At 68.3% G+C, this 56,322-nt stretch carries 51 protein-coding genes and 1 pseudogene (1 of these 52 only partly in view); 24 read left to right on the forward strand and 28 right to left on the reverse strand.

Annotation, left to right across the window (positions count from 1 at the left end; genetic code table 11):
• From tnpB to ACFVJ3_RS24570, 5 genes are all read left to right on the forward strand, one after another.
• The coding region (gene tnpB, locus ACFVJ3_RS24550) for an IS607 family element RNA-guided endonuclease TnpB (RefSeq protein WP_378454523.1) at nt 1-1,082 on the forward strand (1,082 nt) is incomplete at its 5' end.
• Nucleotides 1,083-1,130: 48 nt separating this feature from the next.
• The gene (locus ACFVJ3_RS24555; RefSeq protein WP_378454524.1) at nt 1,131-1,829 is read left to right on the forward strand and encodes a hypothetical protein; all 699 of its coding nucleotides are present in this window, start codon (nt 1,131-1,133) and stop codon (nt 1,827-1,829) included.
• A gap of 113 nt (nt 1,830-1,942) precedes the next feature.
• Entirely contained in the window at nt 1,943-2,272 is a 330-nt protein-coding gene (locus tag ACFVJ3_RS24560; protein WP_378454525.1) for a DUF6802 family protein, read from the forward strand.
• A 276-nt stretch (nt 2,273-2,548) separates the two neighbouring features.
• Nucleotides 2,549-4,378, forward strand: a complete 1,830-nt coding sequence (locus ACFVJ3_RS24565; protein ID WP_378454526.1) for a phosphoenolpyruvate carboxykinase (GTP) — start codon at nt 2,549-2,551, stop codon at nt 4,376-4,378.
• Between the two features lie 151 nt (nt 4,379-4,529).
• Nucleotides 4,530-5,030, forward strand: a complete 501-nt coding sequence (locus ACFVJ3_RS24570; protein WP_378454527.1) for a hypothetical protein — start codon at nt 4,530-4,532, stop codon at nt 5,028-5,030.
• A 65-nt stretch (nt 5,031-5,095) separates the two neighbouring features.
• Here ACFVJ3_RS24570 and ACFVJ3_RS24575 read toward each other — a convergent pair whose 3' ends face one another.
• The 5 genes from ACFVJ3_RS24575 to ACFVJ3_RS24595 all read right to left on the reverse strand — a co-directional run bounded on the left by ACFVJ3_RS24575 (nt 5,096) and on the right by ACFVJ3_RS24595 (nt 10,609).
• Nucleotides 5,096-6,544, reverse strand: coding sequence for an aldehyde dehydrogenase (locus tag ACFVJ3_RS24575; RefSeq protein WP_378454528.1), 1,449 nt, complete (start codon nt 6,542-6,544; stop codon nt 5,096-5,098).
• A gap of 28 nt (nt 6,545-6,572) precedes the next feature.
• The gene (locus tag ACFVJ3_RS24580; RefSeq protein WP_378454529.1) at nt 6,573-7,718 is read right to left on the reverse strand and encodes a hypothetical protein; all 1,146 of its coding nucleotides are present in this window, start codon (nt 7,716-7,718) and stop codon (nt 6,573-6,575) included.
• Nucleotides 7,715-8,884, reverse strand: coding sequence for a phosphotransferase family protein (locus ACFVJ3_RS24585; RefSeq protein ID WP_378454530.1), 1,170 nt, complete (start codon nt 8,882-8,884; stop codon nt 7,715-7,717). The genes ACFVJ3_RS24580 and ACFVJ3_RS24585 overlap by 4 nt, the downstream gene beginning before the upstream one ends.
• Nucleotides 8,885-8,963: 79 nt before the next feature.
• Nucleotides 8,964-9,851 (reverse strand): ROK family protein, encoded by an 888-nt coding sequence (locus tag ACFVJ3_RS24590; RefSeq protein ID WP_378454531.1) that lies wholly within the window; start codon nt 9,849-9,851, stop codon nt 8,964-8,966.
• A gap of 2 nt (nt 9,852-9,853) precedes the next feature.
• Nucleotides 9,854-10,609: a class I SAM-dependent methyltransferase gene (locus tag ACFVJ3_RS24595; protein WP_378454640.1), complete on the reverse strand. Its 756-nt coding sequence runs from the start codon at nt 10,607-10,609 to the stop codon at nt 9,854-9,856.
• Between the two features lie 174 nt (nt 10,610-10,783).
• On the opposite strand from ACFVJ3_RS24595, the gene ACFVJ3_RS24600 reads away from it, so the two are divergent.
• Entirely contained in the window at nt 10,784-12,004 is a 1,221-nt protein-coding gene (locus tag ACFVJ3_RS24600) for a glycosyltransferase family 4 protein (protein ID WP_378454641.1), read from the forward strand.
• On the opposite strand, the gene ACFVJ3_RS24605 is transcribed toward ACFVJ3_RS24600, so the two are convergent.
• Entirely contained in the window at nt 11,945-13,669 is a 1,725-nt protein-coding gene (locus tag ACFVJ3_RS24605; protein WP_378454532.1) for a hypothetical protein, read from the reverse strand. The genes ACFVJ3_RS24600 and ACFVJ3_RS24605 overlap by 60 nt on opposite strands.
• Before the next feature lie 54 nt (nt 13,670-13,723).
• Here ACFVJ3_RS24605 and ACFVJ3_RS24610 point away from each other — a divergent pair, with 54 nt between their 5' ends.
• Nucleotides 13,724-14,932 carry a polysaccharide biosynthesis protein gene (locus ACFVJ3_RS24610; protein WP_378454533.1) on the forward strand — a complete coding sequence of 403 codons (1,209 nt, stop codon included), beginning with the start codon at nt 13,724-13,726 and terminating at the stop codon, nt 14,930-14,932.
• 150 nt (nt 14,933-15,082) lie between these two features.
• Here the strand turns inward: ACFVJ3_RS24610 and ACFVJ3_RS24615 are convergent, their stop codons facing one another.
• On the reverse strand, nt 15,083-16,237 hold the full coding sequence (locus ACFVJ3_RS24615) for a DUF3068 domain-containing protein (RefSeq protein WP_378454534.1): 1,155 nt from the start codon (nt 16,235-16,237) through the stop codon (nt 15,083-15,085).
• 247 nt (nt 16,238-16,484) lie between these two features.
• Here ACFVJ3_RS24615 and ACFVJ3_RS24620 point away from each other — a divergent pair.
• Nucleotides 16,485-17,507: pseudogene (locus ACFVJ3_RS24620) on the forward strand (acyltransferase family protein); the annotation flags it as partial.
• Between the two features lie 20 nt (nt 17,508-17,527).
• On the opposite strand, the gene ACFVJ3_RS24625 reads toward ACFVJ3_RS24620, so the two are convergent.
• The 4 genes from ACFVJ3_RS24625 to ACFVJ3_RS24640 form a co-directional block, all read right to left on the reverse strand.
• On the reverse strand, nt 17,528-21,832 hold the full coding sequence (locus ACFVJ3_RS24625) for an alpha-(1->3)-arabinofuranosyltransferase family protein (RefSeq protein WP_378454535.1): 4,305 nt from the start codon (nt 21,830-21,832) through the stop codon (nt 17,528-17,530).
• A gap of 46 nt (nt 21,833-21,878) precedes the next feature.
• Nucleotides 21,879-22,052: a DUF2613 domain-containing protein gene (locus ACFVJ3_RS24630; RefSeq protein WP_005258546.1), complete on the reverse strand. Its 174-nt coding sequence runs from the start codon at nt 22,050-22,052 to the stop codon at nt 21,879-21,881.
• 127 nt (nt 22,053-22,179) lie between these two features.
• Nucleotides 22,180-23,271 carry an isochorismate synthase MenF gene (locus ACFVJ3_RS24635; RefSeq protein ID WP_378454536.1) on the reverse strand — a complete coding sequence of 364 codons (1,092 nt, stop codon included), beginning with the start codon at nt 23,269-23,271 and terminating at the stop codon, nt 22,180-22,182.
• Between the two features lie 29 nt (nt 23,272-23,300).
• Nucleotides 23,301-23,768 (reverse strand): universal stress protein, encoded by a 468-nt coding sequence (locus tag ACFVJ3_RS24640; protein ID WP_378454642.1) that lies wholly within the window; start codon nt 23,766-23,768, stop codon nt 23,301-23,303.
• Nucleotides 23,769-23,886: 118 nt separating this feature from the next.
• Between ACFVJ3_RS24640 and ACFVJ3_RS24645 the strand changes: the two genes are divergently transcribed.
• Nucleotides 23,887-25,074: a glycoside hydrolase family 3 N-terminal domain-containing protein gene (locus tag ACFVJ3_RS24645; protein ID WP_378454537.1), complete on the forward strand. Its 1,188-nt coding sequence runs from the start codon at nt 23,887-23,889 to the stop codon at nt 25,072-25,074.
• A 102-nt stretch (nt 25,075-25,176) separates the two neighbouring features.
• Nucleotides 25,177-25,776 carry a TetR/AcrR family transcriptional regulator gene (locus tag ACFVJ3_RS24650; protein ID WP_005243713.1) on the forward strand — a complete coding sequence of 200 codons (600 nt, stop codon included), beginning with the start codon at nt 25,177-25,179 and terminating at the stop codon, nt 25,774-25,776.
• Between the two features lie 48 nt (nt 25,777-25,824).
• On the opposite strand, the gene ACFVJ3_RS24655 is transcribed toward ACFVJ3_RS24650, so the two are convergent.
• Both ACFVJ3_RS24655 and ACFVJ3_RS24660 read right to left on the reverse strand, forming a co-directional pair.
• Nucleotides 25,825-26,688 carry a MaoC/PaaZ C-terminal domain-containing protein gene (locus ACFVJ3_RS24655; protein WP_378454538.1) on the reverse strand — a complete coding sequence of 288 codons (864 nt, stop codon included), beginning with the start codon at nt 26,686-26,688 and terminating at the stop codon, nt 25,825-25,827.
• Entirely contained in the window at nt 26,688-28,034 is a 1,347-nt protein-coding gene (locus tag ACFVJ3_RS24660; protein ID WP_378454539.1) for a 3-oxoacyl-ACP reductase, read from the reverse strand. The genes ACFVJ3_RS24655 and ACFVJ3_RS24660 overlap by 1 nt, the downstream gene beginning before the upstream one ends.
• A gap of 130 nt (nt 28,035-28,164) precedes the next feature.
• Here ACFVJ3_RS24660 and ACFVJ3_RS24665 point away from each other — a divergent pair, with 130 nt between their 5' ends.
• The gene (locus tag ACFVJ3_RS24665; protein ID WP_378454540.1) at nt 28,165-29,499 is read left to right on the forward strand and encodes an acetyl-CoA C-acetyltransferase; all 1,335 of its coding nucleotides are present in this window, start codon (nt 28,165-28,167) and stop codon (nt 29,497-29,499) included.
• A 330-nt stretch (nt 29,500-29,829) separates the two neighbouring features.
• A complete protein-coding gene (locus ACFVJ3_RS24670; RefSeq protein ID WP_378454541.1) occupies nt 29,830-32,064 on the forward strand; it encodes a VanW family protein in 2,235 nt (744 codons plus the stop codon).
• Nucleotides 32,065-32,136: 72 nt separating this feature from the next.
• Here the strand turns inward: ACFVJ3_RS24670 and ACFVJ3_RS24675 are convergent, their stop codons facing one another.
• The 5 genes from ACFVJ3_RS24675 to ACFVJ3_RS24695 all read right to left on the reverse strand — a co-directional run bounded on the left by ACFVJ3_RS24675 (nt 32,137) and on the right by ACFVJ3_RS24695 (nt 37,027).
• Nucleotides 32,137-32,511, reverse strand: coding sequence for a hypothetical protein (locus ACFVJ3_RS24675; RefSeq protein ID WP_378454542.1), 375 nt, complete (start codon nt 32,509-32,511; stop codon nt 32,137-32,139).
• Nucleotides 32,511-33,119 (reverse strand): hypothetical protein, encoded by a 609-nt coding sequence (locus ACFVJ3_RS24680; RefSeq protein WP_378454543.1) that lies wholly within the window; start codon nt 33,117-33,119, stop codon nt 32,511-32,513. Before ACFVJ3_RS24680 ends, ACFVJ3_RS24675 begins: the two co-directional genes overlap by 1 nt.
• A 229-nt stretch (nt 33,120-33,348) precedes the next feature.
• Nucleotides 33,349-35,184 carry an acyl-CoA dehydrogenase gene (locus ACFVJ3_RS24685; RefSeq protein WP_378454544.1) on the reverse strand — a complete coding sequence of 612 codons (1,836 nt, stop codon included), beginning with the start codon at nt 35,182-35,184 and terminating at the stop codon, nt 33,349-33,351.
• 82 nt (nt 35,185-35,266) lie between these two features.
• Nucleotides 35,267-35,890 (reverse strand): class I SAM-dependent methyltransferase, encoded by a 624-nt coding sequence (locus ACFVJ3_RS24690; protein ID WP_378454545.1) that lies wholly within the window; start codon nt 35,888-35,890, stop codon nt 35,267-35,269.
• A 21-nt stretch (nt 35,891-35,911) separates the two neighbouring features.
• Nucleotides 35,912-37,027 carry a DUF4185 domain-containing protein gene (locus tag ACFVJ3_RS24695; protein WP_378454546.1) on the reverse strand — a complete coding sequence of 372 codons (1,116 nt, stop codon included), beginning with the start codon at nt 37,025-37,027 and terminating at the stop codon, nt 35,912-35,914.
• 284 nt (nt 37,028-37,311) lie between these two features.
• Here ACFVJ3_RS24695 and ACFVJ3_RS24700 point away from each other — a divergent pair, with 284 nt between their 5' ends.
• Both ACFVJ3_RS24700 and ACFVJ3_RS24705 read left to right on the forward strand, forming a co-directional pair.
• Nucleotides 37,312-38,331, forward strand: a complete 1,020-nt coding sequence (locus ACFVJ3_RS24700; protein WP_378454547.1) for a beta-ketoacyl-ACP synthase III — start codon at nt 37,312-37,314, stop codon at nt 38,329-38,331.
• A gap of 34 nt (nt 38,332-38,365) precedes the next feature.
• Nucleotides 38,366-38,989 (forward strand): DUF3060 domain-containing protein, encoded by a 624-nt coding sequence (locus ACFVJ3_RS24705; protein ID WP_378454548.1) that lies wholly within the window; start codon nt 38,366-38,368, stop codon nt 38,987-38,989.
• Here the strand turns inward: ACFVJ3_RS24705 and ACFVJ3_RS24710 are convergent, their stop codons facing one another.
• The 3 genes from ACFVJ3_RS24710 to ACFVJ3_RS24720 form a co-directional block, all read right to left on the reverse strand.
• Nucleotides 38,990-39,751, reverse strand: coding sequence for an HNH endonuclease family protein (locus ACFVJ3_RS24710; RefSeq protein ID WP_378454549.1), 762 nt, complete (start codon nt 39,749-39,751; stop codon nt 38,990-38,992).
• A gap of 74 nt (nt 39,752-39,825) precedes the next feature.
• Complete coding sequence (locus tag ACFVJ3_RS24715) at nt 39,826-40,986, reverse strand: alkaline phosphatase family protein (protein WP_378454550.1); 1,161 nt, start codon at nt 40,984-40,986, stop codon at nt 39,826-39,828.
• A 73-nt stretch (nt 40,987-41,059) separates the two neighbouring features.
• A complete protein-coding gene (locus ACFVJ3_RS24720) occupies nt 41,060-42,418 on the reverse strand; it encodes a cytochrome P450 (RefSeq protein ID WP_378454551.1) in 1,359 nt (452 codons plus the stop codon).
• 87 nt (nt 42,419-42,505) lie between these two features.
• Between ACFVJ3_RS24720 and ACFVJ3_RS24725 the strand changes: the two genes are divergently transcribed.
• The gene (locus ACFVJ3_RS24725) at nt 42,506-43,123 is read left to right on the forward strand and encodes a TetR/AcrR family transcriptional regulator (RefSeq protein WP_378454552.1); all 618 of its coding nucleotides are present in this window, start codon (nt 42,506-42,508) and stop codon (nt 43,121-43,123) included.
• A 49-nt stretch (nt 43,124-43,172) separates the two neighbouring features.
• Nucleotides 43,173-44,102 carry an alpha/beta fold hydrolase gene (locus tag ACFVJ3_RS24730; RefSeq protein ID WP_378454553.1) on the forward strand — a complete coding sequence of 310 codons (930 nt, stop codon included), beginning with the start codon at nt 43,173-43,175 and terminating at the stop codon, nt 44,100-44,102.
• A 33-nt stretch (nt 44,103-44,135) separates the two neighbouring features.
• Here the strand turns inward: ACFVJ3_RS24730 and ACFVJ3_RS24735 are convergent, their stop codons facing one another.
• A complete protein-coding gene (locus tag ACFVJ3_RS24735; protein WP_378454554.1) occupies nt 44,136-44,909 on the reverse strand; it encodes a VOC family protein in 774 nt (257 codons plus the stop codon).
• Nucleotides 44,910-45,008: 99 nt separating this feature from the next.
• On the opposite strand from ACFVJ3_RS24735, the gene ACFVJ3_RS24740 reads away from it, so the two are divergent.
• Nucleotides 45,009-46,295, forward strand: a complete 1,287-nt coding sequence (locus ACFVJ3_RS24740; RefSeq protein ID WP_378454555.1) for a lactate 2-monooxygenase — start codon at nt 45,009-45,011, stop codon at nt 46,293-46,295.
• Between the two features lie 5 nt (nt 46,296-46,300).
• On the opposite strand, the gene ACFVJ3_RS24745 is transcribed toward ACFVJ3_RS24740, so the two are convergent.
• Together ACFVJ3_RS24745 and ACFVJ3_RS24750 are read right to left on the reverse strand one after the other, a co-directional pair.
• Nucleotides 46,301-46,597 (reverse strand): response regulator transcription factor, encoded by a 297-nt coding sequence (locus tag ACFVJ3_RS24745; protein ID WP_378454556.1) that lies wholly within the window; start codon nt 46,595-46,597, stop codon nt 46,301-46,303.
• A gap of 107 nt (nt 46,598-46,704) precedes the next feature.
• Nucleotides 46,705-47,781, reverse strand: coding sequence for a DUF1524 domain-containing protein (locus ACFVJ3_RS24750; RefSeq protein WP_378454557.1), 1,077 nt, complete (start codon nt 47,779-47,781; stop codon nt 46,705-46,707).
• Between the two features lie 173 nt (nt 47,782-47,954).
• Between ACFVJ3_RS24750 and ACFVJ3_RS24755 the strand changes: the two genes are divergently transcribed.
• The 3 genes from ACFVJ3_RS24755 (at nt 47,955) to ACFVJ3_RS24765 (ending at nt 49,998) form a co-directional block, all read left to right on the forward strand.
• Nucleotides 47,955-48,944, forward strand: coding sequence for an alpha/beta hydrolase (locus ACFVJ3_RS24755; RefSeq protein WP_378454558.1), 990 nt, complete (start codon nt 47,955-47,957; stop codon nt 48,942-48,944).
• Entirely contained in the window at nt 48,941-49,402 is a 462-nt protein-coding gene (gene arfB, locus ACFVJ3_RS24760; RefSeq protein WP_378454559.1) for an alternative ribosome rescue aminoacyl-tRNA hydrolase ArfB, read from the forward strand. The genes ACFVJ3_RS24755 and arfB overlap by 4 nt, the downstream gene beginning before the upstream one ends.
• A 125-nt stretch (nt 49,403-49,527) precedes the next feature.
• Complete coding sequence (locus ACFVJ3_RS24765) at nt 49,528-49,998, forward strand: sigma factor-like helix-turn-helix DNA-binding protein (RefSeq protein WP_378454560.1); 471 nt, start codon at nt 49,528-49,530, stop codon at nt 49,996-49,998.
• Nucleotides 49,999-50,004: 6 nt separating this feature from the next.
• Here ACFVJ3_RS24765 and ACFVJ3_RS24770 read toward each other — a convergent pair whose 3' ends face one another.
• The 4 genes from ACFVJ3_RS24770 to ACFVJ3_RS24785 are packed head-to-tail and all read right to left on the reverse strand — an operon-like array spanning nt 50,005 to nt 51,923.
• Complete coding sequence (locus ACFVJ3_RS24770; protein ID WP_378454561.1) at nt 50,005-50,355, reverse strand: VOC family protein; 351 nt, start codon at nt 50,353-50,355, stop codon at nt 50,005-50,007.
• 40 nt (nt 50,356-50,395) lie between these two features.
• Nucleotides 50,396-50,959, reverse strand: coding sequence for an SRPBCC family protein (locus tag ACFVJ3_RS24775; protein ID WP_378454562.1), 564 nt, complete (start codon nt 50,957-50,959; stop codon nt 50,396-50,398).
• Complete coding sequence (locus ACFVJ3_RS24780; RefSeq protein WP_378454563.1) at nt 50,956-51,273, reverse strand: ArsR/SmtB family transcription factor; 318 nt, start codon at nt 51,271-51,273, stop codon at nt 50,956-50,958. Before ACFVJ3_RS24780 ends, ACFVJ3_RS24775 begins: the two co-directional genes overlap by 4 nt.
• A gap of 32 nt (nt 51,274-51,305) precedes the next feature.
• The gene (locus tag ACFVJ3_RS24785) at nt 51,306-51,923 is read right to left on the reverse strand and encodes a TetR/AcrR family transcriptional regulator (RefSeq protein ID WP_378454564.1); all 618 of its coding nucleotides are present in this window, start codon (nt 51,921-51,923) and stop codon (nt 51,306-51,308) included.
• Between the two features lie 125 nt (nt 51,924-52,048).
• Here ACFVJ3_RS24785 and ACFVJ3_RS24790 point away from each other — a divergent pair, with 125 nt between their 5' ends.
• The 4 genes from ACFVJ3_RS24790 to ACFVJ3_RS24805 form a co-directional block, all read left to right on the forward strand.
• Nucleotides 52,049-52,975, forward strand: a complete 927-nt coding sequence (locus ACFVJ3_RS24790; protein WP_378454565.1) for a diiron oxygenase — start codon at nt 52,049-52,051, stop codon at nt 52,973-52,975.
• The gene (locus ACFVJ3_RS24795; RefSeq protein ID WP_378454566.1) at nt 52,972-54,783 is read left to right on the forward strand and encodes a DUF4873 domain-containing protein; all 1,812 of its coding nucleotides are present in this window, start codon (nt 52,972-52,974) and stop codon (nt 54,781-54,783) included. Before ACFVJ3_RS24790 ends, ACFVJ3_RS24795 begins: the two co-directional genes overlap by 4 nt.
• Before the next feature lie 51 nt (nt 54,784-54,834).
• The gene (locus ACFVJ3_RS24800) at nt 54,835-55,977 is read left to right on the forward strand and encodes an XdhC family protein (protein ID WP_378454567.1); all 1,143 of its coding nucleotides are present in this window, start codon (nt 54,835-54,837) and stop codon (nt 55,975-55,977) included.
• A gap of 74 nt (nt 55,978-56,051) precedes the next feature.
• Nucleotides 56,052-56,322: the 5' portion of an FAD binding domain-containing protein gene (locus tag ACFVJ3_RS24805; protein WP_378454568.1), read on the forward strand. 635 nt of this gene lie beyond the right edge of the window; 271 of the gene's 906 nt are visible here — the first part of the coding sequence; it begins with the start codon at nt 56,052-56,054; its stop codon lies beyond the right edge, outside the window.

Below are 56,322 nucleotides of genomic sequence, written 5' to 3' on the forward strand. Positions count from 1 at the left end.
CGAACCTGGCGACGGCCCTGACGAACTGGTCCAGCTCACGGGCAGGGATGCGGAAGGGTTCCAGGGTGCGGTTCCCGAGGTTCAAGGGCAAGCGCACACCGTTGTCGTGCCGGTTCACCACCGGGGCATTCGGGCTGGTCGACACCGATCGTCGGCACGTGAAACTCCCCCGGATCGGGATGGTGCGGACCCACGAGTCCACCCGCAAGCTCGCCCGCCGCGTCGCGGCAGGGACGGCGCGGATCCGGTCGGCCACCATCACGTTCCGGTCCGGTCGTTGGTTCGTGTCCTTCTCCGTGGAGGTCGAACGATCCGATCCGGCGCCGACGCTGCCGGAGTCGGTGGTGGGGGTGGACCTCGGGGTCAAGTCCCTCGCGGTGCTGTCCACCGGTGAGGTGGTGCCGAACCCGAAGCACCTCGAACACGCCCAACGCGAGTTACGGCGGTTGGGGCGTCAGGCCGCCCGACGGCAAGGCCCTGATCGTCGTACCGGGCAGCAGCCGTCGAAGCGGTGGCGACAGACTCAGGCGCGGATCGCGCGTCTGCACGCGTATGTGGCGAACGCCCGCCGCGACGGGTTGCACAAGCTCTCGACCCGGTTGGTCCGCTCGCATACCGTGGTGGTGGTCGAGGATCTGAATGTGGCCGGGATGGTCCGCAACCGAACATTGGCCCGGCACATCGCCGGGGTCGGGATGGGTGAGTTGCGTCGTCAGCTCGAGTACAAAGCCGGCGGGTCCGGACGTCGGGTGCACGTGGCGGATCGGTGGTATCCCAGCTCCAAGACGTGTTCGGCTTGTGGTGTGGTGAAAGCCAAGCTGCGCCTATCCGAACGCACCTTTGTCTGCGAATCCTGCGGGATGAGCATCGATCGTGACCTCAACGCGGCCCGCAACCTCGCGGCCCTGGTTGAGGCGTCCTCCCCGAGTTGCGGGGCGACGGTAAACGAGCCCGCTGGAAACCCATGTCAGACCCGCACCGTGCGGGCAACGGGTACCGCCACGGGAAGACCCGCGCCAGGTGCGGGTCAACGTCGACACCGTGAGGCGTCGACTCAGGACACGTTTGTAGACGTTTCCTGAACGGTGACTGCGTCATGGGCACCCCCACCCCAAGGCGGTCGCAGGTTCGTGCGGCCGGAGCGACCGCGCGCGCCGAGATTGACCGCGCCGGGCAGCGGGACGCTTGCGGGTTACCCCGACCGGCTGGCCGAGATGGTGCGCGAGAGAAGTGGTGCGGTCGATGCCGCGGTGACCGTGCGCCTCGACGACCTGCGGTCCCGCAGGGACGGCGGTCCGCTGCCGGAGCCGGTTACGCCGGAAGGACCCGAACCGCGGCACCGCGGACTCGAAGACCGGATGACGATCCTGATCGGTGCGTCCGCCGGGCTCGGTCTGGGCAGGCTGATGGTCTCGCCGCTGTCGATGGTGCCGGCGCTCGACATCGCGACCATCCCGCCCACCCTCGCGCTGGGAGCGGTCGCGGCGTGGTGGCTGACGCGGGCGCGCGGGCACGTCGCCGAGCGTGCCCACGTGCGGCAGTGGGCCACCGAGGCGTTGGTGCACGTGCGGTCCCAGTGGGAGCAGTTCGTCCTCGGCCGGTTGCTGGCGGCGGAGGCTCAGGTGAGTGAGGCGATCATCGCCGAGAGCCGGATCTGCGCCCGGGACGTGGACGAGCGGGTCGCGCAGATCGACGGCGAACTCCGTCGCCTGGCCGCGAGACGCAACGGGCAGCTGTCGTCCTGCGAACGCGACCTCGGGGCCGTCGACCGGGGGCTGCAGGAGGTCCGCAGGCAGTCGGGGAACCGAATCGCCGTATCGAACGTCTGAATACATAGGTGCCTGACCAGAGTTCGCCCGCTTTCGTGTGGAATTGTGTTGAATTATCTTGATATGTCTTGATTTGTGCGGGAAACTGGTCCGAAATGCGAAGGGAGACCGTGGTGGCGACGACTGAGAGTTTTCTGGTCCCGGACATGCCGGACATGCCGGACATGCCGGACCTCGATCCGAACACTTTCGGCCACGATTCCGGGGCGGTCGCGCTCACCGATCCGACCCACGACATCGACGGAGACGGCGTCCTGGACACCCAGACGTTCGACGCGGGCGACGCCGTCGTCATCGCCTCCGACCTCGACTCGGACGGCGACGCAGACCATCTGACGATGATCCACGAGGACGGCGGGTACGCGTCTTGGGAGTTTCGCCGCGACGGCGACGGCGTCGTGCACTGGCAGCAGACCGATGGTGGGACTCTCGGTAACGGCTGAACACCTCCGAAATCCGCACTGCAAACGCGGGAAAGGCCCCTGGCAGCTCTACTGAATCGTTTCTGTGACCATTCCAACCGCACCCGATTCCCCGAGATGGGACTCGCGGCGTTAACCTCTAGGGATAGGACACCCGGCGCCCGCGTCTTCCATGTGGCATGGACGGCCTGGCTGGACCCCGCCGAGAGGGGAAATCGGACCGTCTGGCACTCGCTGCGAGGTTCTCTCTCAGCGGACGGCAGATGGTCCGGTTCCGGCTCACCCCAGGAGAGTTTGATGACCTCAGCGACCATTCCCGGTCTGAACGGAACTGACGGCACGCCCCCCACGGAGCACAGTGAGCTGCTCGCCTGGGTTCGAGAGGTTGCCGAACTCACTCAGCCCGACCGCGTCGTCTTCGCCGACGGCTCGGACGCAGAATGGGATCGACTGACCGAGCAGCTCGTCGAGGCCGGTACGTTCACGCGACTCAACGACGAGAAGAAGCCGAACTCGTTCGTCGGCAACTCCGACCCGTCGGACGTCGCACGCGTCGAGTCGCGCACCTACATCTGCTCGCGTGAAGAGATCGACGCCGGGCCCACCAACAACTGGATGGACCCGACCGAGATGCGGTCGCTCATGACCGACCTCTACCGCGGCAGCATGCGTGGACGCACGATGTACGTGGTGCCGTTCTGCATGGGTCCCCTCGGTGCCGACGATCCGAAGCTGGGTGTCGAGATCACCGACTCCGAGTACGTCGTCGTGTCCATGCGCATCATGACGCGCATGGGTACTGCCGCGATGGAGAAGCTCGGCACCGACAAGCCGTTCGTGAAGGCGCTGCACTCGGTCGGCGCACCTCTCGAAGAGGGCCAGGCCGACGTCCCGTGGCCGTGCAACGACACCAAGTACATCACCCACTTCCCCGAGGATCGCGAGATCTGGAGCTACGGTTCCGGCTACGGCGGAAACGCGCTGCTCGGTAAGAAGTGCTACTCGCTGCGCATCGCGTCGGCGATGGCCCACGACGAGGGCTGGCTGGCCGAGCACATGCTGATCCTCAAGCTGATCTCCCCGGAGGACAAGCCGTACTACGTCGCGGCCGCGTTCCCGAGCGCCTGCGGTAAGACCAACCTCGCGATGATCCAGCCGACCATCCCCGGATGGCGCGCCGAGACCCTCGGCGACGACATCGCGTGGATGCGCTTCGGTGAGGACGGCCGCCTGTACGCCGTCAACCCCGAGTACGGCTTCTTCGGTGTCGCGCCGGGCACGAACTACGGGTCGAACCCGAACGCGATGAAGACGCTCGAGGCCGGTAACTCGCTGTACACGAACGTCGCGCAGACCGACGACGGCGACGTCTGGTGGGAGGGTCTCGAGGGCGACCCGCAGCACCTCACCGACTGGAAGGGCAACGAGTGGACGCCCGAGTCGGGCGAGAAGGCCGCGCACCCCAACTCGCGCTACTGCACCCCGATGTCGCAGTGCCCGATCCTCGCGCCGGAGTGGGACGACCCGCAGGGCGTTCCGATCTCCGCGATCCTGTTCGGTGGACGCCGTAAGACCACGGTTCCGCTGGTCAGTGAGTCCTTCGACTGGCAGCACGGCACGTTCCTGGGTGCGACGCTGTCGTCCGAGCAGACCGCGGCCGCCGAGGGTGCCGTCGGCACCGTTCGCCGCGACCCGATGGCCATGATCCCGTTCATCGGCTACAACGCCGGCGACTACCTGAACCACTGGATCAACCTCGGCAAGCACGCGGATTCCGAGAAGCTGCCGAAGATCTTCTACGTCAACTGGTTCCGTCGCGGCGACGACGGCCGCTTCCTGTGGCCCGGTTTCGGCGAGAACTCCCGCGTGCTGAAGTGGATCGTCGACCGCATCGAGCACAAGGCCGGTGCCGAGTCCACCCCGATCGGATTCGTTCCGACCGCAGCCGATCTGGAGCTCGACGGCCTGGACGTCAACGCCAACGATGTCGACGAGGCGCTGAAGGTCGATGTCGACGAGTGGAAGCAGGAGCTGCCGCTCATCGAGGAATGGTTCGAGTTCCTCGGCGAGAAGGTTCCCTCCGGTATCCGTGACGAGTTCGAGGCCCTGAAGCAGCGCCTGAGCTAGTCCCTCCCCGGTGACCGAATGTCGCAGTGGTTCAGTTCGACTGAACCACTGCGACATTCGTCGTTCGAGGGGAGAAGTCTGCAGTAAACGCATACCATTCGGTTTGTAAAGCCTCGATTCTCGAAGCTCGCACCCGACGAAAGGATTGCAGATGCAGACAGGGACCAGCAGGGGCATGAAACGACTCGCCGGAGGTGCCGCACTCGCTGCCGCAGCCGCCGCCACCGTAGCCATGACCATGCCGGCGACCGCTTCCGCAGCGACGGAAGTGCAGCCTCCCACCGTGGTGACCGCGGTCGACGGAAAGACCCTCGGCATCACCGTCACCAATCCCAACGTCCTGAATCTGCTGGACGCCCAGTCCTGCGGTGCAGTCGCATTCGACGCCACCAAGCTGCCCGCCGTACTTGCCGATCCCACCGTTGTTCTCGAACCAGGATTCGTCGCGTGGGCCACCAATCCGATCGAGCGCGTCGTCGCGAACGCCGCAGGCAACGCGGTCAAGACGTTCACCACACCGGAACTTCCCGACGGCGCCTACGCGGTGCTCGGAGAATGCCTGTCGCTGACCACGGTCGCCAATCCCCAGACCACGTTGCCGCAGATCGTCCTCGTCGGCGGTCCGCTGGGCGGGGTCCAGTTCGGCAGCTAGTGCTACGCACCTGTGCGCCATTCTGGTAGCTGCAGCAACCAGAAAGGCGCACGGGCGCGAAGCGCCTACCCCGTGTAGCCGGGCGGCATGAGGACGGACTTGATCTCGCAGAACGCTTCGAGCCCCTCCGGTCCGTTCTCGCGACCGATGCCGGAGGCCTTGTAGCCGCCGAACGGTGAGCCGGGGTCGAATGCGTACCAGTTGATGGCGTAGGTGCCGGTGCGGATCCGTTTCGCGACAGCGAGACCGTGATCGATGTCGGTGGTGTACACCGAGCCGGCGAGTCCGTAGTCGGAGTCGTTGGCGATCTTGATCGCCTCGTCCTCGGAGTCGTAGGGGATCACGGACAGGACGGGTCCGAAGATCTCCTCGCGGGCGATCGTCATCGAGTTGTCGACGTCCGCGAAGATCGTCGGCTCCACGTACCAACCCTTGTCGAGGCCCTCCGGGCGGCCGCCGCCGAGCACCACGCGGGCGCCCTGTTCCTTGCCCTTGGCGATGTAGCCCTCGACGCGGTCGCGCTGCTTCTCGGAGATCAGCGGTCCGAGTTGCGCGGCCGGGTCGGACGGATCGCCGACGGTCATGAATCCGGCACCCGCCACGAGGGCGTCCAGGACCTCGTCGTAGCGGGAACGCGGGGCGAGGATCCGGGTCTGCGCGACGCACGCCTGCCCGGTGTTCATGAGCCCGGACATCACCAGCATCGGCATCGTGGACGCGAGGTCGGCGTCCTCGAGGATGATGGCCGCCGACTTGCCGCCCAGTTCGAGGGAGCAGCGCTTGAGGTTCTGCGCGGCGATGGCCCCGATCTTGCGGCCGACGGGACTGCTGCCGGTGAACGTGATCTTGTCGATGCCGGGATGCGACACCAGGTATTCGCCGGTGTCGGCGCCGCCGGGCAGGACGGAGATGACGCCCTCGGGGACCCCCGCCTCGGCGAAGATCTCGGCGAGAAGGTGTGTGGAGAGCGGGGATTCGGGTGCCGGCTTCAGCAGCACGGTGCAGCCCGCGAGCAGCGCCGGGGACAGCTTGTTGACGGCCAGGAACAGTGGCACGTTCCAGGCGAGGACCGCAGCCACCACGCCGACCGGTTCCCGCAGCACCTTCGTCTGGCCGAACGCGCCGGTGCGGGTCTGCTCCCACTCGAACTCGTTCGCGAGACCGGCGTAGAAGTTCAGGGTCGCGAGCGACGGCGTCTGCTGCATCATCCCGACCATCGCGGGCGGCTGGCCCATCTCCGACGAGATCAGTGCGTTGAGGGCGTCGCCGCGCTCCTCGATGAGTTTCGCCGCCTTCGCGAGGATCTGGCCGCGCTCGGCGGGAGTCGTCTGCGGCCACGGACCTTCGTCGAATGCCCGCCTGGCCACGGCGACGGCGTCGTCGATGTCGGCCGGCGACGCGACGGGACAGCTGCCGACGCGTTCCTCGGTCGCGGGGGAGAACACTTCGAGCACCTGATCGGTGGCCGGGGCCACCCACTTGCCGCCGATGTAGAGCTTCTCGTAGTCGGTCATGAGTCCATTCCTCGTGTCGTTCCCCCGGTCAGGAGGCGGTGTCGGTGAAACTGTCGAATCCGTATCGTGCGTGTGGGCCGATCGCCGCGACCTCGAACAGCCCGGTCCCGACGACGGTCTCGCCGCCGTCCTCGAGTCGGAAGCGGGTGAGATTGTCCACGGGGCAGAACATCCGGAGTCCCGGCTCGATCTCGGAGGCTCGTTTGCGCAGTCCCTGCACCACGAGTTCGCCCTGCCACATGCCGTGACGCCAATCCGCTTCGAGGCCGTACCCCGTGCCGATGCCGATGTAGTTGGGAACCAGCAGATCGCAGGTGACGGTGACGACCTCGCCGGTCGGGCGGTGGAAACTCAGCGACGCCGACGTGACGTCCCGCGCCCCCGGCTCGAACTTCAGCTCGTGTTCGGGTCGGCCGAGCCATTCGGGTTCGCGGTCGGCGTCCGGCCAGATGCGGACGGCTTCCTCGACGATGCGCCTGCCGAGTTCGTCCTCCTGCAGGACGACGGAGACGGAGAAGTTGTCGAACTGCATCACCGAGTAGATCCAGAAGAAGTTCTGGATCCCGTCGACCGCGCGACGTCCGGGAGGCTCGGACTCGCCGACGGGGCGCACTCCCCACGACCGGTCGCGGTTGCCGCGCCAGGTGTCGGGGGTGACGGGGCGGCTCTGCCCGTCGATCGTGAGTTCACCTGCCCAGGTGCCGGTCTGGACGAATCGGCTCGTGTCGAACGTGACGCGTTCGAGCTGCCTGCGGAAGTGGCGGGGTTCCAGCGTCGCGGGGATCGCGCCGTCGAAGGTGAGGTCGAAGGAGAGGTCGTAGTCGCCGGGCTCGAGCACCACGCGCAAGCGTTGCAGACCTTCGAGGACCTCGACGCGAAACGGTCCGACGGTGCTGTCGGAGCGGTCGTGACCCAGCGCGGCCGACCCGCGGACGACGATGTGGTCGTCGCCGCGGCGGAGCACCGCGAACGCGTCCGTCACGCCGAGGTTGGGGTACTGCCCGAGACCGATGATGAGGAAGAGGTCGGACTCGGCCGAGGGATAGCAGTTGAAGTAGTAGCGGTCGTAGAAGTTGCGGTCGGACGTGGCGACGCGCCGAATGGGTTCGGCCACCTGATGAATGGGGTAGTCGTCCATCGGGGAGAGCGGGTTTCCCGCGTAGTCGGCGGTCATCGGATCTTCTCCCAGTACGTGCCGTCGAGCATCGCCGCCAGCGAGGCGCGGTGCATGATCATGTCGTCCGGGTCCTCCGGGGCAACGGCCTGTCCGAAGTGGATGGCGCGCTCCTGGATCCGCAGCATGATCGTGGCCTGCCGGAGCGCCGCGTAGGCGGTGTAGTACTCGAGATCGCGGGGCGTGTGGCCCGTCAGTTCCTCGTAGAGGGCGGCGAGGTCGTCGAGTCGCAGGAAGTCGGGCATCCCGTCGAGTCCGGCGGCCGCGGCGATGTCCTCGAAGAACCGGTGCAGGTACGTCATCCAGCCCAGGTCGAGTTCGCGGGGCCCGAGTGCGGCCATCTCCCAGTCGAGTACGGCCACGGGCCGGAAGTCCTCGAACATCATGTTGCCGATCCGGGCGTCGCCCCAGCAGAAGACGGCGGGGGAGGGGTCGTCCGGGAGGTTCTCCTCCATCCACGCGAAGCCGCGTTCGATCAACGGGGACCGGGGACCGGACCGCGTCGTCCATTCGTAGTATTCGCGTTGCTGCCGGATGTGCGCGGCGAGCGCCTCGGTGACGGTGGGGCCGGAGCCGGGCAGTCGCAGGAACGCGAACCGCTCCCACGGCCGGTCGATGTCGTGCAGTTGCGCAAGGACTTTCACCGCACTGTGCTGCAGCAGCGCGCGCTGCGCCTCGGTGGCCTCGGTCACCCATGACCCGAAGTTGTAGGGCATCACGTCCGGCGGGACCTGCCCGGAGACGCGGGCCATGACGAAGAACGGGGCGCCCAGCGGACCGGGGTCGGATTCGGACCAGTAGACGACCGGGACCGGGACGGCGGAGTGCTCCCGGACCTGCGCCATCACCTGGAACTGTCCGTCGAGGTCGTAGTCCGGGAAGACGGGCATCGTCGTGTCGGCCGGCGCGACCCGCGCGACCAGCGGGTGAACCTCGCCCGACCAGGTCGCGTCGAACAGGATGGTCTCGCTCGACATGCCGTTGGCGTCGGGGAGATGGACGTGCGTGACGTCGGGTGCGGCTTCGGCGGGCAATTGGGCGGCGAGCCAGCGTTGCAGCGCGTCTCGCAGCACCTCCGGATCGCGACGGGAGTCACGGGGCCGGGCGACTTCGGACGAGTGATCGGAGTCGTCGGCGGATCGGGCAGTGCTCGTGCTCACGGTCACCTCCTCTCTGAACGTGGTGTGACCCTGAACACTAGAACACGTTACAGAATTTCGGAACAGGTGAGGAGATCCCGCTGTGTCAGCCCCTGTCTAAGGCCAGGACTCCCGCCCCGACGAGGGTTCCGGAGGCGCCGAGTTCCGCCGGGACCACCCGCAGATTCGCGACGAACGACAACCGGGCGTGGCGGGCGGCGGCCCTGCGCATCGGGTCCCACAACGGGGATCCGGCCTGCGCGAATCCGCCGCCGACCACCGCGAGATCGACATCGAGGAGGGCTGCGGCGGACGCGATCGCCTGCCCCAGCGCGGTCCCCGCGCGGTCGAGGGCGGCCACGGCGACGTCGTCCCCGTCCGCGGCGGCCCTCGCCAATTCGACCCCCGTCGTCCCGCGCCATCCCCGGGATCGGGCCCAGCGCACGGACGACGGTCCGCTCGCCACCGTCTCCAGGCACCCGATCCCGCCGCACGTGCACGGCTCGGTTCCGCCGGGGACCACCAGATGACCGATGTGTCCCGCGTTGCCGGTGCGGCCCGTGGCGATGCGGCCGCCGAGGACCACTCCGCCGCCGATGCCCGTGGACACGACGAGGCTCAGCAGGTCGGGGACGCCGCGCCCGGCGCCGTGGTGATGCTCGCCGAGAGCGGCGGCGGCGCCGTCCATCGCCAGCCTCGCCGGGACGCCGGGAAAAAGTTCCTGCACCAAGCCGAGCAGGCCGAATCCGGCCGCCCACTCGCCAATGTTGATGGGTGACGCAGTGCCGGCGATCGTGTCGACCGGTCCCGCGCAGGCGATGCCGACCGAGGTGATCTGCGACGCCCCCGCGACCTCGCGCAGCAGGGCGGCGCACGCGTCCGCGACGCCGGTCGCCGGCGTCGGGGTGGTCGCCGGGCGTGGCACCGTGCCGTCCGCGTCGACGATCCCGGCGGCCATCTTGGTGCCGCCGATGTCGAGAGCCAGCGCGACCACGGTCAGTGCTTCCGCATCACGAGAACGAGGTTGCTCACCAGGAACTCCCGCAGTCCGGGGACGCGCACCATCCACCACGCCCAGCGCGGGTGGTAGCGGGGGAAGGCCGCCAGGAAGTCCGCGTCCGGGACGCGCCGGGCCCACCGAAGCCCGTCGGCCGCACCCACTTTGAACAGGGAGACGCCGTACCGGTTCTTGGGTTCGCGGTCGTTCTTGCGCAGGTAGCGACGGGCGGCGTACTCACCGCCCAGTGCGTGCCAGGGCCCGGTTTCGTGGCCACCGAACGGGCCCCACCACAACGTGTAGGACAGCACGATCAGGCCGCCGGGTTTCGTCACGCGCACCATCTCGTCCGCCATTGCCCATGGTTCGCTGACGTGCTCGGCGACGTTGGAGGAGAAGCAGATGTCCACCGACGACGTCCGGAACGGCAGCGCCAACCCCGACCCGCGAACCGCGCCGCCCACGGCGAGGCCGGCGGCATGCATCTCGGACGGATCCGGCTCGACCGGGACGTACCGGGCGCCGGCCTGCTGGAACACGTCCGCGAAGTAACCGGGGCCGCCGCCGACGTCCAGGATCGTCGTCCCGGTGAGATCCGATTCGGTCAGACCGCCGTACAGGTCGCCGATCAGTTCGACGGAGTCGCGGGCGAGGGCGCCGTAGAACAGGTCGGGTGCGGTCTGTTCGTGCCGGAAGTCGCTGAGCAGGCCGAACGACCGCTTCAGGGTTGCCCGTCGACCGAATCGCCGGGTCACGGGAGGCGTCGTCACGAGACTGAACCTTAGCGAGTGCAGCCGCCGGGGCCGCAATCCGTTCGCGGTGGCTGCAACATCCGGTGGAATGCGACCGATAGGGTGTTCGGGGACTACAGCGCGGAACGTCCCGCCCGGAGACCACATGTACCGCACCGACCACAGGAGTATATGAACGTGCGAGAGGTTCTGCTGCTCTGCTGGCGCGACACCGGTCACCCGCAGGGTGGCGGCAGTGAGCGGTACCTCGAGGAGGTCGGTGCCCAGCTCGCGGCGCGGGGAATCAAGGTCACCCTCCGCACCGCCGGTTACCGCGGCGCCGCCAAGAAGGAGACCGTCGACGGCATCGAGATCAGCCGGGCCGGCGGACGGTACAGCGTCTACCCCCGCGCCCTCGCCGCGATCGCCGCGGGCCGGCTCGGGTTCGGACCGCTGCGAGGCATCCGGCCCGACGCCGTGATCGACACCCAGAACGGCATCCCGTTCTTCTCCCGCGTCGTCGCCGGTGCACCCGTGACCTTGCTCGTGCATCACTGCCACCGCGAGCAGTGGCCGGTGGCGGGCCGGTTGATGGGCAAGATCGGCTGGTGGGTGGAATCACGGTTGTCGCCGCGCACCCACCGGGACGACCAGTACCTCACCGTGTCGCTGCCGTCCGCCGACGAACTCATCGAACTCGGCGTCGAGCGCGAACGGATCGCGGTGGTGCGCAACGGCGCCGACGACATTCCGGTCGGCGTGGACGTCGGCGGCACCGACACCCGGACCGCGCACCCCAGCGTGTGCGTCCTGTCCCGACTGGTGCCGCACAAGCAGATCGAGGACGCCCTCCAGGCCGTCGCGGAGCTGCGTCCCACCATCGCCGACGTGCACCTCGACGTCATCGGTGGCGGCTGGTGGGAGCAGAATCTCCGCGACCGCGCGCACGAGCTGGGCATCGGCGACGCCGTCACGTTCCACGGGCACGTCGACGAGACCCGCAAGCACCAGTTGCTGTCGCAGTCCTGGTTGCACGTGATGCCGTCCCGCAAGGAGGGCTGGGGTCTGGCCGTCATCGAGGCCGCACAGCACGGGGTCCCGACCGTCGGCTACCGCAGCTCCAAGGGACTGACGGATTCGATCGTCGACGGCGTGACCGGAGTGCTGGTCGGCAGCGCGGAAGCGGCGACGGCCGACGTCGGCGAATTGACCGCGGCCGTCAACACCCTCCTGCTCGACCCCGAGACACGCATGGTCCTCGGTGAGAAGGCGCGGATCCGCGCGGGTGAGTTCTCGTGGAAGCACACCGGGAACGGCGTCCACGAGGTGCTGGCGGGCACGGCCGCGGGCCTGCGGACGTCAGGGCTGGTGTCGCCGGCGCTGGCGCGTCCGGGCCTCGAGCACGCCCGCGCCGAGTAGACCGCCGGCCAGCACGAGGGCCCACAGCACATGGGCCGCGATCACCGTCGCACGTGCCCGATCGGACGCCTCGTGCCGCGCGACGTCGCCGCCGACGCGGTACAGCTCCAGATGTTCGTCCGAGAACTGTCGCTCCAGACCGGCCAGGGTGGTCGCGGATTCGCCGCGCGGTCCGGGCGTGTCGCGCTCGACCAGTACCCACCGGACGCCCAGCGACGCGAGATCGGCGGCGGAACCGCCGGTGAGCAGCACCCGTTCCACCTGCTGCGCCCGCGACCCCTCGCCTGTCACCGTGCCACCGGCCACCACCAACTCGCCCGTCTCCAGGACGTCCTCGGGCAGCATCCTCGGGGCGGGGTCCAGGACGGGAGCGGAACCGCTGTAGGAGAATTTGCGGAACATGCCGGTGGGCAGGACGGCGACGTCCCCGCTGTTCGCGTCGCGCTCCACCTCGGCGGACACCTGCTGCCACGACGGCGGATAGTGGACCGGGCGCAGCGCGCCCCCGACGCCCCACGCGAGGTCGGGGAGGGCGAGCAGCACGACCAGGACGGCTGAGACGGACCACGTGCCGGGGCGTCGCAGCACCGCGGCCGCGGCGGCGAGCGCATACAGCGGCGCCGCGAGCGCCACCCACTTCTGCGCGTCCCGGAGCAACCCCGCGCCCGGGACGTTCTGCACCATCCATCGGCCGACGTCGAGACCCCACGCGGTCGCGCCGAGCGTGGGCAGCAGCACCGCCACCAGCGCGAGCGCGGTCAGTGCGCCCACCGCGGGATGCCGTCGCCGCCGCCACAGCGCCGGGAGTCCGCACAGGACGACACCGAGCAGCAGAACCGTTCCGACGAGGGCGAACAGCGTGGTCCGGGTGTCCGGGACGGCGGTCTCGTTCCACACGCCGCCGAGTCCGGCGAGACTGCCCAGCGTCGCCAGCCCCGGCTCGGCACGCGCGGCGAACGCCGCGACCCCGGCGGGATCGGAGCCGTCCCCGCCGCCGCCGGCCAGGGCCGTGGCCGCCAGCCACGGCGCGCTCGCGACGACGAACAGGCCCAGCGCGCCCGTCACCCGGAGCCACGCGGCCGGTCGTCCGCCGGGGAGCGCGAGGACAGCAACCGCCGTCACCACCGCGAGCAACACCCCGGTGGGTGTCAGACCGGCCGCGGCGAGGCAGGCCGCGAGGGCGAACCACCCCCGGCGGTCACCCCGTCGAATCGCGACCGCTGCGCACACCGTCCACGGCAGCGCCGCGTACCCGGTCAGCAGGCTCCAATGACCCTGCAGCAGTCGCTCGGCGACGTACGGGTTCCACACCGTCACCGTCGCCGCGACGAGCTGCGGTCCGAGCCCCGCCGTCGGCAGCACGGTGCGGACCATCCGGGCCGCGCCCCAGCCCGCCGCCCACAGCGCGAGCAACAGGATCGCCTTCACCACCAGGCCGCCGCCGTCGACGACGACGCTCAGCGTCGCGAGGAGAGCATCCTGTGGCACGGCCCGCGCGGCGGCGTCCGTCAGGCCGAGCGCCGAGTCGGTCAGATACGAGCGGGGCGTGCTGACCGCGTCGCGCAACAGCAGGTAGCCCGGACCGAGCAGCGGCCCGAGGATCAGCAATGCCAGAAGGAGGCTGTAGACCGGCGCGACGAACGGTGCTCGGCGCCGGGCGGTCATGGGCCGTCACGATACGTGGTGCATCGACCCGGCTCGGACGGCACGTAGTGCATCATGGGGCGCATGCCACGCCAGACCCTCACCAGCTCGGCGGTCGCCGGGGTGACGATGGTGACGGCGGGCTCGATGATCGCGAACATCGCGTCCTACCTGCTGCATCTGCCGGCGAGCCGCTGGCTCGGACCGGCGGGTTACGGGGAGTTCGCGAGTCTGCTGGCGGCCCAGCTCGTCCTCGCCGTCCCCGCTCTCGCGCTGCAGACCGTCGTCGCCCGCGAGGTGGTCCGGGGCAAGGGCGCCCACGCGGTCCGGCTGCTGGGGTACCGGTGCGCGGTGATCGTCGCGGTCGCGGCGATGCTGCTCGCACCCCTCGTGTCGTGGGCCCTCGACACCGGGATGCTCGCCACGTTCTCTGCGCTGATCACGGCGCCCGTCCTGGTCCTGCTCGCCACCGAACAGGGACTGCTGCAGGGCGCGGCACGGTTCGGTCCGCTCAGCGTCGTCCTCGCGGCCGCGGGTGTCGCGAAGGTCGTTCCCGCGGTCGTGGTGCTGGCCGTCGGCGCCGGGCCGGGGCTCGCCCTCGCCGCCAGTGCGGTCGGCACCGGGCTGGTGGCCCTGTGCGCGCGACTGTTCGCCGATTCCGGGATCGCCGGGGAGCCGGGCACCCGGATCGGCGTCGCGGCCGTGCTGAAGGCGTCGCAGGTGCAGTTGGCGCTGATCGCGTTGTCGTCGATGGAGCTGGTGATCGCCCGGATCGTGCTCAGCAACGACGACGCCGGCCTGTACGCACTGGGCGCCGTCGCCACCAAGGCCGCGTTCTGGCTACCGCAGGCCGTCGGGGTGGTGCTCTACCCGCGGATGGCGAATCCCGCGCACTCCGCGCAGGCGATCCGGTCGGCGCTCGCCGTCCTCGTCGGACTCGGTGCGGTGCTCGTGGCAGCCGTCGCGGTGGCCGCCCCCCTCGTCCCGCTCGTCGTCGGCGACGCGTACCAGCCCGTCCAGTCGCTGCTGTGGCTGTTCGCACTCCACGGTGCCTGCCTGGCCGTCCTGCAGGGCGCCCTGCTCTCCGCCATCGCGGGGGAGAGAACGCACCTCGCGGTGATCGCCTGGATCGGCCTCGCCGTCGAGATGACCGGCATGCTGACCCTCGCGTCCACGATCGGGCAATTCATCGCCGTCGCCGTCACGGTCGCGTCGAGCACCGCACTGGTCGTCAGCGTCCTCGCCGTGCGCAGCGCGCGGCGTGATGCCCCGCGCCCGATGTGACATCCGTTCACTCCGACGAGCCGTCTGTGACATCCTGCGCCACTGCACAGGCCGCCCCCGGGAACGACGAAGGGGACCTCGGTGAAGTACCGAGGTCCCCTTCGCACCGGACTACGTGGCGTCCGGCTTTACAGCTCTACCGCTCGAGCTCTAGCGCTCGTCGTACCTGCGCGGATCCGCGACGGGAATCTCTTCCGTCTTGTCCGTGGTCCAGTCGTGCTGCTCGGTGGGAGCCTCCGACTTGTCCATGTTGACGTGGCGGCCACCGTCGCTCGGCGGGTAGTCGTCGCCGGTGGTCTGCGCGGGCTGCCTGCCCTTGCCGCCGCGCAGACCCAGGAAGAGTCCTGCGATCAGTGCGATGACACCGAGGATGCCGGCGATGATCGGCACGGTGCGACCGAACGTGCTGAGCTTGTCCATGCCGTCCTTGGCCTGCTGGACCTGGTATTCGATGGTCTGCTCGTTGAACGGCAGTTCCACCTTCAGGACGTCGATCTCCGGCTTGTCCTTGTTGCGGGCGTAGTACTGGTGCAGCTGCTCCTGGCCCTTGACGACGACACCGGTCTCGGGCTCGACCCACAGGTCACGCACATTGGTGTACCAGCGGGTCATCGTGACGGGGAGGGTGCCACCGGGGACACCCCACGCCTCGGCGGGCAGCGTCAGCTTGTTGGTGGGCGAGCTGACCACCTTCGACAGGTCGACCGGATCGATCGTCTGGTTGTAGTGGTACACCTTCAGACCGTTGATCTCCGTCTCCTCGACGAAGTCGATGTCCTGGGTGGCGCGCGCGTTCAGGTCGAAGTAGGGGTAGCTCTGCTTCTCCGAGTTGAACGGGAACTTGTACTGCAGTCCGTCGCGCGGAACTTCCTCGGCAGGCTGGTTGGGTTGCGTCTGGATGGTGCCCACCGGGTCGTTGGTCGGCATCGACGTCTTGCGGTCGACGGTGTTGCGGTCGACGATCGCGGACAGCAGTCCGGTGTCGCCCTGCTTGTCGGTGCGCCGCAGCGTCTGCCCCGCCTGGAGAGTGACGACGTCCGCGTTCGCGGGGTCCTCGGTGGTGACGTAGCGCTGTGACACCAGTGGAACGTTCGTGTTGACTTCGGCCTTGCCTGCGAGAAGAGCCTGCGAGTTGAGCACGCTGCCGGAACCTTCGGCGATCGTGGTCACTTCGAGGTCCAACGGCGTCTTCTCCAACTTGCCCACCGTGTAGGCGGGAATGAGAATGGCGACGGCCAAGAGGAAGGCACCGAGGCCCACCAGAATGCAAGCAAGTATCCGGCTCGGCCCTGAGCGCTCCGCCATGCTTTCTCTCCTAACCCAATTCTGTCGATTGAGATTCCCCCACCGGCAGCACGGCTGCACGGATCGCATGGAGCCCACATCGACACCACGTGAGGCAAAACACTAACAGTCTCGAATGCGCATTTGCCCCATCGGATAGTAAACGCACCAGCCGTTCGCGAGCGAAGTGACTCGGACGGAGTTTTCCGTCACAGCCCCGGGACCAGGCACACTGTTGGTGATGAGCACCTCGGCAAACACCACGCGCATGACCGCAACCCCGCGCGGTTTCATTCCCGCACTCGAGGGAATGCGCGGCCTTGCGGCGCTGGGGGTGCTCGTGACGCACGTCGCGTTCCAAACGGGTGCGACGCACGTGCCCGTGCTCGGCCGTATCTGGGGACGTTTCGATCTGGCGGTGGCGGTCTTCTTCGCGCTGTCCGGATTCCTGTTGTGGCGCAGCCACGCCGGGGCGGCGCGGGGGATGGGCCCCGCCCAGGGAATCGTCCGGTACTGGATCTCGCGGGCGACGCGCATCCTGCCTGCGTACTGGGTCGCCGTGGCGGTGGTGTTGACGTTCCTGCCCACCGCGAACGCGAGTTACCGCACGTGGTGGGCGAATCTCGGTCTCGTGCAGGTGTTCGTGCCCCTCACGCTCACCGACGGTCTGACCCAGATGTGGAGTCTGTCGGTGGAGGTGGCCTTCTACCTGGTACTTCCGTTGCTGGCGTTCGCGCTGGTCCGGTTGCGGGGTCCGGCTGCGCGGCTGCGTGTTCCGGTGATTCTCGCGTTGATCGCGGTGAGTCTGACGTGGGCATTCGTGCCGGTGTCGACACCCGGCGGCATCCATCACGACAACTGGCTGCCGGGGTACCTCCCGTGGTTCGGAGCCGGGATGGTGCTGGCCGAACTGGCGGTGAGTCCGCCCGGACGAATGCACCGCTGGGCGCATCATCGCGTCCGGATGTTTCTCGTCGCCGCAGTAGCATTCGCGCTCACGGCGACCGACCTCGCCGGCCCGGAGGGGCTGGTTCGTCCCGAACCGTGGCAGTACGCCGTCAAGATGGCGCTCGGCGCCGTCATCAGCTTCGCGCTGATGGCTCCGCTGGTGCTGTCCGACACGTCCACCCACCGCTACCTCGCGAGTCCGCTCGCTCTCGCCGTGGGCCGCTGGTCGTACGGCATCTTCATCTGGCACCTCGCGGTGCTGTCGATCGTCTTTCCGGTGTTCGGGCTCGTTCCGTTCTCCGGCCACTTCGTCTACATCCTGTTCCTGACGACCGTGATGAGCGTCGCGGTCGCGTCGGCCAGTTACGCGTTGGTGGAGGAACCGGCACGCCGCGCCGTCAAGCGCTGGGAGGCGCGCACCAGGAGCGCCGACCGTCCGAGCGGCAGCACCGCCAGCCCGGTGGCGACGAGCGCCAGCAGTAGCGGGAACTGAACGAGGAACGAGTGCCCCACGTACCCGCCTGGCGCGCGCCACGGGCCGGTGGAGAGCATCGCCATGCCGAGCATGGTCGACGCTCCGGCGACCCCCACCAGCACGCGCGCGGTGGTGGCGGTTCCGCGTAGACGGACGAGGGTCACGGAGAGCAGCGTCACCACGACCGTCGTCACCGCGCCGGCGGGACCACCGATCACGGTGGCGGCGGCGAGGATTCCCAGCCACCCGACCGTCGCGCTGCGCCAGGTCCGGGGTGCCGGGCCGGGATCGCGCTCGCGTGCGCGGCGCGGCCACAGCGCGGCGGCGATCAGCGGAATCAGCAGCAGCAGACCGCCGAAGATCCCCAGGCGGTACCAGCGGTCGGTGGGGAAGTCGAGGGTCACCGTTCCCTCGGTTCCCGCGGGCAGGACCCAACCCTGCTGCCAGCCGTCCACGACGATCGGTGTCAGTTCGGTGCCGTCCGGTGCGGTCGCCACCCAGCCGACGTTGGTGCTCTCGGGGACGACGACGACGCGCTCGACGTCCGAGCGGGGCACCGTGAGTTCCCGGTGGTTCTCCGTCCACGCTGTGGTCGACACCTGCTCGGTCGGAACGACCGGTGCCTGCGGGCCGGCGTCGAGGCGGAGACTGTCGACGAAGAACGCCGACCCCGGGTCGACCGTCACGTCCTGGGATCCTGCTTCCAGCGGAACGGGGCCGGGCGTGTCACAGAGGGTCGCGGGAACCGGGTCGCCGGAGAGCAATTGCCCGACAGTTGCCGTGACGCTCGTGCGAACCGGCTGCCCGCCGATCGACACGACCGGCCCCTCCTCGCAGGACACCGTCACCTCGCGGGCGCCGGCGTCTTCGGCCGGACCCGAACCGGGCAGCAGGACGCCGTCCTCGCCCAGCACGCCGACCTCGGCGAGTCCCGCGGGCTGCAACTGGGCGAAGCCCAGCGCGTTCTGATCGAGGGTGCTCTTCCAGGACACGAGGCTGAGCACGATCCGGTCGGTCACCCGGGGTTCGACCGTGACGGTCCCGTCGTCCTCGTCGACGTCGCGCACCTGCGGCCCGTTCCCGAGGTCGACGGCGACGCGGTCGGGGGCGGCGGGCACGGCGCCCAGGCTGGGTGTCAGTTGCAGGCCGGTGACCAGCGTGGGTTCGGGCAGGTCGATCGTGAGGGTCGGTTTCGCGCCCTTGCCGCTGGTGGTGTCCTGTTTCGCCGACCAGCTGGTGCGCGGATCGTTGTCGGTGGCGGCGAACGCCGACCCGCGGAGATCGGCGATATTGCTGGTCCCGTGAGCGGACGGCCGATCTCGCTGGGTGAGAAGCTCTTCCAGCGGTGCGCCGTGATGCGCCCGCAGGGTGAGCTGCGGCGTGACCGCGGTGGGTTCGGGCACCGACAACGTTCTCTCGAACGTGCCGACCTCCTCGGGCGGCAGGACGAAGGCGTTGCTGCACCGCACGCGGTCCGGGGACTCGGCGCACGAGTTACGGCCGGGGAGTTCCTGGCTGAGATCCCAACCCGAGACGGACGCGCCGTCGGGGGTGGGCGGCAACACCGTCCGGTACCGGATCGGCACGGTGACCGGGGCATCGCGCTGGGAGAAGTCCTCGACCGACACCTCGCTGATGCCGAACTGCGTTCCCGCGGAACCATTCTCGGTTCGAGTCGCGGTGATCCGCACCCACGGGGTGACGCCTCCGGGGACGGACACGGCGATCGGTTTGCCCGGGGCGTCGACCTTGACGGCCGTGCTGCCGTTCGGAGTCGACACCTCCATCCAGCGGACGGGGGCGCCGATCGCGGCCGGGCTGGTCGTGATGTGCAGCAGCGAGCTGGTGAGCGGGGTGTCGAAATCGATCTGGAGCCACTGACCCAGCGCCCGCTCGATGCCGTTGCTGAACCAGCCCGTCGCCGGGTCACCGTCGACGGTCGCGGCGGCGCTGCTGGCGGGGGAGGCGCCGCCGAGTTGCGTGGCGTCGGACGCCGCACTCGACACGCTCAGCGTCGCGCCCTCCCACTGCCCCTCCACCAGCGGGGTGTCCGCCACCGGATAGTCGGGGACGAGATTGAACGTGCGGCGCGCGTCGTCCGGGGAGCGAAGCGCCGAACTGTGATTGTCGACCTGGCCGTAGTCGGTTTCGCGGTTCCGGGGCGTGTCCGTGACGGTGACGTCGTCGACGGGCAGTCCGGCACGCTTCGCGTCCGCGGCCAGCAACACGGGTCCGGCTCCGGGCAGGGCGCCGTTCTCCCGGAGGCGTTGCAGCGATTCGGGCCCGCCCTGCACGCGGGGGATGCCGTCGAGGTTCGCGGTGTACGGCCCGCTCGTCGTCGGCGAACCGTCCGGCATCGACACCTCGAAGATTTCGATCGCCGGGTACCGGGGCCGTAGGTCGCTGTCGATCACCAGGCCTTCGACGTCGCCGGGACCGATGTCCTCGCCGAATTCCGCGACCTGCGTGAATCCGGGCGAGCCGGTGACGGCCTGGTGCGCGAGCATGGGGCGCGTCGACCGCGACGTCTGGGGGTCGAGGTCGTTGCGGAGAACGAGGTAGTGGATGCCCTGGCCGAGCAGGGTCTGCGCCATGCCGTCCGAGGGGCGGCCGTCCGTAATCAACCGCTGGATCGAGTCCATGGCCCGGATGGTGCCGGGCGGGGTGAGCGGGACGGCGTCGCGGGACGCCCACGGCGTGGACGCCAGGGCCTGCATCGGCTCGTCGCGGGTGAGACCCCAGAGCTGGCTGCCGAACGGTGCGCCGGGCACCACGAGAGCCCGCTCCGCGTCGGAACCGTCGGGGCTCGTGCCCCCGGCGTTGTCCTCGAGCCACGAGGCGGCCTGCTGCCAGTAGCCGGGGACCTCGGAATATGTGCCCCGCGGTGCGAGCTTGCCCGTCCAGGCCAGCGACGTCGCCAGGGTGAGGGCGACCAGCACCAGGCTCGTCACCGCGACCATCGGTTCGCGCTCGGGGTGCGCGAATGCGCTGCGCCACCGCGCGACCGGCACGGATCCGGGCAGCGGCACCTTCGCCAAGAGGTGCGCCAACCCGAGCACGAGGGGCAGCCGGACGAGCGGCTCGAGCTTGTGCACGTTCCGGAGGGGCGCACCGGTCGAGTCGAGGAACAGTCGCACCTGGTCGGCGAACGGGGAGCCCAGTTCGCCGATATATCCGGCCGCGAGTCCCGCGACACCGACGAACAGGATCAGGGTGAGGCGACCGCGGGCCGGCATCGACCGCATGCACAGTCCGGCGAGACCGGTGGCGGCGATGAGGCCGGTCGCCGCGACCGCGGCGGGCTGGGTGACCAGGACCGCGCCGGCGATGCGCTCGGGGGAGACGAACGGCGTCCAGCTGTCGGTGCCGCGGAGGATCTCGGCGAGCGACGTCCACTGCGTGGTCACCCCGGACGACTCGATGTAGTCGAGGAACGGCGGGCTCACCTTGCCGAGCAGCAGCAGCGGCACGATCCACCACAATGTGGCCAGTGCCAGGAACGGGAACCACCACGCGGTGAACACCCACCACCGACGGTTGGGCCGGTGGGAGATCCACCACAGACCTGCGACGAGGCACGCGGCCACGGTCGCGACGGCGTTGACCGCACCCATCAATGCGACGGCGAGCGCCGACTGGGCCGCGAGCCGTGCAGGTGAGTGCCATCGCGTGTCCCGGGACGCCGTGCCACTCACGTGGGAGAGGGCGACGACTACGGGAAGAAGAACCCACGGCGCCAACATCATCGGGAGGGTTTCCGACGAGATCGAACCCAGGGTGGTGAGGACACGGGGGGAGAACGCGAACGCGACACCGGCGATGATGCGGGACGAGCGGCTGCCGACGCCGAGTGCTTCGGCGAGACGGACGATGCCCCAGAATCCGGCGACGAGCAGCAGGGCCCACCAGACCCGCTGGGTGATCCACGGCGGGACGCTCAGGACGTCGCCGAGCGCGAAGAACGCGCCGTGTGGGAAGAAGTAGCCGTAGGCCTGGTTCTGCACCTGGCCCATGGGGGCCTGGCTGCTCCACTGATGCGCGGCTCGTTCCAGGAATCCGATCGGATTCTGGGACAGGTCGTACTTGGTGTCAGCGGCGAGCCGGCCGGGGGTTTGGAGAAATGCGAGAAGGAACGCTACGACAGAGGCGCCGAACAGCCACCGCCGTGACAGAGGCTCCGCCGAGGGCGCCATGGCCGCCGACTCGGGGGAAGTGCGGGAACTTGTTGAGCCGGCGCTCTCAGCGGCTGCCGTACTCAACCTGGTTCAGGAGTGAGGAATCCGCGTTGCCGCTGCGGTCGATCTCGGGACGCGTGTTGTCCTGTGCGGCTGCGGTGATGCCGAGCGTCGCCACGGTGCCGAGAGCGACACCGACTACGGCGCTGACCACACCGGGCACAAGGAACTTCCCCATCAGACATCTCCCACCGTCGTGCCATCGACGCACACGGCTACTCCCGCGTACGAATTGCTCGGGTCAAGGTATCACCCGGGCGCCGCCGAACTGCTGATTGGTGCTCGTGGGCCACCGTTTCTGCAGTTCAGGGGCTCTGCTGCACGCCGAGCGCCCGGAGTATCGTGCGCAGTTTGGTGGTCGTCTCGTCGAGTTCGGACTCCGGGTCGGAATCGGCGACGATGCCCCCGCCCGCAGTCGCCAGTGCTTCGAGTCCGTCCGCGGCGATCTCGGCGCAGCGGATGGCCACCACCCAGTCGCCGTCGCCGTCGCCGTCGCACCACCCCACGGCGCCGCCGTAGAACCGTCGATCCTCCTCGACGTCCCGGATGGTCGCGAGGGCGAGGTCGGTGGGGGTTCCGCACACCGCGGGGGTCGGGTGCAGCAGGGTGGCCAGGCTCAACGCGCTGGTCGACGGGTCGCGCAGCACGCCTTCGATGGGGGTGGCGAGATGCCACACCTCGTGCGTGCTCGTCAGAACCGGGGAATCCGGGACGGACAACTCGGTGCAGAGCGGTGCCAGGACGTCCCTGATCCACGCAGTGACGAACGCGTGCTCGGCCAGGTTCTTCGTCGACTCCAGGAGGCCGCGACCTTCCTTCTCGTCGGCCTCCGGATCGGCGCGCCGCGGGGCGGTCCCGGCGAGGGGACGGCAGGTGACGCGTCGCCCGCGTCGGCTGAGCAGCACCTCGGGACTGGCGCCGACGAGGCTGCGTCCGCGGAAACTCTCGCCGGCCGCGGAGAGGTCGACGGCGAACCCGTTGGCGGTGGGATTCTGATCAATCATTCTCGCGGCCAACGCTTCTGCGGAAATGGGGGTGTCCGCGTGGAGAACGACGCTGCGGGCGGCCACCACCTTGCCGAGGGCGCCCTCGCGGAGGCGGTCGACGAGGGACCGCACCCGGGCCACGTGCTCGGCGGGGTCGGGGACCTCCCGCGTGAGGCGTACGGACGGGAGGTCGGGAACGGTGCCGGGCCGCCACGGGCCGTCCGTGAACTCCCACGATTCCGGGGCGGTCAGCGCAGCGGGACGCTCGGGATCGAACGGCAGCGCTCCGACGATGAGTTCGGTGTCACCGTTCGCGAGGGCCGCGACAGCGGCTGCCGTGGTGTCGTACCCGTGCCGCGCACCGGACGTGCGCAGCGTCCGGTCGGCGCGGGAGAGAAGGAAGCCGTCCATGGTCACCCGACAGTAGTCGGGCTGCCGGACTACTTCCCGGGAGGCACGATCAGCACAGGGCGGTGACTGTGGCGCAACACGTGGTCGGCGACGCTGCTCTGCAGCAGCGACCGCAGACCGGTGGTGCCGCGGGTGCCGGTGACGATGATGTCGACCGCGAGTTCGTCGGACGTCTCGACGATGGCCGTCCAGATCGTGCTGGTGCACTCGATGCAGCGACCCTCGGTGGCGAGCCCGGCGGCCTCGGCGAGTTCGACGCCCTCTTCGTTGGTGACCTTGGCGTCGGAGAACGCGACGTCCTCGGTCTCCTCGTCGGGCACCCATTCGGGTTGCATCACACCGGAGAGCCCGGACATGCGCGCGGCCTGACGGACCATCGGCTCCCACACCGTCACCAGCACAGCGCGATTGGAGGCGAGGAAACGACCTGCGCACTCCACCGCACGCTTGGCGTTGTCGGATCCGTCGTAGGCGATCAACATCAAACCACCGGGCACCACGACCTCCTGAGTACGGGCTTCCTCTGTGTCCAGATTACCAAGACGGGCGGCAGCGGTAGCCGATTCGGGGCCTGTCACGGCGTCGCCGGTGGCGAACTGGGCTACCGTCGAACCCATGCGGATCAAGTATGCACTCGTGCTCGCTGCCTGTACCGGCCTCGTCGCCGGATGTTCATCGGGTGGTGGCGAGTCGGTCGCGGAGTCGTCGTCGTCGGCGGCGACGCCGTCTCCGTCACCGTCCTCCGTCGAGCCGGCGTCGCACACCGGCACCGCAGCGCCCGCCGCCGCACCGGCGTCGTGCGAGACGGAATTCCTGCAGTCGTTGCCGTTGCGGCGCAAGCTCGCTCAGCTGCTGAACGTGGGAGTGACCGGCACCGCGGATGCGGCGCAGGTGGTCCGTGACGAGCAGGTCGGCGGCATCTTCGTCGGGAGCTGGACCGACGAGGCCATGCTCGCGAACCGTGAGATTCCCCAGGTGGCGTCGGCGTCGTCGCTGCCACTGATGGTGACGATCGACGAGGAGGGTGGGCGCGTGTCGCGCGTCGAGAACCTGCTCGGAGCCGATCCCTCCGCCCGGCAGACCGCAGCCACGATGACGGAGGAACAGACGTATCAGATGGCGCTCGAGCGTGGTCGCGGACTGAAGGACCTCGGTGTCACCGTGAACTTCGCCCCCGACGTGGACGTGAGCAGCCAGCCCGACGACAGCGTGATCGGCGACCGCTCCTACTCCGACGATCCCGCCGTCGTCACCCGCTACGCCGACGCGTACGCGCGCGGAATGCGGGATGCGGGAATCCTGCCCGTGATCAAGCACTTCCCTGGCCACGGATCGGCGTCCGGCGACTCGCATACCGGGGCCGTCACGACCCCGCCGCTCGAGCAGTTGCAGACCAAGGACCTCGTCCCGTTCCGGAACCTGGTGTCCACGGGTGTCGGCGTCATGCTCGGCCACCTCGAGGTGCCGGGTCTGACCGCCCCCGGGATCCCTGCCAGCATCAGCCCCGACGCCGTGGCGCTGCTGCGCGGCGGCACCGGATACGGGGCGCCGCCGTTCACCGGGCCGATCTTCACCGACGACCTCAGTGGCATGCAGGCGATCACCGACCGCTACGACATCACCGTTGCCGTCGAGACCGCGCTGGAGTCGGGTGTCGACGTCGCCCTGTGGCTCACCACCGACGACGTCCCGCGGGTACTCGATCACCTCGAAAGCGTTGTGGCCTCGGGCAAGCTGCCGCAGCAACGCGTCGACGAGGCCGTGCTGACGGTCGCGCGCGCAAAGGGCGTCATCGCCTGCTGACGCGCGGTCCGCGACAGGGTGTTGGTATTCTTCTCGTCCGCCGGTCGAGCCCGCTTTATTACCGTAGAGTAAGATAGCGGGTTCGACGATGATGGAGGACGAATGGCCGGCGGCACCAAGCGACTGCCGCGCGCAGTGCGCGAGCAGCAGATGCTCGACGCTGCTGTCGACGTCTTCTCCGACAGAGGTTTTCACGAGACGTCGATGGACGCGATCGCGGCCAAGGCGGAGATCTCCAAGCCGATGCTGTACCTGTACTACGGTTCCAAGGACGAACTGTTCGCGGCGTGCATCCAGCGGGAGGGCCTGCGCTTCGTCGAGGCGCTTGCTCCGGCGGGCGATCCGGGGCTGAGCCCGCGCGAACAGTTGCGCCGGGCGCTCGAGGGGTTTCTCGGGTTCGTGGGCAAGCACCGCAAGTCGTGGATGGTGCTGTATCGCCAGGCGATGGGGCAGCAGGCGTTCGTGGGGTCGGTGCAGTCGAGCCGCGACCGGCTGATCGAGCTGACCGCGCACCTGCTCGAGTCCAGCACCAAGGATCCGGAGCCGGGGCAGGATTTCGAACTGATCGCCATCGCCCTGGTCGGTGCGGGTGAGGCCGTGGCCGACCGCGTCGCCGGCGGCGAGATCGAAGTCGACGCGGCCGCAGACCTGCTGGAATCCCTGGCGTGGCGCGGCCTCGCGGGCAAGAAGAAGCCGGAGTGAACGAGACGCTCGTTCGATCAGATCGAACGAGCGTCTCGTTCGTCCCCGTCAGCGCAGCGTCGCGGTGAGGTGCGGGTAACCCTTCTTCGGGTGCTTGATCGACAGATCCCAGCCGTCGCCGGTCTGATCGGCGTACACGTTCAGCGTGGACGGCAGCAGGATCGGCTTGCCGAAGCGCACGCTGTACGTGACGGCGGCCGGGATCCGGCCCTCCACCGAGCCGAGGACGGCGGCAGCACTCCACATGCCGTGCGCGATGGTCTTCGGGAATCCGAAAGCCTTGGCGCCCAACGTCGACACGTGAATCGGGTTCCGGTCACCGGACACCGCGGCGTACTTGCCGATCGTCTTCTGATCGACCCGCAGCGTCCGCAGCGGACGCGGCGGCTCCTCCTCGGCCTTCGGCTCGGGACCGGGCTGACCCGACAGCGACGTCTTCTGCTGCCGCAGGAACGTCGACGTCTGCTTCCATGCCAGTTCGCGTCCGACCCGGATCTCGCTGATCACGTCGATCAGGAGTCCCTTGCGGTGCTCGCGCAGATTCTCCGCGTGCACCGACACGTCCAGGGGCTCGATCACGGAGATGGGACGGAACTGGTCGATGACGTTCTCCGCGTGCACGGAACCGATGGCGGGGAAGGGGAAACCTTCGGACACCATCAGCTTCATCACGATGGGGAACACCAGCGTGAACGGGTACGTGAGCGGCAGGGTGTCGCCGAAACGCAGCCCGGTCACCCGGTCGTACGCTGCGAGGTTGTCGGGGTCCACGCGCACCCCGTTCAGGACCAGCGTCGTGTCCGGGGCGCTGTGCCCGCTCGCGCCGATGACCGGCAGCGCGCTGCGCACGGCACGGGTGTAGATGTCGAGCGTGCCCGGCTTCTCCGTGAGTTGCACGACCTTGCCCGACATCAGGCGCCCAGCAGGCTCTGGCCGCAGACGCGGACGATCTGTCCGGTGACGGCGTTGGACGCGGGGTTCGCGAAGTAGGCGACGGTCTCGGCGACGTCGACGGTCTCGCCGCCCTGCAGCAGGGAGCTCATGCGACGTCCGGCCTCGCGGGTGGCGAACGGGATCGCCGCGGTCATCGCCGTCTCGATGAAGCCCGGTGCGACGGCGTTGATCGTGATCTTCTTCGTCGCGAGCACCGGCGCGGAGGCCTGCACGAGTCCGATGACACCGGCCTTGGAAGTGCCGTAGTTGGTCTGGCCCCGGTTGCCCGCGATGCCGGCGATGGAGGAGACGTCGATGACGCGCCCACCTTCCTTCAGTGCGCCCTTGGCGACGAGGACGTCGGTGATGCGCTGCGGCGCAAGAAGGTTGACGCCGATCACCATGTTCCAGCGGCCCTCGTCCATGTTGGCGAGGGTCTTGTCGCGGGTGATGCCGGCGTTGTGGACGATGATGTCCGCGCCGCCGTGCCGTTCGAGGACGAACTCGGCGAGCTTGTCGGCAGCGTCGTCCGCGGTCACGTCCAGGGCGAGGGACGTGCCGCCGACCTTGTTGGCGGTCTCCGACAGTGCCTCACCGGCGGCCGGAATGTCGGCGCAGATGACGTGCGCCCCGTCGCGGGAGAGGACCTCGGCGATGGTCGCACCGATGCCGCGGGCCGCACCGGTGACGATGGCGACCTTCCCGTCGAGCGGCTTGTCCCAGTCGGCGGGTGCGACGGAATCCTCGGCGCCGACGCGGATGACCTGGCCGCTGACGAACGCGGACTTGGCCGACAGCAGGAAGCGCAGCGTGGATTCGAGACCCGACAGTCCTGCGGAGGCCTTCGGTGAGACGTAGACGAGCTGAGCCGTGGCGCCGCGCTTGACTTCCTTGCCGACGCTGCGGGTGAAGCCCTCGAGCGCGCGCTGGGCGATGTGCTCGTCGACGCCGGACGTCTCTTCGGGGGTGGTGCCGATGACGACGACGCGCGCGGACGGCGCGAGGTTGCGGACGACCGGCTGGAAGAACTCGAACAGCTGCTCGAGTTCGGTGACCGAACCGATGCCTGTGGCGTCGAACACCAATGCGCCGTACGTGTCGTCGCCCGCTCCCGCGGCGGGGTAGTCGGACAGCAGTTCGCGTAACGGCTCGACGAGACGGCCCTTGCCGCCGATCAGGACCGGACCGGCGAGCGGCGGTTCACCGTGCTTGTATCGCCGCAGGTTCTCGGGTCGCGGCAGTCCCGCTTTCGCGGCGATGAACGCGCCGGGGGCGGATGAGAGGAACTGGGAATAGAGGTCGGGAGCTCCCTTGCTGGCTGCCACGGTCCTACCTTCTGTCGTCGTTTGGCGGTCAGTCACCGAGCACCGAGTGAAGTGCGGTGTCGACAATTAACTTACTCCTGAGTAAGAATAGTAGCCAACAGGTAATCGCACCAGATCCTTGGAGACGTCAGTGACCAGCAAAGCTCGCACCAATTCGAACTCCGCAGCGGCGCCGAAGCCAGGCGGAAAGCAGCAGCGTCCCGTCGCGATCGTCGGCGGAAACCGCATTCCGTTCGCCCGCTCCGACCGGAAGTACGCGCAGGCGTCCAACCAGGACATGTTCACCGCCACCCTCGACGGACTGGTGAGCCGCTTCAACCTCCAGGGTGAGAAGCTGGGCCTCGTCGCAGGCGGCGCCGTGCTCAAGCACAGCCGCGACTTCAACCTGATGCGCGAATGCGTCCTCGGCAGCGCCCTCAGCCCGTACACCCCGGCCTTCGACCTGCAGCAGGCGTGCGGCACCGGACTGCAGTCGATCGTCGCCGTCGGTGACGCGATCGCGGCCGGCCGCATCGACGCGGGCGTCGGCGGCGGCGTCGACACCACGTCAGATGCGCCGATCGGCGTCAACGACGAGCTCCGCGAGTTCCTGCTGTCGCTGAACCGCGCGAAGAGCACCGGCGACCGCATCAAGCTCCTCGGCAACGTCCGCCCGTCCATGCTCGGCGTCGAGATCCCCCGCAACGGCGAGCCCCGCACCGGGCTGTCCATGGGCGAGCACGCCGCCATCACGGCGAAGGAATTCGGCGTCAGCCGCGAGGACCAGGACGAACTGGCCGCCGCCAGCCATCAGAACATGGCCGCCGCCTACGATCGCGGATTCTTCGACGATCTGGTGACGCCGTTCCTCGGGCTCACCCGCGACGACAACCTGCGGCCCGACTCCAGCGCCGAGAAGCTGGCCAAGCTGAAGCCGGTCTTCGGTGTGAAGGCGGGCGACGCCACGATGACGGCGGGCAACTCCACCCCGCTCACCGACGGCGCGTCCGCGGTCCTGCTGTCCACCGACGAATGGGCCGCCGAGCGCAAGCTTCCGGTGCTCGCGCATCTCGTCGACTCCGAGACCGCGGCCGTCGACTACATCCACGGCAAGGACGGGCTCCTGATGGCGCCGACGTACGCCATCCCGCGCCTGCTGGCCCGCAACGGCCTCACCCTGCAGGATTTCGACTACTACGAGATCCACGAGGCGTTCGCGTCCGTCGTGCTGGCGACGCTGCAGGCGTTCGAATCGGACGAGTACTGCAAGGAGCGCCTGGGCCTCGACGGCGCACTGGGGTCCATCGACCGCAGCAAGCTGAACGTCAACGGGTCCTCCCTCGCGGCGGGGCACCCGTTCGCCGCGACCGGCGGCCGCATCGTCGCCTCGCTCGCCAAGATGCTGGCGGAGAAGGGCTCGGGCCGCGGCCTGATCTCGATTTGCGCCGCCGGAGGCCAGGGTGTGACGGCAATCATAGAGGCGTGATCCGACTGGCCTTTTCGGTAGCTGGGAGACCGGAAAGGCCAGCGTGCGCGCAGTGCGAGCGGGGATCCGGCAACGAGGGGTGGCCGGATCCCCGAAATCTTTTCCAACAGGTGTAACGCTGGAGATTAGCTGGCGATATCCCTGTCAGCCCCGTGTTGCTGCCTGACCCCCGACCTGGCAGCAGCGCGGGGCTCTTGCATTTCCGGCGGCCGGTACGCTGACGTGGGGGTCTCGACCGGGCCTCGCTCGGATCGGATCGCGCTTGAAATGCAACGAGCACCGACGGCAAGCTGAGGCCCGCACGAAGGACAAGTCGGTGAGAGGGCCACGGTGAACGACGAAGACGGCGACACGGGGAGCAAGGCACCCGAACGGTCGACGCCGGACCCTTCCGCGACGCCCGAGAGTGTCGAACCCGAGAACGTGGCCGATCCGGCCGCTCCGGAACCGGACGAGGAGGCGTCGGCTTCCGAGGCTTCTATGGAACTGCCGAGTGCCGAGGATGCCCCGACAATGCAGCTGAACCTCGGTGACCTGGGAGAACGCTCCGAGGAGCAGGCTTCCGACGCACCGTTATGGGTGGAGCCGCCGGCGAACGAGGACGTCACGCAGGTGATCCCCGCGATTCCGCCGGGTCCCGTTCCCGGGCCGACGCAGGCGTACACCACACCGGCCGACGAGCCGACCGTGGTGGCTCCGGCCGCCGCGGCGCAGGTCCCACCGCAGCCGGAACCGGAACCTTCCGCGCCGGCCGAGCCGTCCACGGAATCGACCACCCGTGCTCCCTGGGTGAAGATCGCAGCAGTCACCGGCGGTGTGATCGCCCTGATCGGCATCGCCTACGCCGCGGACCTCGCGGTGTCCTCCGGAAACCTGCCGCGCGGGGTGACCGTGGCCGGCGTCGACGTGGGCGGTTCGTCCCGCGAGGAGGCCGAGGCCACGCTGCAGGCGCAGGTCGGCCCGCGCGTCGATCAGCCGCTGACGGTGACGGCCGGCGACGTGTCGACGCAACTCGTTCCGTCCGCTGCCGGGCTCGGCGTCGACTGGGAGGCCACCCTCGACCGGGCCGATTCGCAGCCGCTCAACCCGTTCACGAGGCTCACGTCGTTCTTCACCACCGACGAGATCGGTGTGGTGTCGACCCGCGACGAGGCCGTGCTTGCCTCCGCCGTCGACGGCCTACGCGGTGAGACCGATCGCGCGTCCCGCGAAGGAACCGTCGTGTTCGAGGGCGCGACCCCGGTGCCGGTCGACCCGTCGACCGGGCAGAACCTGAACGGTGAGGGTGCCGAGGCGGCGTTGACCGAGAAATGGGCGTTCGGCCGGAGCGTGGAACTGCCCGTCGACGTCGTGCCCGTGACGGTGACGAAGGAAGGCGTCCAGAGGGCGCTCGACGAGGTGGCGGCACCCGCTGCCTCCGCCGATCTGGTGGTGACCGGTCGTGACGGCAAGGTCGCGACCGCGGCGCGTCAGCAGATCGGGTCCATCGTCGGCTTCGAACCGGACGGCAACGGCGGGCTGAAGCCCACCTACAACATCGAGGCTGCCACCGGCATCCTGGCGCCGCAGCTCGTCTCGACGGAGATCGTGCCGAAGGATGCGACGATCACGCTCGACGGCGGATCGCCCACCGTCGTCCCCGCGGTCGTCGGCGACCTGGTGCAGTGGCCCAAGACGTTGGAGACGCTGCCCGAGTTGTTGCGCGGCAACGGTTCTCACACCACCGCTGCGGTCTACGGACCCATCCCGCCCGCCCTCACCACCGAGGCCGCGCAGGCGCTCGGCGTGAAGGAAGTGATCGGCGAGTTCACGACCGGCGGTTTCTCTGCGGCGTCGGGTACCAACATCCGGCTCGCCGCCAGTGAGATCAACGGGGCGCTGATCAAGCCGGGCGACACGTTCTCCCTCAACGGGTACACCGGCCCGCGCGGCACGGCTCAGGGTTATGTCGAGTCGGGCATCATCAACAACGGGCGCCCGGACACCGCCGTCGGTGGCGGTGTCAGTCAGGTGGCGACGACGCTCTACAACGCCGCGTACTTCGCCGGCATGGAGGACGTCGCGCACACCGAGCACTCGTACTACATTTCGCGATACCCCGAGGCGCGCGAGGCCACCGTCTTCGAAGGCGCCATCGACCTGCAGTTCCGCAACACCGCCAAGACGGGTGTGATGATCCAGGCAATCGGCGGCGCCTCGGACCTGACCATCCGGTTCTGGGGAACCAAGTCTGTCGATGTCGACTCGATCACCGGCAACCGGACCAAGCCGACGGAGCCCGACACGGTCACCCTGCCCGTCGGTGATCACTGCATCGCCTCCAGCGGCGCACCGGGATTCACCGCCAGCGACACCCGGGTGATCTCCGATCACGCCAGCGGCCAGGAAATCTCCCGGGACACCAGGACCGTCCGCTACGACCCCGTCCCGATCGTCAAGTGCGAGCCACCCGCCGCCGCACCGAAACCCGACGAGCGCACCCCCGCCGCCTCGCCGGCCCCGTCCACCCCGGCGGAAAGCCCGAAACCCACCACCCCGAAGCCGAATTCGAACGACGGCGAATAGACGCACCACTTCTCGGTTCGTGCACCGCTTTTCGAGCCCGAAAAGGAGAGCGCGAACCGAGAGAGGGTGCGGCTACAGCGACCGCACCGTGAGCGGCTGAGCGGATGGGAGCGGCGCCTGCGTCACCCAGCCTCGTGGCGACGCGGCACGCGCGATCGCGCGGCGGACACGCTCCGCTACCTGCTTCGGCGACTCGAGGTCGTCCCAGGTCCACCGCACCACCTGGAATCCGAGGTCGCGCAGCGCGTCTTCGCGTTGCTTCTCGGCGAAGACCGCGTCGCCGGGCGATTGCCCGGGTTTCAACAGGCGTCCGTACTTGACGCGTCCGTCGAACTCCCCGAGGACGATGCCGTCGAAGTGGAAGTCGACGCGTCCGATTCGCCGCCCATCGGGCTCGAACACCTCACCCTGCTGGAACGGGACGGGGAGCCCGGCATTCCACAACATCACCCGACTCCGTGATTCACCGACACTTCGCTATGCCCGCACACGAAGCGGACGACCCTCCGCGCCGCATCGACGCCGTGACGACGCGCAGCGCGGGTGAGTTCGGCGTCCAGTTCGTCGCGGCCGATGCCGAACCTGCGGACCGCCGCATCACCCACCACGACGGCCTGCTCGAACGGCAGAGTTCTCGCGAGGTCGATCACGGTCCGCGCCGGGAGCGTCAGCGAATGCCCGTCGACCACTGCCACGTGCTCTCCGATCGGGGCACAGTGCACCGTGATCCGCCGCTTGATCCAGCCACCTCCGCGCCGGTTTCTGGAGACGTGCACGCGGTCGAGGGGTGTCTTCCACAGCGGCAGGCCATACACGACGGCTGCGGATTGGTGACTGAGCACCGCGTCGTCCGACACGGCGTGAACTGTCGAGTCGATCAGGAATCGATGACGTTCCTCCTCGCCGAGCGCCGTGTACATCGACGCGGAGAGGTACGCACCGCGGCCGATGCGTTGCCAGTCGCCGCGCGTGTACAGACGTCGGATCTCGTCGTCGCTGTAGCCGCGGTCCAACGCCTCCTGGCGCCGCAGCATCGCCTCCGGGTCATGTTCCATGGGAACGATTCTCGCCGGAGCCACCTGAAGAATCCGGTCCGAAGGACCCGTCTGTGGATGAACTGAGGCTTGTGGACAACTCCCGCACTCTTTCTCGGCTCGCGCACTGCCTGTGGGGGCCGAGAAGATGTGCGTCGACCGAGAAGAAGTGCCGGAGTCCACGTGGTCGGGGCACGAAGAAGCCCGGCGGCCGGGGAAGTACCCTGGCCGCCGGGCGGTGTGAAGCGGATCAGAACGCTGCTTCGTCGAGCTCCATGATGTCGTTGTCGATGTTGGCGACGATGCTGCGGGTGGCGGTCAGCTCCGGCAGGACGTTCTTCGCGAAGAAGGACGCGATGGCGACCTTGCCCTCGTAGAACGCCTTGTCCTTGTCGGAGGCACCCTCGTCGAGGGCCTTGATCGCGATCTCGGACTGGCGGAGGAGCTGCCAGCCGATGAGCAGGTCGCCGACGGACATCAGGAAGCGGACGGAACCGAGGCCGACCTTGTACAGCTCGGACGGCTGCTCCTGCGCACCCATGAGGTACCCGGTGAGGGTGGCGGCCATGGTTTGGACGTCCTCGAGGGCGGTGGCGAGCAGGGCGCGCTCGGCCTTGAGGCGTCCGTTGCCTGCCTCGCTGTCGATGAACTTCTTGACCTCGCCTGCGACGTGGGCGAGTGCCACACCGCGGTCGCGAGCGATTTTGCGGAAGAAGAAGTCCTGCGCCTGGATGGCGGTGGTGCCCTCGTACAGCGAGTCGATCTTGGCGTCGCGGATGTACTGCTCGATCGGGTAGTCCTGCAGGAAGCCGGAGCCACCGAAGGTCTGCAGGCTGTCCGTCAGGTACTGGTACGCCCGCTCGGAGCCGACGCCCTTGACGATGGGGAGCAGCAGGTCGTTGACGCGGAACGCGAGGTCCTTGTCGGCGCCGGACACCAGCTTGGCGGTGGCCTCGTCCTGGTGCGCCGCGGTGTACAGGTACACGGCGCGCAGGCCCTCCGCGTACGCCTTCTGCATGGCGAGGGCGCGACGGACGTCGGGGTGGTGCGTGATGGTGACGCGCGGTGCGGCCTTGTCCGTCATCTGCGTGAGGTCGGCGCCCTGGACGCGTTCCTTCGCGTAGTCGAGGGCGTTGAGGTAGCCGGTGGAGAGGGTGGCGATGGCCTTGGTGCCGACCATCATCCGGGCGTGCTCGATGACGTCGAACATCTGCGCGATGCCGTTGTGGACCTCGCCGACGAGCCAGCCCTGGGCGGGAATGCCGTGGCCGCCGAACGTGACCTCACACGTGGCGGAGACCTTCAGGCCCATCTTGTGCTCGACGTTGGTGACGAAGGCGCCGTTGCGCTCGCCCAATTCGTTGGTCTCGAAGTTGAAGTGCGTCTTCGGGACGAAGAACAGCGACAGTCCCTTGGTGCCGGGGCCTGCGCCCTCGGGGCGGGCCAGAACCAGGTGGAAGATGTTCTCGAACAGGTCGTCGGAGTCGGCGGACGTGATGAACCGCTTGACGCCCTCGATGTGCCAGGAGCCGTCGTCCTGCTTGATGGCCTTGGTGCGGCCTGCGCCGACGTCGGAACCGGCGTCGGGTTCGGTGAGGACCATGGTGGCACCCCAGCCGCGCTCGACGCAGGTGGCGGCCCACTTCTTCTGCTCTTCGGTGCCGTTGTGGAACAGCACGTCCGCGAACGCGGGTCCGGCCTGGTACATGTGCGCGGCCGGCTGGGCGCCGAGGATCAGCTCACCGATGGCCCACACGACGGACCGGGGGACGGGTACGCCGCCGATTTCTTCGGAGAGCCCCATGCGGTACCACTCGGCGTCCCACAGTGCGCGGAACGACTTCTTGAAGGATTCCGGCAGGGTGACGGTGTGGTTCTCGGGGTCGAAGACCGGAGGGTTGCGGTCGGCGTCGGCGAAGGACTCGCCCAGCGGTCCCTCGGCGAGGCGGGCAACTTCGCTGAGCATGTTGCGGACGGTGTCGGCGTCGAGATCGCCCCACACGCCTTCACTCAGCGGCTGCTCGAGACCGAGTACCTCGAAGAGGTTGAACTCCAGGTCGCGGACGTTGCTCTTGTAATGGCCCATGTCTTCTGTCTCTCCCAGTGAGATGGTGCGGTCTATCCGTTAGTACCGCCCAAGTTATTACTCGTCGGTAACATCAGCGATATTACGCCCGATTTACCTGACTGCCAAGACTCGGGCGGTGTGCGACGACGAGCGCGTCGATCGCCGTTCCGGCGTCCGTCTCGCGGAAGCGCCGTTCGGCGACGTCGACGACGAGTCGCCCGTCGAACGAATTCACCACATCGTCTGGCGTGTAAAGGAGTTCAAGGTCCTGGGGACCCCCGACTCCCTGCGACAAGTTAACGGCGTCATGCCCCAAAATCATGAGGATTCCGTCAGGTTTCAGCGCAGATATGGCGCGGTTCACAACCTGCAGACGCTCCTCGGGGGCGAGATGGAGGTAGATCATGAGCACGAGGTCGTACTCGCCGCCGAGGTCCGAATCGGTGACGTCGGCGACGCGGTAGTCGAGCCGTTCCCGGACCGAGCGGGGTGCCTCGGCGGCCACCCGGCGGGCCTTGTCGAGGGCCACGGCCGAGTAGTCGAGCCCCGTCACTTCCCAGCCGCGGGTGGCGAGCCAGTGCGCGTTGCGGCCCTCCCCGCACGCGAGGTCGAGTGCGCGGCCGCGGGGGAGCGAAGTGACCCGCTCGACCACGGCGGCGTTGGGTGGCGCGCCCCACACCAGTTCGCTCTGTGAATACCGTTCGTCCCAGGCAGCTGCATCCATGCCCCGACGCTAGTACGCGGGCTACGGAGTGAGTGTGGTCCGCATGAGGAGCACGTTGTAGTTGTTGTGCACCGTTGTGAGGAAGTAGAGGTCGCGCCCCGACGACCACGGGTGGATGTAGGCGCCGTACGCGGAGGGCAGCTCCCGGGTGTCGACGAGCACCTCCGGTGGGCCCCACGGTCCGGTGACCGACGGTGAGCGGCGCATGACCACCGAGTTGTACTGGTCTGTGGTCAGCAGGATGTATTGACCGAGGTACTCGTTGTACGCGACGGACAATTCGCCGACCCCGCCAGGCATGATCGGCTTGGCGACGTCGGGGTTGCCCTTGATCCACTTGGCGCCGTCGAAGTACTCGTACGCGCCGAGGTCCATGATCTGGGGTTCCGGGACCCGCGCGATGTGGACGAGTCCGCCGCGGCCGGCGGGCGTGCCGTATTGGTAGACGAAGCCGTCGGCCTTGACGAAGGCGCTCATCTGGAAGTTGGCATTGCCACCGACGTTCGGGCGCTGCGTCTCGGGCGCGACGGTCCAGTTCTCGCCGTTGTCCTGTGAGTAGACGAGGCCGGAATAGTTGGTGTCCCACGTTCCCGCCGGTCCCCAGTTCTTCACCGACATCATGCTCAGAACCTGGGTGTTGCCGACGGCGACGCCGGCCGTGGGGATTCGGCTGATCTCGACGAACGGGATCTTCGGACTCGGGACGAGCTCCTTGGACTGGCCGAAGATGTCGCGGGGTGAGCTGTCGAAGTTCATCCCGTCGGAGAGGATGCCGTCGGAGCTGCGGAACAGTGTGCTGCTGCGCCAGGCCCACAGGCTGCCCGACAGCAGGTTGGGCAGCCCGAGCCCGGCGGAGTCGCCGAACGCCGTGAGGACCTGGCCCTGGCCGTTGTCCCACATGACGCCGAGGTCGGTGCCGAGGACGTTGGCGTCCTGGGTTCGGTTCGGACTGAGCATGCCGGTCTGCTGCGCGACCGCCTGGGTGCGTCCGGTGAGGTGTGGAATCCCGTTGGTGCCGTTGAGTCCGGGGATCGGATTGATGGCGTTGGGATTCGCGGCGGCCGGGCCGGCGAATGCGATCAACGTCACGGCTGCGCCGGCGAGCGACGCTGCTGCAAGAGCTCTGGTTCGCTTCACGAAGGACACTCCATCTCTAGCAGCAGGCGGCACGCGTGGCCCGAAGAGACCACTCCCCCTACCGGTGATCAACTGCTGGAAATCGCGAGAAGTCTAACAAGTCTGTTCTTACGAAAGTGTCGGTTTGACCGCACTGTTCGTTTCATGGGCGCCCCCACAGCATCGATGTTACCGACGAGTAACAGGAACCGGTGCTACCCGCTGGGCGGCCGCCGACGTAACGTGTGCTGGCGGCAAGTCCACACTGCGCGTAACCACGCGGGACCTGATGAGGAGATCGATCGATGGGAAAGCAGATTGCCACCGTGGCTGGAGGTCGGCAGTCCGCCCTTCTCGGGCTCGGCGTGTACCGGCCCGAACGGGTCGTCACCAACGACGAGATCTGTGAACTGATCGACTCGAACGACGAGTGGATCCAGTCGCGCTCGGGAATCCGCAACCGGCGGTTCGCGGCGGAGGACGAGAATGTCGTCACGATGTCCATCGCGGCAGGGCGCAAGGCGATCGAAGCGAGCGGGATCGATCCCGAGCAGATCGGGTGTGTCATCGTCGCCACGTCGACGTACCTCCTGCTGACGCCGCCCGCCGCCGCGGTGGTGGCCGACGCGCTGGGCACCAACGGGCCCGGAGCGTTCGATCTCGGCGGTGGTTGTGCCGGCTTCTGCACCGCGCTGACGGTGGCGTCGGATCTGGTTCGCGGCGGATCCGTCGACTACGCCCTCGTGGTGGGTGTCGAGAAGATGAGCATCACCACCGACCCCACCGACCGCGCGACGCGGTTCATCTTCGGTGACGGCGCCGGCGCCGTGGTCGTGGGCAAGAGCGACGTCGCGGGCATCGGTCCGGTGGAGTGGGGTTCGGACGGCGCCCAGGCCGACGCCATCGTGCAGGACCTGGATTGGTACGAATACATCACGACGCCGGGTGCCACGCGTCCGTACATCAAGATGGCCGGTACCGCGGTGTTCCGGTGGGCCGCCTTCGAGATGGGCAAGGTGGCACTGCGGGCGATCGAGAAGGCCGGCATGTCCGTCGACGATCTCGACGCGTTCGTCCCGCACCAGGCCAACTCGCGGATCACCGAGGTGATCGCGCGCAGCATGAAACTCCCCGAGAATGTGCCCGTGTCCGACGACATCGCCGAAAGCGGCAACACGTCGGCGGCGTCCGTGCCGCTCGCGATGGAGGAAATGCTCCAGTCCGGCGCCACCAAGCCCGGCGACACCGCCCTGCTGCTCGCATTCGGTGCCGGGCTGTCCTACGCGGCCCAGGTCGTGACGATGCCGGTACTCGCGAAGAACTGACCCGGTCCCGTCGGGGGCAGGAAAGCAGGGGTCGATGAGCGTCACCCGGCAGTCGGTCACCGTCGCCGTGCTGGTGTCCTGCACCGTGGCCCTCGCGGGCTGCGGCGGCGGGAGCACCGGCGGCGGCAGCACCTCGACGGTGTCCGGCTCTGCGGTGGAACTGAACTCGGGCGGTGACTGCGCCGGCCGCGACGTGATCGTGAACAGGGACGGTGCCGGGGTCGTCCTCGACGGCGAGTGCGGCACCGTCACCATCGAGGCCAACGGCGTCTCGGCGAACGTCGCCATGTCGAACGCGGTCATCGTGCGCGGTCAGGACACCAACGTCGTCGGCGGGCAGACCGGAACGCTCACCATCTCGGGGCGCAGCAACAGTTCCACCATCGACGTCGCCGAGTCGATCGACGTGCAGGGCAACGCCGTGACCGTGCTCGGCAAGCAGGCGGAGCGGATCTCGGTCAGCGGAAGCGGGAACTCCGTGAACGTGGACGACTCCGGTGCGATGACGGTGAGTGGCAACGACAACTTCGTGCGCGCCGTGTCCCTCGACTCCCTCGAACTCACCGGGTCCAACAATTCCGTCGACTGGGATTCCGGTGCGACGGCCCCGGCGGTCGACACGGGATCGGAGAACCGGCTCACCCCACCTGGCGCGTGATCACCGGGCGCCGCAGCTGGTGAGCACTGTGGCCATCGCATCGCGCTCGGGCGGCGTCACCCAGAGTCGGTACGCCACTTTCACTTCCACCTGACGCGCCACGTAGGTGCAGCGGTACGCCGCCAGCGGGGGCAGCCACGTCGACGCGTCGGCATCGCTCTTGCGCTGATTGGTGGGTCCGTCCACCGCCTGCAGGTTGCGGGGATCGTTCGCAAGGTCCGCCCGCGTCTGCGCGTCGAGGAGTTGAGCGCCCTTCTGCCACGCGTCCGACAGTGCCACCACGTGATCGATCTGCACGTCGTCCGACGTCTTCGTCCCGCGGGTGAACGCAATGATGGTGCCCGTGTAGAGGTCCCGTAACGTGCCCGTCTGCACTACGCAGTTGCGGGTGCGGTCCCGTGAGGTGATGTCGACTAGGTCGCGTCGCAGGATGTCGTTGCGGGTGTCGCAGCCGTTGCGTCCGAGTTCGACCGACACGTTGTCGGTCCAGCTGGCGCCGAACAGTTCCCGGTCGTATCCCGTCTTGGGTGCCCGGCCCTTCACCTCGAGGGTGGACAGCTCGGTGAACGCCGTCTGTATCTGTTGTGCGTCGGTGACTTCCGAGGGTGCAGCCGGTTCGGTTCCGGCGGCGAGGGTGTCGTCGGGGTCCGGGGAGAGCATCGCGACAAGTACGACGACGAGCAGCCCGGCGAAGATCCAGGGCCACTTGGTGCGGATGGTCGTGATGATGGAGCCGGTGTTCGGTACCGCAGAGCGGGGCATGAATCTCTCCTGAAATCAACGCTGTTCGTCATTTCTATCAGGAGTTGCCCCGCGGGCCGGTGATCGGCCCGGGTTTACGTCGTGGTGCCCTGCAGCAGGGGAATCAGCAACTCGTCGTCGGTGAGGGCGCCGTGCTGCCCGGGGAGAGCGGACAGCCTCGACTCCGCCTTGCGCCGGACCACCGCGACGCCGCCCTGTGCGATGGCGACGACATCTCCGATGCGGCCCTGCACCTCGGATCGCACGGCCGGCCCGAACAGTCCCGCGGTGACGGCCTCGTCCCTCGTGCCGATCCACATGCGTTGTCCCAGTTCGCTCCTCCACCGGGCGGCGACGTCGTGCCCGGCTCCGGCTCGGGTGTGGACGTGCCTGCACCGCGGTTCGCCGGCGAGCGCCACCACGTCGTCCGACAGGGCGGGAGTGGCGTCGAAGTCGATCTTGTCGGCGTCGTCGACGGTGACCATTCCGTGGTCGGCGGTGACGTAGAGAGTGGTGTCGGGTTGTGCCGCCGCGAGTCCGGCGGCGAGCCTCTCGACGAGCCGGTCGACGAGGGTGACCTGGTGCAGCCAGGATTCGGATCCCGGTCCGTAAATGTGCCCGAGCGTGTCGATTTCGCTGAGGTAGCAGTACGTGAGGGTCCGTTCGCCCGCCTGGGCCGCGGTGACGACGTGCGCGATCAGGTCACCGTACGCGTGTATTCCTGCGAACGTGCCGCCGCGGAGGACGGCGCGGGTGAGCCCGGACCCGTCGAATTTCGCGGGAACCACCGTCGTGCACGTGATACCGGCTGCCGCGGCGCGTTCGAACACGGTCGGTGCGGGCTGGACGACCTCGGGCACCAGCCGGGTCAGTTCGTCGCCCTTGTGGCCTGCGCGCCACGACAACCAGTTGAGCGTGCCGCGAACCTCACGAACGTATGACTGGTAGCCGGTGATGCCGTGATCGCCGGACGGCAACCCCGTGCCGAACGACGCGATACTGGTGGCGGTCGTGGTGGGGAAGCCCGCCCGGATCGGCCGTCCGGTCAGGCTGTCGAGAAACGGGGCGTGTTCGCGGTGGCGGCGCAGCAGTGTCCAGCCGAGTCCGTCTATCAAGAACACCACGGTGTGCCTGCTGTCCGGGAGGTGCAGCCGGTTGGGTTCGCCGGCAACGCCCAGTGAGGCGAGGACGGACGGCATCAGGGCAGACAGCGTGGGCTGCGAATACACGTCGAGCGGGGGCGCCGTAACGGTCATGACTTCCACTATGGTGGATCGGCCCGGCCTGCACTATGGGGTATCGGCTCGGACTGCACCATGCGGTATCGGCTCAGCCGACGCGGTGATACAGGTCCACGGGCTGGCCGTCGGACGGGAACGGCAGCGAGGTGTAGTTGAGGGGTGCGACGTAGCCGGGGCTCACCTGCCAGTCGAATCGCTGCAGCAGGTGGTGCATGACCGTCTTGATCTCGGCGCCCGCGAAGTGCATCCCCAGGCATTTGTGCACGCCGCCGCCGAACGGCTCCCACGCGAACCGGTGAACCTTGTCCTCACGGCGTTCGGGTGCGAACCGTTCGGGGTCGAACCTTTCCGGATCGGGCCAGTACTCGGGCATGTGATGGGTGAAGTGCACGACCACCGACATGTACGTGCCCCGGGGGATGTAGTGGCCGAGTACCTCGGTGTCCTCGACGGCGCGGCGAGCGACCACCGGGACCGGCGGAACGAGGCGCAGGCATTCCTTCATGACGAGGTCGAGGTCGGTCAGTTCGTCGAGTTGACCGTAGGTCGGGGTGGACGTTCCCAGCGCCGCCGACTGCCGCCTGCACCGCTCCTGCCAGTCTGGGTGCTGACCGAGGTACTGCATCATCGTCGACAGCGTGATGGTGGACGTGTCGTGCGCGGCCATCAGCAGGAAGATCATGTGGTTGACGACGTCGTCGTCGCTGAACCGTTGCCCCTCTTCGGATTCGATGTGGCACAGCGCGGAGAACAGGTCGTCGCCGGCACCCCCTCGACGCGCGGGCAGATAGCGGCGGAAGAACTCCTCGAGTCGTGTGCGCCCGTCGATGCCACGCTTCCATCGCGTTCCGGGCAGCGGATACCGCACCACCGACGTGGCGGCCTGCACACAGTCGATGAAGGCCTTGTTGATCTCGGCCATCTCCCGGGGCGTCGACCCCTCGGCGCCGCCCATGAAGATGCTCGTGGCGAGATCGAGTGTCAACTCCTTCAGCGCGGGATACGCGGCGAAGCCCGGGGTGGGCTGCCAGGCGTCGAGCCCCTGCTCGACGGCCGGATGGAGTGCCTCGGTATAGCGCGACAGCCGGTCGCGGGTGAAGGCCTGCTGCATGATTCGCCGGTGGGCGAGGTGTTCGTCGCCGTCGAGGAGCATCAGCCCGCGGTGGAAGAACGGCCCGATCAGCACGCTCCATCCGTCGCTGTTGACGAAGGCCCGGTCCTTGTTCTGCAGCACCGTCTGGCAGCCGTCCGGTCCGAGCACGGTGACCCACCGTTTGCCGGCCATGCTCAGCCACGACACGGGGCCGTAGCGATCCCAGCGACTCTGCAGCAGTCCCATCGGGTCGCGGAAGTAGTCCAGCGAGTGTCCGATGACGGGGAATCCGGCATTGCCCGAGATGGGTTGCAGGGTGCTTTGCGGTGGGGGAGCAGCGAGAACTTTGGGCATCGGCCCTCCTCGTCGGCGTATGTGACAGGACCCTCTGTCAGATGTGTGTAGTGTGCGTCACACCAGTGGGTCTGTCAACATCGAGTCATGAGTCAGCCGGCGCGCCAGTACCGCGGTCGAAGTTCGGAGGAACGGGCCGCGGACCGCCGCGCGCGCCTGCTCGAGGCGGGACTGCAGGTGTTCGGCACCGTCGGCGGCGAGAAGGCGACCATGACCGCGATCTGCGCCGAGGCGAAACTGACGGAACGCTACTTCTACGAGAGCTTCCGCAGCCGGGACGACCTGCTGGTACAGGTGATCGAGGGCATCGCCGCGGAGATCGGGGAGGCCGCGCGGGTCACCCTCCAGACCGTGACCGGCGACCCCGAGGTGCGGGCGCGGGCGGCGATCGCGACGTTCGTCGACATCCTGACGGCGGACCCGCGGAAAGGGCGGGTGTCGATCATCGAATCGGCGGGCGCCGAACCGCTGCGGACGCGACGGCGCGAGTTGTTGCGGGCGTTCGCCTCGCTGGTCGCGGAGGAATCGAAGGAACTCTACGGCGACCGGGCGTGGTCGTCGCCGCAGGACGAGATCACCGCGCTGCTGTTCGTGGGTGGGCTCGCGGAACTCATCACAGCGTGGCTGAACGGCGAGATCGAGGTGTCTCCCGAGCAGATCGTCGATGCCGCGACCTACCAGTTCACGTCCACCGCACACCGCTGAGCGGGTCCCGGTCGGAAACGTGACGGGTATCACGTGCGAAGCTGTGGGCATGGTGGACATCGCACGCCCGCAGTTGGAGGGCACGGTCGCGGTAGGCGAGGGGCGTCGGCTCGGCTTCGCGGAGTTCGGTTCGGCACAGGGCAGGGCGGTGTTCTGGCTGCACGGCACACCCGGAGCGCGTCGTCAGGTGCCGATGGAGGCGCGCGCGTTCGCCGAACGCGAGCACGTCCGGCTGATCGGGATCGACCGGCCGGGGGTCGGATCGTCGACGCCGCACCGCTACGGCGCCGTGATCGACTTCGCCGAAGACCTGCGCACGGTCGCCGACACGCTGGGCATCGACCAGATGGCCGTGGTCGGCCTGTCCGGCGGCGGCCCCTACACGCTGGCCGCGGCGTACGCGATGCCCGACCGCGTGGTCGCGACCGGCATCCTCGGGGGAGTCGCGCCGACGAAGGGTCCCGACGCGATCCGCAGCGGGTTGATGGATCTCGCCGTCCTGGCGGCACCGGTGCTGTCGGCGGGAGGTGTCCCCGTCGGGTTGGCGGCGAGTTCCGTGATCAGGCTGGCGAGGCCGTTCGCGTCGCCGATCATCGACCTGTACGGGCGGCTGTCTCCGGAGGGCGACCGCCGTCTGCTCGCGCGGCCGGAGTTCAAGGCGATGTTCCTCGACGATCTGCTCAACGGCGGCCGCAAGCAGCTCAGTGCACCGTTCGCCGACCTCGTCCTGTTCGCGCGGGACTGGGGATTCCGGGTGAACGCGGTGAAGACCCCGGTGCGGTGGTGGCACGGCGACTGCGACCACATCATTCCGCTCCGGCACGGACAGCACATGGTGTCGCTTCTTCCCGACGCCGAATTCCACACGATGCACGGGGAAAGCCATCTCGGGGGCCTGGGCATGTCGGAGGAGATTCTCCGCGCGCTCCTCGACATCTGGGACGCCAAGGAGGCGCAGGCACCGTTCGGCCCGGCGTGACGGTGGCGCGGTCTGCGCGCCACCGTCACCGGGTCAGGACTGCAGGGTCGTGATCTGGAAGGTGGCGCCGAGGGGGTCGGCGACGGACGCGAGCCGCCCGAATGGCGTGTCCTCGGGTTCGCGCCGGACGCTGCCGCCCAGTTCGGTGACCTTCGCGACGGCTACATCCGTGTCTTCGACGCCGATGTAGAACTGCCAGAACGAGGGGACGCCTTCGGGGAGGAACGAGTCGGCGTCCATGACTCCGGCCACGGTGCGGTCGCCGAGGTTTGCCTGTGAGTACCGGAATTCGTCTGTGTCGCCGAGAGTCTGATAGGTCCAGCCGAACACGTCCGCGTAGAAGGGGAGCGCCGCCGCGTAGTTTCGCGACAGCGTTTCGTGCCAGACGGGCGCGCCGGGTTCGTCCACGAGACCGAAGCCGTCGTGCCCATCGGCCTGCCACACGCCGATGACGGCGCCGGCCGGATCGCCGAGGATGGCCATTGTGCCCTGGTCGCCCACGACCATCGCTGGCATCATCACCTGGCCGCCCGCCTCGGCCGCCTTCGCCGCGGTGGCCTCCGCGTCCTCGGACGCGATGTACGTGGTCCACACGTTGCCGTACGGGTTGCCCTGCTGTTGCGGGCCAAGGCCCGCAATGGGTTTGCCGTTCATGCTGAAGATGGAGTAGCCGCCGTACTGCGGATCGTCGTTGGTGTCGGACCTCCACCCGAACAGCCCGGTGTAGAACGGAATGACCTGTCGTGGGTCGGAACTGGTGAGATCGATCCAGCAGGGAGCGCCGGTGAGGGACGGACGGTCGGGCATCTCGGTCTCCTAGGGCATAGTCGGTGTGGTGCCGGTCACAAACCTACGCGTCCCGCCGACCTGCCGCCGGTCCGCGGTGCGCTGTGGAAGACTCTGCCCATGTCTGCGAGCGAGAACCAGGACAGTCCGGGCCGGGCCCGCCAGAATCTGATCTACCGCGACGGGGTCCTCGGCCGCACACCCTCCGTTCCCACCGACTTCGACACGCTGGAGCGACGTGCGCGGAGGAAGATGAGCGCGAAGGGGTGGGCCTACGTCCACGGCGGCGCGGGGCTGGGTCGCACAATGCAGGCCAACCGCGATGCGTTCGACAAGTGGCAGATCGTTCCCCGGGTGCTGCGCGACGTCTCGAAGCGCGACATCGGGGTCGAGTTGTTCGGGCGCAGGATTCCGGCCCCGGTGCTGCTCGCCCCGGTGGGCGCGGCCGAACTGGCCAGGCCCGAGGCGGATGTGGCGATCGCCGCCGCGGCCGCCGAACTGGGTGTGCCGTACATCTTCTCCAATCAGGGCTGCGCACCGATGGAGGAGAGTGCGGCGGCGATGGGCGACGCGCCACGGTGGTTCCAGCTGTACTGGAGCACCGACGACGATCTCGTCGACAGCCTGCTCCAGCGCGCCGAGAACATTCGTGCGGACGCCGTCGTCGTCACCCTCGACACGACCATGCTCGGCTGGCGCCCGGAAGACCTCAACCTCGGGTCGCTGCCCTTCGCGCAGGGGCAGGGGATCGCGCAGTACACGTCCGATCCGGTGTTCCGCCGAATCGTGCACGAGCGGATCAAGGCCGCCGCCGGCAAGGCGGACGTCGAGGTGACGCTCGGCGCGATCCGGTCATTGGTGTCGATGACCCGGCGCTTCCCGGGCCGATTCCTCGACAACCTGCGGTCGCCGGAACCGCGGGCCGCCGTGGAGACGTTCCTCGACATCTACTCCCGGCCGTCGCTGAGCTGGTCCGATATCGAGACCCTCCGCAGCAGGACGTCGCTGCCGATCCTCCTCAAGGGCGTGCTCCACCCGGACGACGCCAGGCGGGCGCTCGACGCCGGGGTGGACGGCATCGTCGTATCGAATCACGGTGGGCGGCAGGTGGACGGCAGCGTGTCGTCGCTGGACGCCCTCGTGGACATCGCGCCCGTCGTCGACGGCAGGCTGACGCTGCTCCTCGACAGCGGAATCCGCACGGGAGCAGACGTCTTCAAGGCCCTCGCCCTCGGTGCGGATGCGGTGACGCTCGGCCGGCCCCACCTGTACGGCCTGGCCCTCGCAGGTCAGGCCGGTGCGCGGGACGCCACCGCCAACGTGATCGCCGAGTTCGACCTCACGATGGGTCTCAGTGGCCTGACGTCGGTGGCAGAGATCGACCGGGACGCCCTGCGCAGGGCGTAGACGCGTCAGAGTTCGGCGATCGTGATGATCCCGTCCTGAAGCGCCCGCACCAGCAGCGCAGTCTTGGTGGACGCGTCACGTCCGACCAGCGCGTACTTCTCGCGGATGCGGGTCAGGTGCGTGTTGACCGTTCCGAGCGCGATGTGGAGGTCGGCGGCGACGGCAAGCTTGGAGTCGCCGCGCAACCAGTGGCGGAGAACCTCGATCTCGCGAGCCGACAACGCCGGCTTCGGATAGGTGCGGGTGACGGGCGGTTCGTCCGTGTGAGGGGGGTGCCCGAGTGCGTCGGGTGCAGTGGTCATGCCGGTCTCATCTTTCTGACATGTACGAAAGAGCTACAGGTACCCGACGTCCCTGCAGGCAGTTCAGGTTAACCCGTGGCGGCGGCACGTGTCGCGCCAGGCCCGGATCAGCTCTCACAGCCGACGCCGTCGCCGTCGCGATCGAGGTGGGTGCCGTAGCCTGGCTCGCCGATGTGGACCGGCGCGGCACCGGCCGCCTTGGCCGCCGAACAGTTCTTGTAGTAGACGTCGCTCGGCGGTGCCGGGTCGACGAACGGGACGGGTGCGGGCGCGGGCGCCGGAGCGGGAACGGGCGCAGGTGCCGCTTCCGGGACCGTGCCGGTGCTCGGAGCGGGCGCGACGGCAGGCGTCGCCGCCCCGCAGTCCTGGAGAATCCGGGCGATCGCATCGTGCTCGGCCTGGGTCACCCACAGCCCGTACGCGGCCTTGACCTCCACCTGATCGGCCACGTAGGTGCACCGGTAGCTCTTGTTCGGGGGCAGCCAGGTCGCGGCGTCACCGTCCGATTTCTGCTGGTTGGTGGGGCCGTCGACGGCTTTCAGATTCCGCGGATCGTTCGCGAAGTTCACCCGGGTGGCGGTGTCGAGTTGCTGCGCCCCCTTCTGCCAGGCGTCGGAGAGCGCGACGACGTGATCGATCTGCACGGCATTCGACGTGCCCTCACCGCGGAGGAAGGAGATGGTGTTGCCGGTGTACGGGTCGAGCAGCGTTCCGGTCTGTACCGCGCAGTCGCGGGTGCCCGCCTTGAACACGACCTGTTCGAGGTCGCGCCCGAGGATGTCGTTCCGCGTGTCGCATCCGTTGTGGCCGCCCTCGACCGTGACGTCGTCGGTCCACGCCTGGCCGAAGAGATCCCGGTCGTAGCCGGTTTTCGGTGCGCGTCCCTTGATCTCGAGGCCGGCGAGTTGCTGCAGCGCGGCGGTCGCGTCGGCGGCGGGTTCGACCGGCGAGAGAGCGAGCGCAGACGAAACCGGTACCGGTGTCGACGAACTCGACGCGGCGCGCACGGTCGTCGAAGCGGCGACCGTGGGTGTCACGGACGCGGATACCGCTGTGGCCTGGGCCGATTGGTCGTCCTGCCCGGGGCTGAGGAACGAGACCACGGCCACGACTACGACGATCCCGCCGGTGATCCAGGGCCACTTCTTGCGTGTGGCAGGTGATGAGGGCGGGGGAAGCGTCATGCCGGTCCTTCAATGAACGTGGGGTGTCGGAATGTTCATCGTGCGGAAGGGCTCTTCCGTTACTCGGCATCGCGGGAACTGTTAGCATGCCCGGGACCGGAATTCGTGCGGGTGGAGGGCGGTGGACGGTCGTGACACGACATTTCTTTCGGGGGAAATTGCGAACAGCGGCTTTGACGGCCGTGACCGTGATCTCTCTCTGTCTCGGCGGCACCGTCGCGGCGGCCGATCCGGTCGTCGACACCGGTCAGGCGCTCGGTTCCGCGGTGACGCCGAACGGTTCGACGCTCGATCACGTCACCGTGATCGACCCGAGACATCTGACGCTGCACGTCTTCTCGGCGTCGATGCAGAAGGTTGTTCCGGTGTACGTGCAGCGTCCTGCCGACACGAGCGTGCCGAGGCCCACGCTGTACTTCCTCGACGGCCAGGTCCGCCGGGAGAAGACCGACGTCGAAGAGTTCCTGGCCGACCAGAACGTGAACGTCGTCAGCCCTTCCGGCGGCGAGAACGCGTATTGGACGGACTGGAAGAGCCCCGACCCGGCGATGGGGGTGAACAAGTGGAAGACCTTTATGACTCAGGAACTTCCGCCGGTCGTCGACGTGGCTCTCGGCACCAACGGAGTCAACGCGCTCGCCGGCATGTCACGAGTGGGCACCGCGGCTCTGCAGTTGGCGATCGCCGCCCCGGGCCTGTTCCGCGGCGTAGCCGCCTACAGCGGTTGTGCTCTGACCAGCGATCCGCTCGGTCAGCTCCTCATCAAGATCACCATGGACAACTACGGCGACGGCAATCCGGTCAACATGTACGGCGAGGCGGACGATCCCGCGTGGGCGGCGAACGACCCTTACGTTCACGCCGCCGAACTGCGCGGAACGGAACTGTTCCTCTCCAACGGAAACGGTCTGCCGGGACGACACGAGACCCTGGACGGCCCCGGGATCGACGGGGACGTCGCTACGCTCGCGCGTCAGATCTACGCCGGTGGTCCCATCGAAGCGGTGACCAACTACTGCACCCATCGGTTCACGGACCGCCTGGGCGAACTCGGAATACCTGCAACCGCGAGTTTCCGTAACTCGGGCACACACTCGTGGGGATACTGGCAGGACGACCTTCACGATTCCTGGCCGGTGCTGGCTCGGGCGCTGGGAGTGTGAGCGAAGTTCCTCCGGTGTTTCCCGGCGGCGAGGTCACCGACGACCTCGAGATCACGCGGTCGCTCGTCGTTCCGGCCGCCGAGTTGCAGTGGCGGTTCTCCCGTGCCGGCGGTCCCGGCGGCCAGGGAGTCAACACCACGGACTCGCGGGTGGAGTTGCGGGTGAACCTGTGGACGTTGTCGACTCTGTCGCCCGCGCAACTCGAACGCATGCAGGTTCGGCTGGGACACAGGCTCGTTGACGGGGTGGTCACCGTGACGGCGTCCGAAACCCGTTCGCAGCTGCGCAATCGGCGCGCGGCCCGGGCCCGGATGGCGGCGCTGCTGCGCGCCGCTGTCCTGGCGGAAGCCCGCACCCGGCGCCCGACCAAGGCAACCAAGGGCTCGCACCGACGAAGACTCGACGCCAAGAAGCAACGCGGCCAGACCAAGAACCTGCGGAGGAAGCCGGACATGTAGGGGGTTTCACGCGCCGGGAAATGGGGAACCTCCCGGATGTGTCGACCCCTCGTGTGCCGGAAGATGAGTACGGAAGCGCCGTGCCGGACGACCGGAGGCGGCGAGGTCGGGGGATCGAGGGTCACATGAGTGTGCTTGACGAGGAATTACATTCGGCAGCGGCGGGGGATCGCAAGGCCGTCGAGACGGTGATGACAACGCTGTGGCCGCAGGTGGTGCGCTATTGCCGCACCCGCGTGGGGAATTCCACCCAGGTCACGCGGCCGGCGGACGAGGTGGCTCAGCGGGCGCTGCTCGCGGTGGCGCGGGAACTTCCGGCTCTCGCTCGCAGTGACCATCCCGTCCGCGACGTGTATCGCGTGGTGAGCCGGACCGTCGCGGACGCGCGCGGCGGCGCGGCCGGAAGTCCCGACGTCCCGGCGGAAGTGGCCGTGCTGCTGCACCATCTCGATGCCACCGCCCGGGAGATCGTCCTGCTGCGGGTCATCGACGGGCTGTCTGTGCACGACACCGCGGGCGTTCTCGGGCTTCCGGTGGGCCGGGTCCTCGTCGTGCAGCACGAGGCACTGCGGAGTCTGCGGGCGAAGGTGGCCTGATCGGCGTCAGCGCCGGCCGGACAGGACGCAGAACTCGTTGCCCTCGGGATCGGCGAGCACCACCCAACTCTGCTCGCCCTGACCGACATCCGCGTGCCGGGCGCCGAGCGCGAGAAGCCGTGCGACCTCGGCCTGCTGATCGTCGGGCCGGAAGTCGAGATGCAGGCGGTTCGGTATCTGCTTCAGGTCCGGAACGGCCACGAACAGCATTTCCGGGTGGCTGTCGGCCCGGGGCCGGATGTGGACGTCGCCGTCGGAGTCGGTCACGGCACCCCAGCCCAGGGCCTCGGCCCACCAGCGTCCCAGGGCTGTCGGATCGAGAGCGTTGACTACCACGGCTTCCCAGTGCAGTCCCATGCGTCAACGGTACGGGGAGCGGCGGACGCCCGTCACCGATTCACTGCAGCGTCGGATCGATCGGTTCGACGCCGAGGCGTTCGGCGTACTGCTCGTTGAGTGCGCGCCAGCCGTAGTTCATCGCGTCGGCGCCGACGATCGGTCCGATCGGCTTGCCGTCGAGCAGGGCCTCGGCGACGTCCAGGCACATGTGCCATCCAGCGGCCGTCATCTCGGCGGTCCGCTGGTCGTCGAGCGTGTGGCGCAGGGTCAGTCGCGTGCCCGCGCCGGTTTCCTCGATCGTCCAGAGCAGGACGTCGTCGCCCCAGGCGTGTTCGAGGACGTGGGGTGAGTCGGCCCGGGTCACGGTGCCGTCGAGTTCAGTGCGGTCCTGCCCGTCGACCATGATCAGGGTCGCGGGACCGACCGTTCCGAGGTTCCGGTCCGCGGTGTACGGCGCCCACTGCGGAAGTTCGCCGGGGTCCGTGAGCGCGGTCCACAGCGCCGACGGCGAGTGGGTGAAGTCGCGAACGAAGGTCAGAGCCCATCGGGTGCCGTCGGGGCGTGCTTCGACGTGCTGCAGTGGGCCTGGGCGGTAGTCGCGTCGTGCGTCTGATTCGGTCATGACGGGGTCTCCTTCTGAGCGAGGTGCCGCTCGAGCGCATCGAGGTGATTCGTCCACAGCCGGCGGTAGGGCTGCAGCCACGCGTCGAACTCGTCGAACGGTTCGCGGTGCAGGCTGTAGATGCGCTGCTGGGCCGCGGTTCGGCAGGTGACGAATCCGGCCTGTCGCAGCACCCGCAGGTGTTTGGACACGGTCGGCTGGGGCAGGGCGAGTTGGTCGACGAGTTCGCCGACGCTGGCGTGGCCGGCCCGCAGCCGTTCGAGGATCCTGCGGCGCTGTGGTTCGGCGACCACGGTGAACACGTCCGGTGCCATGACCCGAGTATGCGCCTACGCGTATATACGCGTCAAGGAATATGAATGTCCGGTTGCGGCATGAACGCGATCGACAGCAGGGACCGGACGAACTCGCGCAGAGCCAGCTCGTCGGACGTGTCCACGATCCCCTCCGTGATGATGAGCGAGCCGATGATGCGGAACGCCCACTCGGAGATGGCGGTGACGCTCACGCCCGACAGTTGGTCGGGCGAGAACAGGCGCTCGAAGTGGGGAGTCAGCAGTTGTGACCCGAGTTCGATCATCGGCTTCGCCTTGACCGTGAACCAGGGGAGCACGACGTCGGGGTCGTCGCGCAAACCCTTCTGCAGCAACCGGTGCCCGCGTGCGTACTGGACGGCGAACACGACGGCGTCGACGAATCGCACCTGGAGTTGGCTCTGCTGTCCCCGCAGCACCGGGTCGAGCACGACGAAGAATCGCGAGATCTCCCGCTGGAATAGGGCCTCGAGGATGGCGGACTGGTCGCCGACGTGTTTGTAGAGCGTGGGCCGGGACAGTCCCGCTCGCTCGGCGATGACCGCGTGAAGCCGGGTGCTGTATCCGAGTTCGATCAGGCACTCCTCGGCCGCGTCGAGGATCCGTTCCCGGAGTTCGCCGGGGGTCGGCGTCGTCGGCTGCGTCCTCACGGCCCTGATTGTGCTGTTCGGGTGTGGTGGGCGCAAACAGAAGCCGCAAATGTGAACTCGAGTCACAGATAACCATTGACCTGCGTCACACCCGGGTTTACGTTTTACCTACAAACGGCAACGAGATGGAATCGCGCTCGACGAAGGGAACTGCGATGTCTCAGCGTTCACACACGATCGACCGGGAGGAAGTCGCCGGCCGGCTCCTCGCCGGCTCCGTCAAGCGTTCGTACGCCCCCGTCGTCGACATCGACTGGGATGCGCCCCTCGAGGACGGCAAGTACTTCCTGCCGCCGCAGGTCCTGTCCCTGTGGGGAACCGAGATGTGGGACCGGATGGGCGAGGCGCAGCGTATCGAACTGTCCCGGCAGGAATCGGCGAACATCCTCAGCGTCGGAATCTGGTTCGAGAACATCCTCAACCAGGCGCTCCTGCGCGCGCTGCTGCACAACGATCCGAGCTCGCTGCACACCCGGTACATGCTGACCGAGATGGGCGACGAATGCAGGCACATGACGATGTTCGGGCGCGCCATCGAGCAGATGGGCGCCAAGCCTTTCCAGCTCCGGTGGTATCAGGCCGTCGTGGTCAACGTGCTGCCCAAGACATTTCGCGGGACCATGCTCTGGGTGGCCGCGCTGATCGGTGAGGAGATCTTCGACGCCACGCAGCGGCGCGTCCTCGAGGATCCGCAGTTGCAGCCGATGATCTCCCGGCTGATGCGGATCCACGTCACCGAGGAGTCCCGGCACATCCGATTCGCACGCGAGGGGGTGCGTCGCCGCGTCGCGGAAGGCCACCGGATCGACCGGCTGTGGGTCGGGACGCTGCAGGGGATCGGCGGCCCGCTGTTCCAGCGGCTGTTCACCAACCCGGTCATGTACGAGCGGGCGGGTCTGGATCCGAAGGAAGCGCGTCGACAGGCACTGGAAAATCCGAACTTTCGCGAGAATCAACGACGCGGGTTCGAGTCGCTGGCCGCGTTCCTCGAAGAGAACGGCCTGATGCGAGCGACCTCCCGCGCGCTGTGGCGACGCGGGGGATTTCTGTGACACCCGGGATCACCGAGCCGGACGTCCTCGTCGTCGGAACCGGATTCGCCGGATTGTGCATGGCGATCAAGCTGAAGGAGGCGGGGCAGGAGAGCTTCGTCGTTCTCGAGAAGGCCGATCGGGTGGGCGGAACGTGGCGGGAGAACACGTATCCCGGGTGCGGCTGCGACGTGATGTCGCTGATGTATTCGTTCTCCTTCGCGCCCAACCGGAAATGGACCCGGATGTACGCGCGGCAGCCCGAGATTCTCGACTACATCGAACGGGTGGTCCGCGACTACGACCTGACGCCCCACATCCGGTTCGGCGCCGAGGTGGTCTCCTACGAGTTCGACGAGACCACCGACCGGTGGCGGGTGGAGACCCGGTCGGGTTCCGTCCATCATCCCCGCATCGTCGTCGCCGGTCCGGGTCCGCTGCACAAACCCAGCGTCCCGGATTTTCCCGGCCGGGAGTCGTTCTCGGGTGCGGCATTCCATTCCGCCGAATGGGATCACTCGGTCGACGTGACCGGCAAGCGGGTGGCGGTCATCGGCACGGGAGCCAGTGCCGTGCAGTTCGTTCCGGAGGTCGCGAAGACGGCCGCGCACGTCGACGTCTTCCAGCGGACTCCGCACTGGATCCTGCCCAAGCTGGACCGCCCGATCACGGCCGGTGAGAAGGCGGTGTTCAAGGCTGTTCCCGGAGTCCAGAAGGCCTACCGCGGCGCGATCTACTGGAGCCACGAATCGCTGATCGCCGGTTTCCTGCACCCGCGACTGATGACGGTGCTGGAGTCGGCCGCCCGGGGGCTGTTGCGGAGGCAGGTGCAGGACCCTGCGCTGCGTGCCACCCTGACCCCCGACTACACCATCGGGTGCAAGCGAATTCTGGTGTCCAGCAATTTCTACCCCGCACTGCAACGCGAAGACGTCGACCTGGTTACCTCGGGTATCTCGCAGATCACCGCGCGCGGGATCCGCACCGAGGACGGAAGGATGCACGAGGCGGACGTCATCGTCTACGGCACGGGATTCGCAGTCGGCGACCGATTCGAGAACGAGCACATCGTGGGCCGCCGCGGGCTGACGATCCAGCGGGCGTGGCGCGACGGGATGGAGGCGTACCTCGGTGTCGCGGTGTCGGGGTTCCCGAATTTCTTTCTCATGATGGGGCCGAAGTCCGGGGGTGGCAATCAGTCGATCGTCTTCGTCATCGAGGCCCAGGCGCACTACATCACCCGATGCCTGGCGCTGATGAAGAAGCGCGACGCGACGCGGATCGAGGTGCGTGCGGGCGCGCAGCGCGAGTTCAACCGGGTGGTCCACCGCAAACTCGCGGGCTCGGTGTGGAATTCGGGCGGGTGCGACAGCTGGTACCTCGATTCGACCGGCCGCAATCGGGCGGCGTGGCCGGGTTCGAGCGCGTCCTACTGGCGGCGCATGCGCACCCCCGACGACCGGCACTTCGAGCTGAGTTCGCTCGCGGCGCGCGAGGACGACACGCAGTACCGGGGGCCCGGTGTGCTCACGTCCGGCGACCTGACGGTGGCCGTCGAGGTCTTCCTGAACGGTCACGTCGAACCGCTGGACGGGCTCTACCACTGGTACGGCCGAGTCGTCGGCGACGGCGTCGACGCGGCGAAGCAACGCAAACGCACCCCGTTGTTCCTCACGATCGGGGACGGTCCCGAAGTGCCCGCGGCGCTGGCCGAGCGCGACCCGTGGGGCCACTTCCGGATCGCGGGGGTGGGGACGCCCCCGTTCCGGCTGGCGCCGGTCGAAGTCGAGGTTCCCGTCTCCACGGCCAAACTCGCCTCGGCGGAATAGGCTTGGAGGCGAGCGTGTATCACACGTCGGACTCGAGCGGGAAGGGTGCTGATGCGCGACGTGCTGGCGGACCTGATGGCGGTGTGGACCGCGGGTGGAACGGCGGGCGTCGGGACGGTGGTCCGCACGTTCCGTTCCGCGCCGCGACCACCGGGGGCGTCGATGGTCGTGGCGCCCGACGGCAGCGCGTCCGGTTCGGTGTCCGGCGGGTGTGTCGAGGGGGCGGTCTACGAACTCGCGACCGAGGTCACGGCGTCCGGAACGCCGGTGCTGCAGCGGTACGGGATCAGCGACGAGAACGCGTTCGAGGTGGGTCTCACCTGCGGTGGAATCATCGACATCTTCGTCGAGCCCGTGTCGCGGGACAATTTTCCGGAGCTCGGTGAGATCACCCGGGACATCGAGAACCACCTACCCGTCGCGGTGGCGACCGTCGTGGCGCATCCCGATGCGGCTCGGGTGGGGCGCCGGCTGGTCGTGCGGCCCGAGCACGTGAGCGGTTCGCTCGGCTCGGACCGGGCCGATTCCGCGGTCACCGACGACGCCCGGGGCCTCCTCGCGGCGGGCGGCAGCACAGTTCTGACGTACGGCACCGACGGTCAGCGTCGCGGCGAGGGCATGGAGGTGTTCGTCGCCAGTTACGCGCCGAGACCCCGCATGCTCGTGTTCGGGGCCATCGACTTCGCCGCCGCGGTGGCCCGGCAGGGTGCCTTCATGGGGTACCGGGTGACGGTCTGCGACGCCCGTCCGGTGTTCGCGACGCACGCGCGTTTCCCGACGGCCGACGAGGTGGTGGTGGACTGGCCGCACCGGTATCTCGCTGCCCAGGCCGAGGCCCAGGCCATCGACAGCCGGACCGTGATCTGCGTGCTCACCCACGACCCCAAGTTCGACGTCCCTCTCCTCGAGACGGCGCTGCGCCTCCCGGACGTCGCATTCATCGGTGCCATGGGATCACGCAGAACCGACCTGGACCGGCGCGAACGCCTGCGCGAGGCCGGTCTGACCGACACCGAACTCGACCGGCTGTCGAGCCCCATCGGCCTGGACATCGGCGCCCGGACACCCGAGGAGACGGCGGTGTCGATCGCCGCCGAGATCATCGCCCGCCGGTGGGGTGGCACGGGGCGTCCGCTGGCGGAGTCGAGTGGTCGGATCCACCATGAGGAACCCGTCGATTCCTGCGTCGAGTAGGGCGTTCACCGGGGTTGACGTGCAACAGGTTCTTGCGCAGGCTGGAAGGATCCACGTTTGTGAGGTAGGTCACAATGCAAGTACCAGGATCCTTCGAATACGAGCGTGCAACCGGCGTCGAGGACGCCATCGCCCTGCTCGACCGGCTGGGCGACGAAGCCCGTCTCGTCGCAGGCGGCCACAGCCTGCTCCCCATGATGAAACTTCGCCTCGCCAATCCCGAGTACCTCATCGACATCAACGACCTCGAGGGCGAACTCGGCTACATCACCACCGAGCGGTCGAGACTGCGGATCGGTGCGATGACACGGCACCGCCGGCTGCTCGAATCGGACGAGCTCGCGG

The sequence above is a fragment of the Rhodococcus sp. NPDC127593 genome, from assembly GCF_042671975.1.
Taxonomy (GTDB): domain Bacteria; phylum Actinomycetota; class Actinomycetes; order Mycobacteriales; family Mycobacteriaceae; genus Rhodococcus_F.

Bases quoted from the DNA above. Each gene is read 5' to 3' on its own strand.
- ACFVJ3_RS24740 (WP_378454555.1), top strand. From the start codon at position 45,009: ATGTCTGCGAGCGAGAACCAGGACAGTCCGGGCCGGGCCCGCCAGAAT.
- ACFVJ3_RS24635 (WP_378454536.1), bottom strand. From the start codon at position 23,271: ATGGACGGCTTCCTTCTCTCCCGCGCCGACCGGACGCTGCGCACGTCC.
- ACFVJ3_RS24605 (WP_378454532.1), bottom strand. From the start codon at position 13,669: ATGACCGCCCGGCGCCGAGCACCGTTCGTCGCGCCGGTCTACAGCCTC.
- ACFVJ3_RS24580 (WP_378454529.1), bottom strand. From the start codon at position 7,718: ATGACCGCCGACTACGCGGGAAACCCGCTCTCCCCGATGGACGACTAC.
- ACFVJ3_RS24655 (WP_378454538.1), bottom strand. From the start codon at position 26,688: ATGTCGGGCAAGGTCGTGCAACTCACGGAGAAGCCGGGCACGCTCGAC.
- ACFVJ3_RS24720 (WP_378454551.1), bottom strand. From the start codon at position 42,418: ATGCCCAAAGTTCTCGCTGCTCCCCCACCGCAAAGCACCCTGCAACCC.
- ACFVJ3_RS24570 (WP_378454527.1), top strand. From the start codon at position 4,530: ATGCAGACAGGGACCAGCAGGGGCATGAAACGACTCGCCGGAGGTGCC.
- ACFVJ3_RS24690 (WP_378454545.1), bottom strand. From the start codon at position 35,890: ATGGATGCAGCTGCCTGGGACGAACGGTATTCACAGAGCGAACTGGTG.
- ACFVJ3_RS24790 (WP_378454565.1), top strand. From the start codon at position 52,049: ATGGAATCGCGCTCGACGAAGGGAACTGCGATGTCTCAGCGTTCACAC.
- ACFVJ3_RS24800 (WP_378454567.1), top strand. From the start codon at position 54,835: ATGCGCGACGTGCTGGCGGACCTGATGGCGGTGTGGACCGCGGGTGGA.
- ACFVJ3_RS24630 (WP_005258546.1), bottom strand. From the start codon at position 22,052: ATGGGGAAGTTCCTTGTGCCCGGTGTGGTCAGCGCCGTAGTCGGTGTC.
- ACFVJ3_RS24650 (WP_005243713.1), top strand. From the start codon at position 25,177: ATGGCCGGCGGCACCAAGCGACTGCCGCGCGCAGTGCGCGAGCAGCAG.
- ACFVJ3_RS24615 (WP_378454534.1), bottom strand. From the start codon at position 16,237: ATGGCGGAGCGCTCAGGGCCGAGCCGGATACTTGCTTGCATTCTGGTG.
- ACFVJ3_RS24725 (WP_378454552.1), top strand. From the start codon at position 42,506: ATGAGTCAGCCGGCGCGCCAGTACCGCGGTCGAAGTTCGGAGGAACGG.
- ACFVJ3_RS24715 (WP_378454550.1), bottom strand. From the start codon at position 40,986: ATGACCGTTACGGCGCCCCCGCTCGACGTGTATTCGCAGCCCACGCTG.
- ACFVJ3_RS24735 (WP_378454554.1), bottom strand. From the start codon at position 44,909: ATGCCCGACCGTCCGTCCCTCACCGGCGCTCCCTGCTGGATCGATCTC.
- ACFVJ3_RS24625 (WP_378454535.1), bottom strand. From the start codon at position 21,832: ATGGCGCCCTCGGCGGAGCCTCTGTCACGGCGGTGGCTGTTCGGCGCC.
- ACFVJ3_RS24700 (WP_378454547.1), top strand. From the start codon at position 37,312: ATGGGAAAGCAGATTGCCACCGTGGCTGGAGGTCGGCAGTCCGCCCTT.
- ACFVJ3_RS24770 (WP_378454561.1), bottom strand. From the start codon at position 50,355: ATGGGACTGCACTGGGAAGCCGTGGTAGTCAACGCTCTCGATCCGACA.
- ACFVJ3_RS24705 (WP_378454548.1), top strand. From the start codon at position 38,366: ATGAGCGTCACCCGGCAGTCGGTCACCGTCGCCGTGCTGGTGTCCTGC.
- ACFVJ3_RS24575 (WP_378454528.1), bottom strand. From the start codon at position 6,544: ATGACCGACTACGAGAAGCTCTACATCGGCGGCAAGTGGGTGGCCCCG.
- ACFVJ3_RS24680 (WP_378454543.1), bottom strand. From the start codon at position 33,119: ATGGAACATGACCCGGAGGCGATGCTGCGGCGCCAGGAGGCGTTGGAC.
- ACFVJ3_RS24750 (WP_378454557.1), bottom strand. From the start codon at position 47,781: ATGACGCTTCCCCCGCCCTCATCACCTGCCACACGCAAGAAGTGGCCC.
- ACFVJ3_RS24765 (WP_378454560.1), top strand. From the start codon at position 49,528: ATGAGTGTGCTTGACGAGGAATTACATTCGGCAGCGGCGGGGGATCGC.
- ACFVJ3_RS24645 (WP_378454537.1), top strand. From the start codon at position 23,887: ATGCGGATCAAGTATGCACTCGTGCTCGCTGCCTGTACCGGCCTCGTC.
- ACFVJ3_RS24685 (WP_378454544.1), bottom strand. From the start codon at position 35,184: ATGGGCCATTACAAGAGCAACGTCCGCGACCTGGAGTTCAACCTCTTC.
- ACFVJ3_RS24565 (WP_378454526.1), top strand. From the start codon at position 2,549: ATGACCTCAGCGACCATTCCCGGTCTGAACGGAACTGACGGCACGCCC.
- ACFVJ3_RS24745 (WP_378454556.1), bottom strand. From the start codon at position 46,597: ATGACCACTGCACCCGACGCACTCGGGCACCCCCCTCACACGGACGAA.
- ACFVJ3_RS24610 (WP_378454533.1), top strand. From the start codon at position 13,724: ATGGGGCGCATGCCACGCCAGACCCTCACCAGCTCGGCGGTCGCCGGG.
- ACFVJ3_RS24775 (WP_378454562.1), bottom strand. From the start codon at position 50,959: ATGACCGAATCAGACGCACGACGCGACTACCGCCCAGGCCCACTGCAG.
- ACFVJ3_RS24780 (WP_378454563.1), bottom strand. From the start codon at position 51,273: ATGGCACCGGACGTGTTCACCGTGGTCGCCGAACCACAGCGCCGCAGG.
- ACFVJ3_RS24710 (WP_378454549.1), bottom strand. From the start codon at position 39,751: ATGCCCCGCTCTGCGGTACCGAACACCGGCTCCATCATCACGACCATC.
- ACFVJ3_RS24675 (WP_378454542.1), bottom strand. From the start codon at position 32,511: ATGTTGTGGAATGCCGGGCTCCCCGTCCCGTTCCAGCAGGGTGAGGTG.
- ACFVJ3_RS24730 (WP_378454553.1), top strand. From the start codon at position 43,173: ATGGTGGACATCGCACGCCCGCAGTTGGAGGGCACGGTCGCGGTAGGC.